The sequence below is a fragment of the Butyrivibrio sp. genome (assembly GCF_017635265.1).
In the GTDB taxonomy this organism is placed as follows: domain Bacteria; phylum Bacillota; class Clostridia; order Lachnospirales; family Lachnospiraceae; genus Butyrivibrio.
On sequence record NZ_JAGBLU010000107.1, the window covers coordinates 1 to 49,773 of the forward strand.

Consider the following 49,773-nt stretch of genomic DNA (forward strand, 5'->3'; position numbering starts at 1 on the left):
AGCCAGCAAGATAGCCAATGCATCCGTTGAAGAAGTCGCTGTTAAACTTCCCAAGTTTGAATCAGAGACGTCCTTTTCAGAGAACCAGCTCATCGATTTCTGTGTAGCCCGTGGTGCAGAGCAGGCCTTCACTCAAGACGCAGACTTCTCACTCATGAGCGATGAGATGCAGCTCTTTATCTCTGACATTATACAGAAAACCAAGATCAAGGTCGATGAGAAAGGAATCGAAGCTGCCGCTGCCACAGCAGTCATAATGACTGAAGGTTGTGCCCTGGAAGAACCTGAAGTAAAAGAGTTTATTGCAGATGAACCATTTAAGTACATGATCCTGACAGACAACGAGACTCCGGAACTCCTCTTCTACGGACAACTTGTTGAATAAACTAATAAAGGCTGAGCTTTTGATGGCTCAGCCTTCATTACGCACCTTTATAATTCCTATAATAATCAAAGGTCTTCTGCTTCTTTGCCCTGCAGCCAGTCCATAGAACATAAGTATTCATAAAAAGTCCTGTATTCCGGAACCGGCCATTTCCCTTCTACATACTCAATCAGATCCGAATCGGCACTATACTCTTCATCGATGCACTTCCCATGTAAATACAATGAAGCGCTACTATCTCCTGCCCAATAATCCCCGGTTTCAACATCAAAAACTAGTGTCTGATACTGTTCTCCTCCATCAGGAAGTCCATCCGCCTCCACAAGGTCAAGCACAATAAAGTGGTAGTGTTCCAATAAAGCAGCTTGTTCTCTAAGTCCATCTAAGCTTTGACTCACGTTAAAAGTTACATAGTTTGCACTGTTTCCTTTGACATTCTTATATGTCCGGTATATTGCTTCATAATTATCGTTATGTCTATAGAAATCATTCAGATCATATTTCATGTTGTGCCTGAATATACTGGAATCAAAATACCACTCTTCCTCTTCTTCATCATATTTTTCTGCCAGTGATACAAATGAGCATTTATTTACTTTTGGACAATTAATCTGTTCATCTTCAGAAGCATTTGCTGATAGCGAGAAATTCTTTCCGCAGCCAAGTAATCCTATGCTAATACTCAATATAGTTATTGCAGACAATACCTTTTTCATTAAATAATTCCCCATCTTTATTCTTTATGACTTTTGTCTTTTAAAGACTCCCAAAAAATATTACCACTCAAATATCCAAAAGTCTCTTCGTCACAGAATCTTTTGACTAGTTCTGAACGTAATTCCTCGTAAGAATCTTTATCGTATTGCTTGAAAGAAAGGTGTGAAAACAGTTTTGACTTAGTAAAATCTGATATGGAATCACAATTACTAATCAGGGCCTCCATAATCCTTGCAGTTTCATCACTGGCCATTACAGTACTCCATGCTTATAAACGATTTAGCACTTTCCGATGTTATGAATCTTTTATACTTAGAACTGTATGCAGAAAGGTATCCAATGATTTCTTTCCTATCTTTTTCATATTCAAATACCCACTTTATGCTGTATAAAAGAAACTTTATTGTGGGCTTTGAATTATATTTTTCTTTTCCTGTTCTCTGTCTGATCCAGCGCCTTATTGTTCTTACTAATCTTTTATAGATTGGTATATCCAACAGGATGATGTAATCACATTTCTCAAAACTCTCGCGTAACAGTTTCCTTGGAGAGCCTTCAACAATCCAGTCATCACTGTTTATGATCTCCTGAAAAAGCTGGTCTCGCTCTTTGTCATTACGTTTCTTATCACCATTGGGAGTTCGCTCCCAAACAATATTATCTTTTTGATAAAAAGGAACGTGATATGTCTCTGATAAATTTCTTGCAAGAGTAGTCTTCCCGCTGGCAACAGATCCGATGATATCTAGCTTCATACATTCTGTCCTTCGCTATCAATTTTATCTAACGTATCATCAAGAATTGCTTTTCTAAGATCTGTGAGCCACTCTGAAAAAGAAACCGTGTCAAATGCATATGTCTTATTAAGCTCATACTCATTTTCAGACCAGGTATCGATTGGAGACTCATTATGCTGGATCAAAGCCTCAAGCTTATCCAACGACTTGTACAGCTTAGCTTCTTTCGTCTCCTGCGCATCCATTTCTTTATACAGAGCCGCTATATCATCCGATAATTCCTTGGGAAGAGACTTGACCCACTGATCCAGAAGATAATCTTCAACTTCCCTGTCAGCGTCAGTCTTAATGAATGTAGGAATATCTCCCGTGAAGCATTCGCCAAGGTCGTGAATAAGACACATATCAACCACCTTATCGATATCAAGATCCTTAAACTCATGTCTTAAGAGAAATGCCATGAGTGATATACGCCAGCTGTGCTCTGCAACGCTCTCTGTCCTGCGCTTCGTTGTTGTACAGTGACGAGGTGTGTCTTTTAACCTCTCAGCCACATGTAAAATTTCCAAATACTCCCTTGCATTCATATCTGCTCCTCCGCTTTTTTGATAAACACTAAAACTGAAATATAATCCTATATAATCACCTGGAAATACCGTCATCTGTAAACAGCTCATATGCGCTATTATCACAGTCATAACATTCATAACTGATGTTATTATAATCAATCTGTTCTGTTCTACCTGCAGGTACTGCAATGGGAAGCGCGTGGCCTTTTTTGATAAACACCAGCACTTCATTGAGGGCAGCATCAACATAGTGATGCCCCTTTGATATGATCTCAACATCATAATCGTTATAGCTTCTAAATCTGCACAGCTTCATGTCTTCGGGAAGGTACACATATCTGCCGTTAGCATTCTGTTTATATACAGGTGCAACCATAATGCTCTCTCCCACAAAAAGCTGGTCCTCTACTTCGTAAGCCATTTCATCATCCGGATAATCAAAACATAGAGGTCTGAACAGCATTTCGTCGTTATTTACTGCCTTCATGAACTCTGAATAAAGGTACGGAATCAGTGCGTATCTGAGCCTAAGAATGTTTTTAAAGCTCTCTTTGTCAGTAAATCTGTAGAATTCCTGTCTTCTGGTGCCATCTGCGGAATGATTTCTAAAAAGAGGCGTGAAAATACCAAATTCAGCCCATCTCATAAGCAGGTCTTCTGTGACATCAGCTCCAAAGCCGCCTATATCAGCGCCACTATAGATAAATCCACACATATTGAGCGCCGGCATCTGCTGAATATTAAGCAGTAAATGACTCCACCAGGATTTATTGTCGCCGCACCAAACGCCGCCATAGCGATGCATTCCTATATATGATGACCTAGAGAACATGAGAATTCTTTTATCTGGGGAAAGTCTCTCAAATGCCTCGCCCGCAGCTCTTGTCATATTATAGCCAAATAAGTTGTGGACTTTGTCGTGGCGATATATCTTACCTTTATACTTGTGGTAAAATCTCCTGTAATCCTCTTCGTTGTTTGCAAGTCCCCCAACTATATCCTGAAATTTAAAGAAGGATCTTATATCCAGATTTTTCCCCTCTAGCTCTTTTATCTGCTCAAAGACCTCTTTCAAATGGTCCTCGGTATAAAAAATAGCCGGTTCATTCATGTCATTCCAAAAGCCGTCGATTCCATAGTCCAAAAGAACTTTATATTTTTCGCCAAACCATTTTCTGGCATCCTCGTTAAGGAAGTCAGGGAAATGCACTTTTCCGGGCCAAACCGCAGCAACAAGGTTCTCTCCATTTTCTTTTTTGCAAAAGAAATTATTCTTTACCCCTTCTTCATAGACGTCATATCCTTCTTCAATCTTCACTCCTGCGTCAATGATCGGGACAAGATGTATGTTTCTGTCAGCCATTTCCTTCACAAATGCACTAAAATCAGGAAATCTCTCATCGCTGACCGTGAAATCCTTATAGCTTTCCATATAGTCGATGTCCAGGTACACGCTATCGATGGGAATATCCAGTTCATCGTACTTGTCAACGACTTCCCTTACCTGGTCTTCATTCATGTAGCTCCATCTGCTTTGGCCAAATCCAAAAGCCCATCTTGGCGGAATGTAGCTCTTTCCTATTATGCCACGGAACTCTTTTACAATCTCAAGGATGCTCTCGTCTTCAATCAGGTAAACATAGGCATCGAAGTCCTCAAAGACAATGGAAAAAACATCCTTATCCGTATATCCTATATCAAAAGAGACCCTGCCCGGTGTATCAACATACATTCCAAAGCCCTTACCGTTCCCCCAGATAACAAAAAAATTCTGAGCGGCATAAAGAGATCTTTTGTCTTCTGTATGATTGGGATCATCTGAGCAATTGCTGACGTAGATATACCCTCTTTTATTTATTCCGCGCACAGTTTCACCAAGCCCGTAAACACGATCTTTTGCGTCCACATTATATTTCAGTTCATTTTTCCCCTGAACTCTTTCAAAATATGGGATTTCTTTTTCTTCATTGGCAAAGGAAACTACCACTGAATCTGTTTCTATGGGATTACCAATTTTATACTTTCTGACCATTATCCCTTTACTCCTCCTACTGTGATTCCCTGTTTCATCTGGGTTTGAGCGATTATATATACCACTATACAAAATTCAATTTTTTTCTGCAATTCATGATTGGAAACCGGTTGAGAAAAACAACAAATATGATATGATTTATTTAACAGGCAAAGGCGTCGTTACATAAAGGCGTTCTTTGCCTCTTCTAATAATAGCAGGAGGTGCACTATGGAGATTACAGAAAAACTAGACGCATTATTAGAAAAAGCCGGCAAAGACAGTGTTCTCAAAGACAAACTTTTAGCTACAAGAAAGTCTCCCAACCCCATTGCCGACTTTTGCGATATTGCAAATGAATATGGTATTCAGATAAGCGTTATGGACATAGTAAATCAGGGAGAAGAATTCTACGCAGAAATCAAGCGCAGCACCAATGGCGGCGGCGAAAACTCTCCTGATCTTGATTTTCAGAATGATGAGTATTCTATTTTTATGATGAGACTACAGTGAGGATATACAAGCTCTTCTCTGAACCATAAACTCACGAACATTTTTAGATTCCTCAAGATCCAGAGAGAATCCTAATTTCTCTGCCACATACACTGAAAATATGATACGTAAATATTTCATTCAAATTATCATTATCTTCCGATGGTAAGCTTTAGCAGATTTGGATAATCGCTGTTTTCCAGCCATTCATAACTGTTTTTTTCCGTTAATCCTTTCAAAATGGAGAGTCCGAGATCATCTCCTGTTGAAGTCATATCAAAACGAGGTCCATTATAACTGAATGCAAGTTCAGCAACCTCCGTCTGTTCTGAATATTCACATACCGTATGGATGCTTAAATCATTCATTCCTGATACAAGAATACGCATAACCTCCTCAAACATGAGCGTAATATGTTTGGCCATCTTTGGAGCAATCTGATTTCTACTGCAATAAGCTGAAATCTCGCCTACTACGCTGAGAAAATTATAATCACGACTATTAATATCAAGTTCCAACACCTTAAGTCTATGTATAAATCGCCGAGTATTCTCCCCCTTAGGATTATCAAATATCTGCTCCGGACTACCATCTTCATATATTTTTCCTTCATCCATGAAAAATACACGGTTACAGATGCTCTTGGCAAAATGCATCTCATGAGTAACGATCAGCATAGTTTTGCCAGTTTGAGCCAGATCTCTGATAGCAGATTGCACCTCTCCCACCATTGTGGGATCAAGGGCACTAGTAGGTTCATCAAGCAAGATCACATCCGGATCCATTGCTAAAGCTCTAGCGATGGCCACGCGCTGTTTCTGTCCACCTGAAAGCTGATCAGGATAGTTTAATGCCTTTTCGCCAAGACCTACTTTTTTGAGCAGTTCCATGCCTGTATCATATGCTTGCTGCCTTGATTTGCCCAGAAGATCCACGGGTGCCAGCATTACATTTTCTATTACTGTTTTATGATCAAACAGATTAAAGCTCTGAAACACCATCCCCATCTTCTGTCGAACCTTGTTAATATCAGTCTTGGGATCAGTGATTTCCATGTCATCCAACCAGATTCTTCCCTCGGTCGGTTTCTCTAATTGATTGATACAACGCAGCAGCGTACTTTTTCCAGTTCCCGATGGCCCAATGACAGATATGACGTCCCCGTCATGAATTTCAACGCTAACATCCTTAAGCGGAGTGACATCTTGATATGACTTTTTCAAGTGCTCTATTCTGATCATCAGTGCTTGATTCCCTTCAAAATCTCTGACTCTTTACGGCGTTTAGGATTGATATTCACACTTATTCTCCCAACCCCAAAGCCAACTAGCGTTTCCAAAGCAAAATATATAACCGTAATAGCGATTAGTGGAAAAAATGCTTCATAAGTACGCCCTCGTACAATGTCTCCTATTTTTGTAAGATCCTGCACCGCAATGTAGCCCACTATTGCTGTCGACTTAATTAAACTAACAATTTCCCCCTTATATGCAGGCAGAACAAAAGGCATTGCCTGTGGCAGGATAATCTTGTAGAAGGTTTGACGTTCTGAATATCCTAGTGCATATGCACCTTCATACTGTCCAATCCCAACTGCACCTACACCTGTCTTTAATAAACCGAAAACAGAAGCTCCAAATGTCAGAGTAAAGCCAATTATAGCCACTAATACACCATTAATGGCCACTGAACCAAATATTACGTAAAAAAGAATCATAAGCAGCACTACCATCGGCATGCCCTGTATCAACCACATAAAAAATTGTGTAATAATGTTGGCCACGGGATTACCGTTTCGACATGACATAAATACCACAAAGCCAAGCGCTGTTCCAAACAGTACTGCAAATATCGTAATAAGCAAAGTCGTCATAATTCCTTTTTGAAATAATTGCCAGCGATTTTCTCGTATAAAGGTCTTATTAAAGCTTTCAATGATACTATCCCAAAAAGAATCGTTATACTCGGCGTTTTCTTTGAGAATCATAGCAACAGTGCCCCCGGAAAAGTTAGGCTTTGAGAAAAGAACGCTTTCGGCACGTTCAGGTGTAATACTGATGCCGGCTAATGCAAAATCACATTTACTTGTCTGAATTGCTGGCAGTATCCCGTCAAAATTCATGTCTATGATGTCAAGACCGTACCCGCTGTATTCACAAAACATAGCGGCAAGCTCCATATCATATCCTACCACCTTACCATCTCTCATATACTCAAATGGTGCATATCCCGATTCTGTCGCCAGTTTAAGAACACCTTTTTTTGCTTCCAGCCTGCTAATATCCGGCATCGTCTTATCTGCCTCATTTTCACTGAACCACTTGACTGAAAGATCATCAAGGGTTCCTTCCGGAAGGTGCTCCAAAAATGCATTAAATTGATTCCTTAGCTGTTCTCCATCCCGAGTCTTTGGAAATATTGGTGCAAAATCATAACTATCAAGATACTCTGGCAAATACACAACATACTTGCTCTCACGTATCAATATTTGAGCCACAGCCTCATCAACAATAAAAGCATCAATCTTTTTACCTATGAGAGCCGCCAATAGATCGGCTTTACCATTGTAGTATTCCAAATGAGCTTCCGGCATTTTTTCACGTACAGCTGCATCGAAACTGGTGCCGGTCTGAATACCTATCCGCTTTCCGTTCAGATCTGATAAAGAATCAATCACATGGTCATTCTGCTCCGATGCCGTACATATAACCGATTCCTTCAATACTATCAGGATACCGACAAGAACAGCTGCCAATAAAAAGAGAATCGTTGACTTTCCAATAGTTTTTTTCTTCATACAAATTAACTTCCCTGGCACTCGCAGTCATCGTTATAGCGTGTTTCTATGTGCTATTAATTATACATCCCATAGCTAAAAAATCAAAGAAACTGTGTTTTAATTGCCAAGCTGCATAAGCCTTGATTTAAGACATCTGTATATTATTTCATTTCCGGCATCATTTGGATGAAGACCGTCAGGACAATATCTTTCTCTTAAAAAATCCTCTTCGGGCTGAATCCCGCTTTCTTTATATAGGTCTACTACAGGAAGCGAGTAATACTGCGCTACCTCGCGTATTATCTCAACATAATCCGAAAGTGTTCCCCAATTGCGGATTCCTCTTTCGTTGTAAACTCTGTTCTCATCTGTTCTATGAAGAGGTGTCATTACAATAACATTTGCCTTGGGATATTTTTTCAATATTTTCTGATACAGATCATGCAGTGCCCCATAAAAAGTGTTCGGTGTGCGGTCGGTCATGCAACCCTTTGCTGCATCTCCATGACCGTAGTCGTTAGTCCCACCAAATATCACAACTACATCAGCATCGTTGTCCATAGCATCAACTCTTGATGCAAAATACTGATCCATTCTCTCATCATAGGGAACCTGCTGATTGGCTATTCTTGTTCCTCCAATGCCATATCCCCTGCAAATGCATCCATCCTTCTCAAATCTTTTCCAGAAAAAGAACTCCGGAGAAGAAGCTCCATGCCCTTCTGTAATGCTGTCCCCAAGAAAATTGATCTTTAATCCTTCAAGTCTCATTGCCTGTTGTACTCCTCCCAAATATCTTTAATACAGACAATTATAGTATTTTTTCTAAAAATGGACCACTAACCCAGTCCCTATCCAGGCACCCTTTCAGCCCTTATCACCTTTTATTGTGTAGAATAATTATCCAATATAATGAACTTGGGATTCATCATATCTGTCCTGCTATTCTCTTAAACTCGTCTATATCATCCTTCTAATTTACTGCGAAACATCCAACAATTTGCCTTGTGCAGTAAGTATCATTATCTTTTACTGTACAGGTACAAATACTACTATTGGCACAGTATTAATATTCTTTTATTGATTTGTCTTGTCAGATTTATTACTGCAAGAATAAGATTTCTAAAATACTACAGTAAAATAATAGTTTAATTTACCGCAGAATCTTGAAAACTATATTTTTGCAGTATTCACATTACTGCAAAAATATAGTTTCTTTACATTATACAGTACTTAAATAGAAACCCTACTGCACATTTCAAAATTTCTTGTAATATGCAGTAGTATCCTTATTTAACAACACAATCCGAGGCTCTGCATCTTCTCAATCATAATCGATACATAAGAGGAAAAGCAGTTAAGACTATAGACGAAGCAGTTGATTTTTATGAAAGTCTTGGCTCTGAAAGTCTTGGCTCAGAACGCGCTGTCGTCATGCGTACCAGAGGCTTTGGCACTCATGCAGAGATTAGTCTCCCTACAAGTTAAAAGAAATCAAGTAAAATCATACCTTTTAACTTCGCAGTTTCTGATACCAAAGCATGAGAATTCCTCATTGTTCATGTCTCTGAAATAGGACTCAACAATTCTGACTATTCCATTATGTGCCACGAGAATGCACTCTTTATCGCTCTTTTTTACATCATCAATGAGGTTGTAGATTCTTTGGGCCATCTGGAGCATGGATTCCCCTGTTCCAAAGCGGCTTGCCATGTCTTTTTTGGCTTCGTGGAATTCTTTGCCATCGCGTGGGGTGGATTCCCAGATTCCATAGTTTTGTTCTATAAGACGCTGATCAACTTCCATAGGAATACCTGTTATTTCTGAGATATGCCTCGCAGTTTCCTTTGCCCTGATAAGAGGCGATGTAAGTATGACATCCGCCTTAATTCCCATTTCCAGTATTTTATGGCCTGTCTCTATGGCCTGCTGATGGCCTTTTTCAGTGAGTTCTATATCAGTTGCTCCACAAATTTTATTTTCTACATTCCACACGGTCTCACCGTGCCTTACAAAGTAAAAATGATCCATTCTTATCCCCTTTAAATTTCTTATCGCTCAAAGAGCTCTATTAATGCTCTTTTCCAGCTTCTTCCATACGGGTGCTCCCGCATTGACAGATTCCCTTTTGTAGCACCAATAAGCACTGTCGCTGGATGCGTAAATTCGTCAAATCCCCATTTGCCATGGTATGCTCCCATACCGGAGTGGCCTACACCATTAAACGGAACGCCCTTGACCATCATATGAAGGCATACTTCATTTATGCATCCGCCGCCAAACTGCATTCTTTGCATGACCTTTTTAGCCCATTCCACATTGCGCGTAAAGATATAGAGCGTAAGGCCATGCTCTCTCTCGGAAATCGTATTTAACACATCCCTGATTGCGCTGTCTTTATATTTTACTACAGGAAGAATCGGGCAAAAAAGCTCTTTTTGAACTAATTCTTCATCAATATCTACCGGATATATAACAGTTGGTTCGTATTTAAAAGAGCTCTCATCACCTTTTCCGCCATATACCACTCTCTCCCTATAGTCATTTACTATACCTGCGCACTTGTCATAGGCAGATTTCCCAATGAGGTGCGGATATTCAGGATTATTTAATGGATCGTCACCAATTTGCTTGGAAAAAGCTTTTTTCAGCTCATGGACAAATTCATCACTGACTTCCTCAGCAACGGCAATCTGGTTTATATTTGTGCATATCTGTCCGGAATTTAACAGCTTAAAAAATGCGATTTTTCTTGCAGCATCTTTTAAATCCGCATCTCTCCTGATTATGCACCAATTCCCGGTTTCTCCTCCGAGTTCGAGAGCTGTTGAAGTCAAATTTTTTGCAGCTTCTGAGAGCACATGAACTCCAACTTTTGGGGATCCTGTGTAAAAGATCTTGTCGAAACGCTGTGCCAGACACATATCTGCAACATCATGGCCGCCATCCAGTACTGTTACATACTTTTCCGGAAAGATCTCAGCAATCATCTTTTTTAAAAGAGCTGTGCTTGAAGTTGACTTGGAACTGGCCTTAATAACTGCAGTATTTCCTCCAGCTATACTTGCGATCAAAACGCCTATTGACAGCATAAACGGAAAATTAAAGGGGCTGATTATAAGCGATACTCCATAAGGCATCTTATAAACTTTTGTTATCACGCTTGGGAAACAGTGAATTCCACTGAAATGAGTCTCCGGCTTTGCCCATTTCCTAATGCCTCGTATTGTCTCATTAATTTCGAGAACAAGGCTTCCAACATCACAAAAATAGGCCTCAAGAGGAGTTCGTCCAAGGTCATTATAAAGGGCATCTTCTATATCAGTTCTATGTTCAAGTATCAATTTTTTCAACCTTTGAAGCTGCCTTATACGAAAATCTATGTTCAAAGTCTTACCCGATCTAAAGAAATCCCGCTGTTTTTCTACTATTTTCTTAACACCAGATTCTGTATACATGGCTTTCCTCCAATCAATTGACTGAATCATATTTCACGAAATGCGCTGATTATGCAATAAATACCTTTTTTATCTAAATTGTATCACGTAGTATACCTTAATATTCCATGCGTGATAATATTATTATATCAATCATTTTTCATCGCGAAAACGGAGGGTATTATGGGGAGAAATCATGAAGTCACAACTGTTCATCCACTTCTTGGTGCTGATGGCGAGCTGATAGAGCCGGGCTGGTCAAGATCTCTTTTGCAAAAATATGACAGGGCAATGATAAAGGCTCCTAAGTGGCGCATTAAAGAGTGGGATTATTATCTAGTTTTATCTGATTCTTTTGCCGGTGCCTTCACAATTTCTGATGATGGCTACATTGGCCTGCAATCCGTTTCGCTTCTTGAATTTGGAGACAATCCCTGGGAACACACGGAAACCGTGCTAAATGCCTTTCCTATGGGTAAGCTCGCTCTCCCTTCATCTTCCGAATCAGGCGTAACTGTTTATGAAGACAACAGACTTCAGATGAAGTTTGAAGCCATTGATGGCAAAAGACATATCACATGCCACTTTGAGAACTTTTTTGAAGGCAAGGCTTTTAACTGTGACATTACCCTTACGCAGCCGCCCATGGATTCCATGGTAATAGCTACGCCTTGGGATAAAAAGCATGCATTTTACTATAATCAAAAGATAAACTGCATGCGCGCGTCTGGCTTTATGGAGTTTAATGGGAAAAAATATGAATTTAACCCCTCCACGGACTTTGGCACCCTTGACTGGGGCCGAGGCGTCTGGACCTATGACAATACATGGCACTGGGGATCAGGCAATGCTGATATAGATGGTAACTCCTTTGGTTTTAACATAGGTTACGGCTTTGGAAACACCAAAGCCGCAACTGAAAATATCATTTTTTACAAAGGAAAAGCCCACAAACTAGACGATATCACGTTCCATATACCTGAAAACAGCTATATGGAGCCTTGGAAATTTACATCATCAGATGGCCGCTTTGAAATGGATTTTGTTCCCGTCCTGGACAGGGCAGCATGTCTTGACTATAAGCTCATAGTATCAGACCAGCATCAGGTTTTTGGCAAAATGAGTGGAACTGCCATTCTTGATGATGGCACTAAGATCAATGTAAAAAATATCATGTGTTTTGCTGAAAAAGTGCATAACAAGTACTAAAATCTGTTATAATGTTTTTCATTATGAAAAAAGAAACAAATCCTCAAATAAAAAGTTCATTACTTCTATTACTAGCATCTATTGTCTGGGGCGCCGCTTTTGTTGCACAGTCACTTGCCAGCGGTTCAGTCGGAACCCTTACTTTTAATGGCATACGCTTTATTATCGGCGGCTTGTGCCTGTTGCCATTACTAAAAGGACATAATATAAGACCATCAAAAATTCCATTCAATAAACTACTTGGCGGAATTATTTGTGGCCTTGCGCTCTTTCTGGCTTCGACTTTTCAGCAGGCAGGGATTGCCCTCGGTGCATCTGCAGGAAAGTCAGGTTTTCTTACTGCCTGCTATATAGTTTTAGTTCCAATTCTAGGTCTTTTCATCGGGAAAAAATGTAATATCTGGGTATGGCCCGCAGTTGTGATCGCTATTTCAGGATTGTACCTCTTATGCATTTCCAAATCTGAAGCAGGATTCTCCATATCTACAGCTGATCTGGCTATCTTAATGTGTGCTCTGCTGTTTTCAATTCAGATACTCTGCGTTGACCACTATGCTCCCATTATGAGTCCGGTAGCTCTTTCCTGCGTCCAGTTTTTTGTAAGCGGATTTGTGTCGATGGTTGCGGCTATCATTTTTGAAATGCTTCCCAATCCTTCAGCGTGGCTGATGAGCCTGTCTGCGCCCACTTCATGGATTGCTATTCTTTATACAGGAATCTTTTCAAGCGCTGTGGGTTATACTCTACAAGCTGTAGGACAGCGAAATCTCAATCCGGCACTTGCTTCGTTGATCATGAGCCTCGAGTCTGTGTTCTCTTCGCTTTTTGGCTGGCTCATACTTCGACAAACTATGACCGGAAGGCAACTGGTTGGATGCATACTTATTTTTTCAGCCGTCATACTTGCTCAACTCCCGCAGAAAAATCCAGATAGCCAGGAAACTACATCGCCTTCAATATCAAATTAGTGCAAAGTCTTTTTCATTGGTAACCATCGCTACATAACTTCTAAGGCTCTCTGCTGCTTCCGAATTCTCAGACCAATACTGGTTAAGCGCCTTGCCTTTCTGGCTGCCACATCCGGTTATTCCTGCACAAACAAATATCATTACCATTACCAACAGCATGGATAATACCTTTAGTCTGCTTCTCTTTTTCATAATTATTCTCCTTTATCATGAAGTGATAATAACGTTATAGCAATCATTTCAAAACGTGGAAATGATAATTGCAAGCTATGCTATTTTATACGAATGAAAAAGAAAAAAGAAAGTGTTGCAGCATATTTTGCCTCAACACTTTCTTAATAAATCATCAATTATTATTTATTACTTGATCACAGGCTCAATTCTCTTTGCTACAACTACAGCCAGTGCCATCTTAATGAGATCAGGAATAATGAATGGGAATACGCACCAGCCAAGTACTGTAAGAAGTCCAACTTCGCCGCTGCTCTTAATATACACGTGCATGAACCATGCTGTTCCAAACGCATAGCATACCGCAAGACCAAGCACAAGCGCTACAATTTTCATAACCAGATTCTTTTTTAAGAACTTGGAAAACAGCATATATATAAGTCCCACAAATAAAAATCCGATAATGTATCCTCCGGTGCTTCCCAAAAGAATCCCGATTCCGCCGCTAAATCCTGCAAATACAGGTACACCGACAGCTCCAAGAAGTACATATACCAGTGTTGCTATTGTTCCCCTTTCACCTCCAAGTAAAAGCAATACAAAAAATACAGCAAATGTCTGAAGTGTAAACGGAACTGCTGTAGGAATGCTTATCCAGGAGCATATAGCTATCAGCGCTGCGCTAATTGCTATATATACCATATCCAATACTTTTGAATTTTCTCGTGTTTTAATTGCCTCTGCATTACTCATGATGTCTGATCCTCCAACTATAATTTACATTTGAGAATACTCAGTCCCAAACGCTTATATGAAGTTACCACATCAAAAACAGATTGTCAACCAATTACGCTTCATTGGTTGACAATCTGTTTTTAATCGGTTGACAATTCCGTGCTTGACTTTTATGCCCGACAATCCAATACTTTTTCAATTACCCTTGCTATTAGCGCATTTTTTGTAATTGTTGCTTTTCCGGCATCAAACAGACTGGTTGCTCTTTCTCTCACATCTTCGGGAAATTCACTTATATCCGAGTCAAAGTTTATCCCTATTCCTGCAACTATCCACTGCAGAGTGTTGCTGTCAAATTCGCTGCCTGACTCCAGCAAAATTCCGCATATCTTCTTGTCATCAACGTACAGATCGTTAATTCCACCAATATGGGCTTCAATCCCGGATAGCTCTTTAATAGCTTCTATCACAGCTTCTCCCACAAATGTTGTCACTTCTTTACTATCTGTGCTGAACAATGATTCCGGTCTTAAAATAATGCTCATATACAGACCACCTTCCGGGGAAAAGAAAGTATGATCCTTCCTGCCTCTCCCTCCGGTCTGTGTCGTCGCAATTATGACCGTCCCATGCGCTGCTCCGGTCATAGCAAGCTCTTTTGCCTTGTCACTTGTAGATTTCAAACTATCATATACATAAATATCTGCCTTATCAAAGTCCGTCGGCAACTCTGCTTTTATTCCCCCGACAGATATAATATCGTTATTATCGGTCAACCTGTAGCCCTTATTACTGACTGCCTCTATATTGTAACCTTTTTCTCGAAGATCCTTTATGGCTTTCCACACCGCATTTCTGGAGACGCTACACTGTCTTGCCATATCTTCACCGGAGGTATATATGTCTTTATTGGATTCAAGTATATATAAAACTCTTTCAGATGTACTCATTTTCCCTCCCAGTTAAACAATTTAATTCCTTTAATGTATCAATTATTTCACATTAAAGGTGCGGAAAGCCTTAATATAAGCTGACTAAAGCGTAAAAATGCACCTCTTCCACTTGCATAATACTCTGTCACTTCCTTTGATTCTTTAAATATCTGCTCAAAATCTTCTTTTGTTTTCTTTACCGCGTCACAATCCGCATAAAGGCACCCGTTTTCAAAGTGATGATACAGACTCCTATAGTCTAAGTTAATAGTCCCGCAAGTTGCAACGAAGTCATCTGCAATACTCATTTTAGCGTGACAAAAGCCCGGTGTATATTCGTAAATCTTAACTCCGTTTCTCGCAAGACCATTGTAATAGGATCTGGTCAGACTATATACAATTTTTTTATCCGGAATTCCAGGCGTGACAATTCTTACATCAACACCTCTTTTGGCTGCAAGAGAAAGAGTGTGAGTCATCTCCTCGGTTATGATCAGGTAAGGTGTGATAAACCAGACATAATCCTTTGCCATATTGGCTATGGACATGTAAACTTCTTCTCCCACCTGCTCACCATCCATAGGATTATCCGCGTAGGGTACCACATATCCCTTGTTGCCTGCAGTATACTCGTAATCCCTAAGATACCTGTCAAAAGTCACATCATCAATATCATTTCCCTTTATAGCATTCCACATTTCAAGGAATGTAACTGTGAGAGATTTCACTGCGTCTCCCTCAAGCTTTATTCCTGTATCTTTCCAAAAGCCATAAGGCTCAGCTAAATGGAAATATTCGTTGGCAATGTTATATCCGCCGGTGAATCCGATTTTTCCGTCGATAACAGTAATTTTCCTATGATCCCTGTTATTAAGGAAAAGATTAAGGCCCGGCGCAAAGGGATTAAATACCCTTGCTCTGATTCCTTTTGCTCTAAGTCTTTTTACAAAATCAGTGTTGACAAAGCCAATGCTTCCCATGTCATCATAAAAAACTCTGACCTCAACGCCTTCTTTTACCTTTTCCTCCAAAATGTCCTGAATGCTATGCCAGCTCTCTGCGTCTTCAATCGCATGATATTCCATGAAAATAAATTCCTTTGCCTGCTTAAGTGCATCCTTTTGAGCTTCAATGCCCTTAAGCGCGTCATCGAAATACGTTATATCAGTATTTTTATAAACAGGATAACCGGAATATTTCTTAATATAATGGGTTATATTGGCTAAATATGGAGCATCCTTTTTTATTTCCTTCTGAATTTCAGAATCTTCCGGCAAAAGAGGCAGCAAAACCTTATCTATAGCCTCATAGCGCCTTCGCATCTTATTGGTGCTTCCGTTAAGACCTACCAAAAGATATAGCACGAGGCCTGCCACAGGCATTGCCATAATAAGCATGATCCAGGGCATCTTTATGGAAGCTGTCTTATACATTGAATAAATGCCTAAAACTACCAATACACTAATGACAGTAAGAAGCATTGAGAGCCAGTGCCATGTGTTGTTTAACCAAATGACTCCCCATACTACCAAAAGACTGTTTATAACAACCGAGAGAACCGCTATAACCATTCTCTGAACGCCGTTTTTTACAGCTGCTTTTTTCTCCAATGTGTACTTATTAGGTCTGCTCATTTTTTCCCCTCCATGTACATGATACCCCAAATTCAATCTGCATAAAGATCATATTCCCATTACCTTCTTTTAAAAGTGCTTACGGTTCCACAATGCAAGTCTGATAAGGAAAAGAGTTCCTCTGACGCAGAGTTCCGTACACATGGCAATCCATGCACCGACAAGACCAAATCTTGAGCCCAGCAATATGGCCAGCGGAATCCTTACTACCCACACACTTACAAGATTAAGCACACTTGACATAAACGTCTCTCCCGCACCCCTAAATACACCCGCGGATACAATTGATGCACCGTATAAAGGTTCGGCAAAAGCCTCAATTCGTAATATTTTTACACCAAGTTCCCTTATTTCCCGATCAGGTGTAAGTATGCCAATCATCTGAGGCGCAAAAATATACATCAAGAATCCGCTGCTTCCCATGATTAAAATTCCAAGAACTACAGCGATCCACCCAAGCCTCTTTCCCAATTCATTTCTTTTTGCTCCGATACATTGACCAACTACCGTTGAAGCTGCTACACCTATACCATATCCCGGCATGTAGCAAAGACTCTCGGCAGTTATAGCAAAAGAATTAGCAGCAATCGAAGCAGTTCCAAACGGAGAAACGATTTTCGTAAAAGCCACATATGCAAATCCCATTATGGCGCTGTCAGCTGCTATAGGAATTGCAATTTGCATAGCTTTGGGAATTTCCATCTTTATAAATCTTCTAAAGTTCATATTATAATTGTCTTTTCTGCCAAAAAGGCTTAAAGACTCTGACTTTACCAAAAGATAATAAAGCATTATGCCTGTTATAATAATCTTGGCTATAGTTGTTCCAAGGGCTGCACCTGCCACTTCCAAACGCGGAATGAGCAGGTAATTAAAAAGCACGTCAAGTCCACACATTATCACATTCAGCATGCTGGGAAGTCTGATATTTCCACTTGACTGAAGCATACCTTGAGACACTATCAATAGCTCCTGAACTGGAATTGTCAGTGAATAGATCAGAAAATACAAAGAGGCGTTTTTTCTTATTGCTTCTTCACCACCCATAAGCTCCGGAAGATAAAAACTTAAAATTACAGAAATCACCGTTACGATAAGACTAAATAAAAATGAGCATAAAAGTCCCCATTTAACAATATTTCTGGCAATCTGATCCTCTTTTGCTCCAATCTTATGGGCAACCCGAATTGTAAATCCCATTCCGGCTGCAGATATTATCCCGCCAATGAGCCATGTAGAACTTGAAACAAGTCCTATAGATGCAGAAGCTGTCGGTCCTAATCTTCCCACCATAGACGCATCTATGTATTGCATTATTGTAGAGGAAATCTGCGCAAGAATTGCAGGAAAGCTAAGCTTTAATATAAGTGCAATCTCCTCGCCAAATGACAGTTTCTCTCCGTCTCTTAGTTGTTTTAAGCCGTCTTTTTTATAATTCTCCATACCATTTTCTATCCTATCTTTTTGCCCAAGCATAATACTATCAGAATTATAGTTATTGGCAAGTGACTCCCCATTTTTATTAAAAAGAAATTTTCTCTACTCAAAAAAAGATCTCCGGACAGTACCGGAGACCCTTGTGATTAACATTAAACATATTTTCTGGCAAATCTCAAAGTTTCTTCTTTACAGCTCTCAACTGCCTTGCTCTTAAAATACAGTGTTTCGCTCTCTACTGTAATTCCTTTCTCTGTCAAAGCCTTCCGGATAACATCAAGTGCATGTTTTGAAAGCCATGAAGTTGAGAACACAACTGCTTTTCCAACCTTATCACTTGATAATGTATTCAAGTACTTTTTAAGATTATCGTCAATCCCATAAGCGTACAGCGCACCTCCAATAAAAAGCACGTCAACTTTTTCTGTCAATGCCGCGTCTTTTGAATCTACAGAAACTGCGCTAACGCCGGCTGCTTCTGCTATATAATCTGCAACCTTTTGTGTATTTCCTGATCTTGAATAATATCTGACTGCTACGTTCATATAAACCTCCTTGATTATATTTCCCTCTATATAATTGTGTACAATTATTATTTTAGTACTTATTTCGCAAAATTCAAGAGCTTTTTCTTTAAGCTATACTTCATGAGATTTTCTTTAAAACGGATTCCTCTTATGTTATCATTATCAGGTTGACGTCTAATCGGGAGGAATAATATGATAAATTATTACAATGCGTTTATATCTTATAAACACGCAGATCTTGATAATAAAATTGCCGAAGAAATTGTCCGAAGGCTGGAAAGATATCACATTCCAAAGAAAATCCAAAAAGATACCGGCATAAAAAAAATCAACCGAATTTTCAGAGATAAGGATGAACTTCCTATCACAAACGATCTCAATGATACAATCGCAAGTGCTCTTGCCAATTCAGACTATCTTATAGTTATCTGTTCAACTAACACCAGGCGCTCAACCTGGGTGGAAAAAGAAATAGAAACTTTCCTTAAAAACCACACTAAAAACCAGATTTTAACTGTTTTGGCAGATGGCGAGCCCTTTGAAGTTATCCCTAAGATCCTTTTGAACGATGAAAAGACTATTCAAGATGAACATGGCGTTTTCCAAACAATAACCGTTCCGCTTGAGCCTCTTTCCTGTGACTACAGACTTCCAATCAAAAAAGCCAGAGCAGAAGAACTTCCGCGTCTTGCAGCCACACTTATCGGGTGCTCCTACGACGAACTGATGAACAGACAGCGCCAATACAAGATGAAAAGGCTTACCTCAATTTTTGCTGTGGCAATGGCAATTGTTCTGGGCTTTGCAGGATATATGCTTTACAGCAATACTCTCATTCACAAGAACTACATTGAGTCTCTTAAAAACCAGTCAAAATACCTTGCTAATGAATCCGGCAAACAGCTTGATGACGAAAATCGAATCGAAGCCATGCAGCTTGCCCTTGCAGCTCTTCCTGAAGATGAAAATGACGATATGCCGGTAACTCCGGAAGCATTAAAAGCAATCACAAATGCATCCTATGCTTACGTTGCCCCTGCTGGGACCAACATGGCGGCAACATGGAACTACCAGATGCCCGGACATGTAAGCAGCTTTAAGCTTTCCGACGATTCATCGGTTCTTGCTGCCAAAGATACATCCGGAGTTGTAATGGCTTGGGATGTGGCATCTCATCAGGAGCTATTACAGACAATCAAAGCCGATGACAAAACAAGTGACTATATGTTTTTTAATCCCAATACACTTATTGTAAGCAGAGATTACAGCGTAGCTGTATACAATCTCAAAGACGGCAGTGAGGCTTGGACTTATGACTTCGGCAAATATGCTTTCTCGGGAGCTTCTTACATCAAATACTCTGACAAGAGCTTTTTGGCATGCAATTCACACGGTGAGATAATCGAGTTTAACATAGAAAACGGCGCCGTTCTTAACCATACATATATCTTTGGTGAAGAAGAAAGCACATCATTAAGCTTTGATACCTATTGCCAGCACTACTCGTTATCTCCTGACGGAAAAAAACTTGCTTTTAGCGCCTCAAATAAAGCTGAAAATTATGAATACAGTTACAGCGTATTTGAATATAATTTCGACACTAATGAAGTTAAAAGTGAAGTAATCGGAAACAATTATATCGGTAATATAGAGTGGCAAAATAATAATATTTATGTTTCATGCTCATTATCCGGTCTGGATAGCAGTATGAGTATGTATGCCTATTCATACATAACCGAGGATCACACCGGTATCTACTGTTACGATTCAGATGCCATGACGCAGAAATGGGCCTATGATTTTGTTTGCGAAGGCGTTGCTATCAACAATGGCTTTTTACCAATGGACAACAACACAATAGCTTATTATGCCGGAAATATAAGCGAGATTTGGGATTCTGAAACCGGTGAACTCCTAAACAGATACAATGTCAATGACTCGATCATTGACATCAGTGATAATGATCATGACGGTCAGCCTTTATACATCACGGAAGGCGGTAACACCGCTTCTCCTCAGTCTAAAGGCGAAACAACGGGAATAGGTACATATCAGCGTTTCAGCGACAACCTTGATGATGCGCTGGTTGGTAAGGGAGTATATACGCATAAATACCTTACATCTGCCATAACCTACTATGCCGTATCAGTATATGATGAAACCTACAAAGTTTTTTCAGATGCACCCAAGCTTGAATATACGCTTCCTGACGATATATACATTGACGAGTCATTATTGGCTTTGCTTGAAAAAGTTGATGACAATAATTGCAGACTTCATTTATATGACGTTCAGGACAAATCATATCAAGGTGATGTTTCTCTGGATGGTCTTCTTCATTACAAAGTCAATATACTTGGCACATATGACAACAAACTGTATATTCTCGGAGTAACTCGTCCTGATGACAAATACATACCAAATCTCTACGAAATTGACCTTCAAACCAAAAAGCTTTCAGTTACTGCTATAGAGACACTTACCGGGCTTGGCAGTGATTCTTTCGAAGCTAAAAATGCCGTTTTTGATGGTTCAAGGATCATTTACTACGATTCGACTTACAATGCATATGGCATAGGAATCATTGATCTTGCGACAAAAGAAAATAAAAAGATTACCATAGAAAATTTGGATTACAGTTATCTTAGAATGATCAAATGCTTCCCAGAGACAGGCACAGTTTACCTTGAATTTGATGACTACGAATTTTTGATAAATCTTGCAACTGAAGAAATAAAAGAAATTCATCTTACCGAAAACTGGAATAATACCACACTTGCCGTATATGATGAAAAATCCGGAATATACGCATTTACAGATGATCAGACTATTGTGCTTCTAAACAGCAATGGAGATTACTCATGCGAGATTTCCAGCATGAATCTGATGCCGTTTGTAATGGGATTTTATCAGTCAGATGATGAAGATAATTGTTTGATAGTAGCATATGATAATGGCACTCTTTACAGGTACAACACAGAGTCAGGTGAATTTGTGGGCAAAAGTGACCTATCTGTTTATTCCAATGCTTCACGATACTCCTATGACCGTATTGTAGTCGATGAAGAAAGTAACCACTTATATGTTTATGCCGGTGGGATATTGGATATATTTGAACTCGACTCCTGGACCGAAACCACTGCTATAACTGGTTGCTACGATTACAACAAGACTACAGATACATTTATTGTCTATGGATATGAAAATGCCGACGAATATCAAGTTGGCTACTTTAACCACTATACAACAGATCAGCTCATCGAAAAAACCAAAGATCTTCTTCAGGGAATTGAAATGACAGAAGACCAAAAGTCAATGTATGGAATTGGCTGATTCAATAACTTAAAAATCCGGAGGCAGCCGCCTCCGGATTTTTGGTTGTTCAAAAAATAACAGCTGATTCTGTTTTGCTCAGAAAAACAAAAGCATCCTGAACAGCATAGATAAAACCTGCATTATAATAAAAAACCTGAATATCTTAAATAAAAATGATCCGGTATATACCGGTCTTCTCTCCCAGCCGGTCCAATCATTCCATGTATTCCGGTTTTGGTCCGCACTACTGTTTCTTCTTCCGAAATCTTGCGTAGTATATGTCCAATAGGTTCCATAATTTTCAAATGGATTTTCCTGTCTTTGTGTATATGTTCTGTTCTGAGATTGTGACTGAGTATATGTACTTCTATATCGTTCTGCTCCCGGCCTGGTAAGTAAATCATATGCAGCGTTTATCTCATTCATTTTCTCCGCTGCTACTGCGTCTCCGGGATTAAGATCCGGGTGATATTTTTTGGCAAGGCTTCTATGTGCCTTTCTTATTTCTTCTTCTGATGCTCCGGGACTAACTCCAAGAACCTTGTAGGGATCCATCATCATAACTCTATCCTCCAACTCATTATCAAGTCTTTCTAATAAATCTCTCCCCGCACTTTGGACATCTTATCTCAATGCGTCCTTTTCCCTTAGGTACACGGATCTGCTGATGACATCCCTTGCATAGATAATACCTGCTGACTGATCTGTCTCTCCATTGAAGCCTCAAAAGCTTTATATATTTTCTCGGTACCTCAGTCATGCTCAAAAATTTTTGGTTTTCCTGATATCTCTTTGGAACATTCTTGGAATATACTCTGAAAATAGAATACCCAAACAATGCAACCCACAAAAAATAAATAATTACACTCTGAGCAAATATATTTATCAATAAAAGAATAATTGCCATTGCATTGCACGCTCTCGCCAGATTGTCATAGCCATTCCTGCCATATAAAAACTGTGCAAGTCTTTGTTGTAACTGATAGCCAAATTGTCTCATCTTATCCATACCTGTGCCTTTCTTTTCCGGTCAAATTCTCTATTTAAACTACAAAAAATGATTCTTAGAGTTCATTTTAATAACTATCCTTTTTTCTTTATATAGCAATTTTAGCAAAATAAACTCATTTATTTTACGAATATGACAATATTACATCCGCAAACTAAATGCAACCTAAAAAAAGAGGGTTCTGTTAAATCAAGAACCCTCATAAACAAAAACCATATATATTATCAGTACTGAATAAATTCAAGCGAATCTATGATAGTTGCAAGAGCATCTGATACCGGAATATCGATGGCATCATCACCTGAAGTGTGAGCAGTCATTTCAAAAATAAGATATCCATCCATATAATCTCTTGCAACAGCCGTCTCGTAAAGACCTGAACCTTCTACTGTAGGTGAAAGCGTTACCCAATACCCTGTCACATCTTCAGCTCCCGGAAAAGAGCTTTCATAAGTTTGGGTTCCTTCGCCCCACTGCTTTTGAAGGTCTTCTATCATTGTTTTTGCATCCTTATCAACGCCGTAGGTTGCAGTTACCATATTCGTCCCCGCTGATTCGCCGGTATAAACAAATGTGGTAATAGGACCTTCACTGTTAACTGTAATTACCGAAGGATCATATTTCACTTTCCATCCGTTCGCATCCTCATATGTAAGATCTCCGCCATTTTCAAGACTTATATAATTTTGAGCGTCAAAATTGTCAGGGTCTGCATCCTCCTTTGGAACAAACGCAATCTTAAGACCATCTTCCATATGTCCGATAACAGTCCCATCCTCAAAAGAATCAACTGTCAGAAGTTCCTCTGCGTCTTCTCCTTCGCCTCCCATATGAAACAATACCGTTCCTTCTCCCTGCTCACAGGCAAAAGGAAGCCCTATACCGTTCGTTCCATCCTCTGTGTATCCTGAAGCTTCATCATAAAACACATAGAAATATGTTTGCGGCGGGTCTTCTGCATCAACAGCATAATTCACATATACACCTTTTGTAAAATATGGCTCGTTAGCCGCTTCCTCAACTGATGTAACAGACTCTTTCCCGGCACAGCCTACCAAAAATGAGCCAATCATAACAACTGTTACCCCATAAGTCTTTATCTTTTCAAACACCTGCTTTTTCATATTTTCCTCCTCTAAGAATAATGGTTGTTCATCACTTCCACCTTAATAAATGGTAACACAAAAAATGTACCGACCTTAATCGTTTAAACGGATTTAATACTTTTTTAATGATTGCAATTTTTTCTATATTGAAAGGATTCCATTAATGATGTAATATACATACTTGTGCAATTTTTTCAGATAGAAAAGGAACTATTATTTATATGGAAAATCTACTTTATTCTTATGAAGAATCATGTGCTTTAATTCAGGACAAGGGATTAAAAATGACAATGAAACGCGACGAAGACCTCAATAAGCTCTGTCAGTTTGGTTCGCATGGTTCAATTCTTAATGTAAACACTCTATTATTCGATCGTTACCAGATTCATGCCACTGAGAAAGACTATAACTCAATAAAAAGAATGGCTGAATCCGAAGGTCTTGCCATTGTATTAAGAGAAACTGAAAAAGACGAATTAGAAGATGTTATCTCCGGCTATGAAGAAATTGGAAGCAAAGCAATTCTCTTTATTAAAAACGGTAATAAAGTTTTACAGCTCAATGAAACTGAAAAAAACTTACCTCACGAGATTATTTTCTTCACAAATGAGAATCTTGATTTTATTCTTGATTGTCTGTGTGAAAACTCCGAATATAAACCAAAACAGAAGGTCGCAGCACCTGTAGTTAAGGTAGAAAAGGTTGTTGAGCCACAGCTGACAGACGAAGAGATAAAAGAAATATTCCCTGAAGGCCATACGGTTATTCACAACACATATGGCCAAGGGACTATTAAAGAAGTTTCTAATGGTAAAGTGACAGTTGAATTTGCTGATTCAATAATAAAAATCCTTTCAGCAAAAATATGCATTAAAAACAAATTGCTTAAAGTAGTCTGATAGAAATTTTTCAGATAGCTGCAAAGCCCTTTTCAAGATCAGCAATGATATCGTCGATATGTTCTGTGCCGATTGAAAGTCTGATCGTGCTCTGGCTGATACCCTGATCCTTCAATTCTTCATCGGATAACTGGGAATGTGTAGTTGTCGCAGGATGTATTACAAGGCTCTTTACATCTGCAACGTTGGCAAGCAGTGAGAAAATCTCAAGATTATCAATGAATTTCCAAGCTGCTTCCTTACCTCCCTTAATTTCAAAGGTGAAAATTGAAGCGCCACCATTTGGGAAGTATTTCTCATAAAGTGCATGATCCGGGTGATCTGCCAATGAAGGGTGGTTAACTTTCTCAACCTTTGGATGGTTTTTGAGATATTCCACTACTTTCTTTGTATTCTCAGCGTGTCTTTCAAGACGAAGAGACAGTGTCTCAACTCCCTGAAGCAGCAAAAATGCATTAAACGGTGAAATTGTTGCTCCTGTGTCTCTAAGAAGTATAGCCCTTATAAATGTTACAAAAGCTGCCGGTCCTACAGCATCATAGAACGAAACACCGTGATAACTCGGGTTTGGATCAGCTATATTAGGATATTTTCCGCTCTCTTTCCAGTTATATTTACCGGATTCTACTATAATTCCACCAAGTGTTGTTCCGTGACCTCCGATGAATTTTGTCGCAGAGTGAACCACAATATCCGCACCATGCTCAATTGGTCTGATAAGATATGGTGTTCCAAAAGTATTGTCAATAACAAGCGGAAGGCCATGCTTATGAGCTATTTCTGCAATAGCATCAATATCGGGTATATCACTGTTTGGGTTTCCAAGGGTTTCAAGATATATAGCTCTTGTATTCTCTTTTATTGCCCCTTCAACCTCACTAAGATTATGAGCATCCACAAATGTTGTTGTAACACCATACTGCGGAAGTGTATGTGCCAGAAGATTGTAGCTGCCTCCATAGATTGTTTTTTGTGCTACTATATGTCCTCCATTTGCAGCAAGCGCCTGGATTGTATAAGTAATAGCTGCAGCTCCCGAAGCAACTGCCAGTGCAGCGCTTCCACCTTCAAGTGCTGCTATTCTCTTTTCCAGAACATCCTGTGTGGAATTAGTCAGTCTGCCATAAATATTTCCGGCGTCTGCCAGTCCAAATCTGTCAGCTGCATGCTGGCTGTTCCTAAACACATATGATGTTGTCTGATAGATAGGAACGGCTCTTGCGTCTGTTGCCGGATCCGGCTGTTCCTGCCCTACGTGTAACTGTAATGTCTCAAATCTGTAATCACTCATTTTTAACTCCTCCGTTCCTTTTAATAATGTGATAATACTCCCTGCTTACCGATTTTACCAATACATTAAGCTTATTGTTTGCGATAATCTATAGCTATAACTGAGATATTTTTTCATCTTTAGAAAAGTTTATAATAATTTAATTTGTACGACAGAAAATCTACATGATTGTATTGTAGTATAAATAGAAATAGTTGTAAGCGGATCTGGCACTAACGGGGAGGTGCTTATATGACTACTGAGAATTCAAAGATTAATATAAAGGGAAAGTCTAAAATTATAGATACTATCAGCTATAAGGGTAAATGCATTGATATAAGCATCTTAAAAAGACGAATTATATCTGCAATTGCTCTTTTGGGCGCTATTGCTTTTGCAGGTATCCTTATTTTCCTTTAAAAAAGCTAAGGCTGAGCAAGCGCTCAGCCTTTTTCATTAAAAACATCTGTTATTGATATATTACTAAAATCTGCCCCGGATGAACAAATTGTTATTTGATAACCTTCCATTTCTTTACGAAACAGCTTTAATTCCCCATCCGTCTCGAAGTCAGTACTTGTTTTTACCCTGATCTCTATTTTTAGAGGATCCATAGACAGCCCTTTTCCATAGTATTTCATTATGCTTTCTTTTGCTGTCCACAATGCAGTATATATCGCATCCTTTTCACCTTCTGCTGCGGATACCTGTTCTATCTCTCCTTCAGTAAATACTCTCTTTATGAGACCTTTTTCGAAATGGGTGATTTCCTGAATGTCTATTCCAACCTCCATATCCGAAATAGCTATAATTGCCTTATCGCCTGAGTGAGACAGGTTAAAAAAAATGTCCTTTTCCCCCTTTATATATGGTTTTCCGTAATCATTTTCATATATTTCGAAGGATTTGATCTCCGCCTCTTCAAAAGCTCTTTTTAAGGCTATTCCTGCAGCCAATGACAGTAATTTGCTCTGATCCGGCTTATATTTGTCAATCTTTTTCTTGCGCTCAATCGACATCTGTTCATACCAGTACTCATAAACATCCCTGTCACGGATGCTATTTATATCAACAATATATATTTTGTTCAAGCTTTATCTTTCTCCCTGATTGCTCCGCTTTCATATGCCTTTAACAGGTCTTTTAAATCTGAAATTTGTGTCTGAAGACTCTTTCCTACATCAGTATCTCTTACAAGAATCCTCTTTTTTGTCTTCTCTGTTATCTGAATTTCAGGTGTATTCTCCTGCCCCTTTACAAATGCCTTGTGCTTGGCAAGAGCCAGATGATGCGAATTAAATATAAGTGTGTATCCGGCAATGCCCGTCTGCTCATGATAAGCCTTAGATATTCCACCATCAATAATATAGAGCTTACCACCGGCCTTTACGGGACTCTCACCTTTCTTGGTTTTGACCGGTACATGCCCATTTATAATATGTGCCCATTCCGGATCAAGCTTAAATTCTCTTAATATTTTATCAGCATACTCCTCATTAGCCGAGAATGTATAGTATGGATTGTGATTTTCTTCGCATAACCCCTTCTCATTCTTTAAAAACAATCGTTCAAACGTAGATATCTTGTCTTTTCCAAACAGCGGTGAATTGGGACCGCACCACAAATACCACATAAGATCTACAGCATCCTGCTTCTTTTCAGGATCATCCTTAGCATCAAGAAAATAGGCATCGTGAATCTTTCCATTTAAATAATCCATCAGCTCTTTTCCGCAGTAACTTCCGTCCTTGGTTTTCATACAGGTAAAATTGCCCTTGTCATCCATCGGGATGCAACCATGGAAAAGGAGATTATTATTTACAGTCCTATACATTGCTCCGTGAGAGTACAAAAACTTCACATGCTTTGTAAGGAGCTGTGAGTGAATAAAGCTAAGGCGAAGAGTTCTCATAAGTTCCTCCTCCCCTTCAGATAAAGCATATGGATCTTTTGGATCTATAGTAGGGAAATTAGTATCATTAAGCTTGTACTTCTTATTTCCTATCTTTACTGTCCCTGCCTTATAATCAATTTTATCAAGAAGGAGTCTCTTCTCCAAACCATATTCCGGATGCTTTTTTATAAGCTGTCCCTCAAGCTTTAACTGAATAATGCTTATAGCCTTATACATTTTTGCCGCAAGCTCCGGATTTACAGAATCATATTTGTTCTCATCAAGTATATGCAGCTTAAAACAATTGCATGGATCATCTCTGTAAACTTCTGCCGCAAACATGGAAAGCGGTCTTAAATTGATTCCGTAACCATCCTCAAGAGCATCAAAAGAATTATAGCTGGTTCCTATTCTAAGGACATTGGCGATACATGCCGTATTTCCACATGCCGCCCCCATCCAGTCAATATCGTGGTTTCCCCACTGTATATCCACATCATGGAAATTCATTATTTCTTCCATGACAAGATCAGGCCTTGCGCCCCTGTCAAAAATATCTCCAATTATATGGAGTGAATCAATAGTCAGATTCTGAATAAGTTCGCACAAAGAAATAATAAACTCATCAGCAAAATCAATCTCAATAATTCCGCTTATTATCTCGTTATAATATAGCTTTTTATTTGAGTCATTCATATCAAGATGCAATAGTTCATCTATAGCATAGGCATAATCTGAAGGCATCTTCTTACGAACTTTAGATCTGGTGTATTTTGAGCTTACAACCCTGCAAATAGAAATAAGTCTGTTTATTGTGATCTTTTGGTGCTCATGAAGTTCTTTTACACTGATAGACTCATCTCTTCTTATCTTGCTGATAACTTCCCTTGGGTAATATATAAGATTTGCCAGTTCAAGCTGTTCCGCTTCAGACATCATATTACCGAAGGTTTCTTCAATTTTAGCCCTTATAATACCTGAAGAGCTCCTTAAAAGATGTGAAAAAGCTTCGTACTCCCCGTGAATGTCTGAAAAGAAGTATTCCGTTCCCTTAGGCAAGGCACAAATTGCCCGCAAATTTATGATCTCCGCAGCTGCTTTCCTTGAATTGGGAAACTCTTTACTCAAAAGCCTCAAATACTCAATATCTCTCATACTCTCTCCTATAAACAAATAGGCCGCATATTTCTATGCGGCCCTAAAAATTTCTTTATTCGATTGTTAAAATATCAACAAATCCTGTTACTTCAAAGATTTCTTTTATTTCTTCATTGGCATTCTTTACAACCATTTCTCCCTGCTTATTCATAACTTTCTGAGCAGATAAAAGAACTCTCAATCCTGCAGATGATATATACTCAAGCTTTGATAAATCAAAGTCAAGCTTTGTTACGCCGCCAAGTGCGCTCTTAAGTTCATCATCAAGCTGTGGAGCTGTTGTTGTATCAAGTCTTCCCTCCAAAGCAACAGTAAGTTCTGATCCATTTGCAATTTTGTTGATTGTCATATTGGGCTCCTCTCATAAAAATCTTTTTATTTGTTAAGGGTGCAGACAACAGTCATATCCACTCTGTCCCCTTTAACGCCTACAATTACATCCTTAGCAACACTGGCAACTATGGATTTTTCAAGTTCATCCCATGCCTGCTTGGCACTTTCATTCATGGTTACGTCATCGGAAAGAGCATTTCTATACTCGTACAGTGACCATGTTATTCCTGAATCCGCCAGTCCCTCCGTGCTTCCGTACATACCCATTGTACCATATGATATATATCCACCGCCATACTCCTGCTGCAATTTCATTACATTATTATAGCCAAGGATTCCATTTTCTATAACATCCCTAACTTTTCCCATAAATCCCTTAACAGAGGCATTTCCGCCGGAGGACATATCTAAAAGAGTACTCTTTTTTTCTGCACTCATAAGCGTCTTGGCTGTGAGCTTTAAACAAGCCTCATTCTTATACTTTTCAAACCATACAACAGCGCTGTAATCTCCGGTCATCTCCTTGAGCATTCCAATTGTCTCTTCAAAAACAAGCTTTAAATGTAGCGCATCTTTTTTACTGAGCTCAAGCTCTTCTATGGCCTCATCAGCCCTGCTGTTGGCATTAGATCCCTGTATATAATCGCTATCTACAATAAGTGGATTTGTGACAATCTGTGGAACACTTGATCCTACTGTACTGAGTGCTTCAGAGAAGTCCTTGATAACCCACATTTTAATCTTATTCTTATCAATAGAAACAATGATATCGTCTGCCAGGTTAGCCACAAGAGATCTCTCAAGATCGTCCCATGCTTCCTGGGAATACTTGTCTTCACGTCTCTTTCTTAAAATTTCATTTCTATAATCCTTCAAAGTCCAGGTTCTTTCTGCCGGAGCCTCAAAGAGAAATGCCTTTACAAGTTGAGAGAAAAATCCTGACTGCGCACTGTTTTCGCCTGTTGTAGATATAGATATAAGCTCTTTTTGCTTATTAGAATCAATATTATTATCTGCTGTAAGATAAATATTTGTAAGCTTTGAACCACCCTCAAACCAAATCTCTACTGTTGTTTCATCAACAATGGACTTTGCCAGTCTCAGCACTTCTTCTGTAAGAAGTCTAAGACGTAAGGCATTTTTTCCTTCCAACTTAATATCAAAGATATAATCATCCAAAAGTTGATATGCTCTGCCAATGTCTGTTTCTATGTTACTGATTCTGATATGTTCTGATTGCATATTCTTAGTCCCCCTTCAGCAAAATAGTCCGTTTACATTATTATATAAAAAAAATCATAAAAAAAGTATGAAAAAAACAAAACTCACCCCAAATAACCCTGAAGTCTTCCAAGAGCTTCCCTATGTCTTAACTTGGTTATTCCATAAGACAGATTCATTGTTTTGGCTACCTCCTGAAGGGTTAAACCTTTATAATATCTAAGCACGATAATATCCCTTTGTTCCTCCGGGAGTTTTAAAAGTGCTGCAGCAAGTTCACTTAAAGACTCCTGTGTGAGCACTTCTTCCTCTATACTACTCTTTGTGTCAGACAAATCCTCCGGAATCTCAGAATGAATATGATTAGTCCTGTAAAAGTCGATAACTGTATTACTTGTAATAGAATAAATCCAAGTAGAGATTTTCGCCTTGGATTCATCAAAAGTATCAAGTTTGTCGTAGACCTTTACAAATACGTCCGCACATAAGTCCTCTGCATCTTCCGGTGAATTGACATGATTTCTTATGTATGCGAACACTTTATCCCTGTAGTCCGTGTAAATCTGTTCCTTGGAAGGAATGTCCCCCATGCTGCAATTTCTCCTTTTTACAATAATTCGCCCTTTTTAGGGTCTTTACAAATTTCTTTCACTCCTGCAGCTGCTACGAATTCCAAATCATCATCCGATAGCATTTCCTTGTTGAGCGAATATTTTGATTCCACATTGTGAATAATCTTTTCCAAATCAGCATTTGGTGAATATTTCTGATAATCAAATAATCTTGATAATCTGTTTTCCATAATAAAACCTCCGTTTAGTTGCTATTTTGGTTACACTTATTTATACGAACCAAAACTAAATCCGGCAATTCTTATTCTATCATTAATTAGAGCTGTTGTCTTTTTACCAGTTCAGCAAAATACCCATTTTTTGCTAACAGATCATCGTAAGTTCCATCTTCCACAATATGCCCTTCATCCAAAACCACTATCCTGTCACAGTTTTTAACGGTCGATAGTCTGTGCGCCACGACAATTCGAGTACATTTTAACGTGTACAATGCATCAGATACCTTTTTCTGAGTAATATTATCCAAAGCACTTGTAGCCTCATCAAGTAAAAGAACTTTAGGTTTTGGTGCAATGGCTCTTGCAATCATCAGACGCTGTTTCTGCCCACCTGATATACCGCCCTGACCTTCAGAAATAATAGTGTTCATTCCCATAGGCATTTTTTTAATATCATCTGCTATTCCTGCAATTTCAGCCGCTTCCCAGGCATCTTTGAGTGTCAGCGTGGGAGCTGAAATAACAATGTTTGAGAAAATATCTCCCTCAAACAAAGAACCGTCTTGCGTAACACTTCCAATCTTTCTTCTAAGAGAACCAGGATCGAGCCTTTCTATATCCCTTCCATCATAATAAACTGCACCTTTATCCGGCTTTTCAAATCCCAAAAGGAGTCTCATGATAGTGCTTTTTCCGCATCCGGTCTTACCAACTATTGCCACATACTCCCCCGGCTTAACTTTAAGGTTAAGTCCTTTTAAAACATATGGCGAATTCTCACCGTATTTAAATGATATGTTGCTTAATTCTATTCCACCCGAGAGCCTCTCGACAGTTATTTTATTCTCAGTCCCTTCAGGCTCTACACTAAGTATCGGTTCAGCAAGATTAAGAACAGGCGTTATCTGTGCTGCGGCAGAAGCCACCTCCTCAAATCCCGCAAAAATCCCCTGGAAATAGCCAAAGGCAACCCCAAAAGCTATATAAACTCCGGGAGTAACTCCGCCTTTGACAGCAGAATAATATAAAATAATTGTTCCGATTATATCTATAGCCTTATTAATCGTTCCGTTATAAATGATATATGGTGGAGGACTATAGCTAAGCCTGGCACTCATATTATAATTATTTGCCCATTTTGCAAAAGCTCGCTTTTCGGCTCCCGCAAGCTTTATCTTTTGTATACCGTTTATAAGCGCATAACTTAGACCATCCTCATCGGCATCATATGCCATTATCATTTTATTTATCCTGGCCCTAAGCGCTATAGTCGTCATTGAAACCACAAGGCTTACAAGTACTATCGCAACTGACGGCATTACCAGACACCTGGCATAATTCCCAATTTGGAACACATAAAGCATTGAAATCACTATAGTAACCGGCAAAGCAAAGAGGTTTTCCACAATCAGGCTACATATCTGGTCCACAGCATCAATTCTGGATGCCAGTTCCCCTGAAGAAAAGTTCTTAAAAAAAACTGCAGGAAGATTCAATACTCTGCTCATAACAGCAGATTCCACGCTTATTGAGCTCTTTATCTCAATTCTCTCTTTTACTAGCTCCGAAGAAGCTTCAAAAAGCTGATTCGCAATGATAACCGTAAAAAAATACGCTGCTGTACCCACAAGCATTGGTATATTCTTGCTTGCAAGTACATTTACCGTAATAAAACCTGTAAGCTGCGTAGAAAAAATGGAACCTAGTGTAAGCATTAATACCAAAAATACATATAATGCAAGATCACTGATATCCATGCAGTTTTTCATGTAAATAAGCAAATCCGTAATAGATAATTTTTTTCTGGGAAGGGGCCTGTAAAAGCAGTATGCTTCCTCTTCGAATTCCTGATAGTTAGAAGCGTTAATAGCGATTCTTCTCTTCTTCTCATAATCAAAAAACTTATATTGACCGCCTTTTGGTATAAGAGCAACAGGCTTATTATTACTGCCGTGGTAAGCCAGCATCGGTCCATATGCATCTTTATACCACTTCCCCTCAAGTTTGATCCTTCTGTACATTATCCCGTAGGTTTTCACAGCATCCTTTAAGTCTCCTGTGCCTTCCTTCGGGGTAAATCCAAAGTAACTAATGATCTCTTCCACAGATTTTTTGGCAATATGCTGCCTGTCGGTTTCAAAAGGATCATACTTGCCATCTATGGAAGACATCATATTGTAGATAGCCTTCTCAAAGATATCCTGATCATTTTTTATTCTTTGTCTTATCTGCTCATCAAACCAGCCCACGTTCGCCCCTCATCACTCATTAATAACAAGTTCAGAATAATATCCGTTTTGTTCCATTAATTCCTCATGTTTTCCGCGTTCTACAACTTTTCCGTCTTTTAATACAAGTATTTCATCACAGTCACGTATCGTAGAAAGTCTGTGTGCAATAACAAGGCAGGTTATTCCCCTGTCTTTTACCGCTTTTATCAATTCAAACTCAGTTTTTGCGTCAAGCGCACTCGTTGCCTCATCCAGAATGATTATCGATGGATCCTGTGCAAGAACCCTGGCAATTTCAAGCCTCTGCCTCTGACCCCCGGAAAAATTTCTGCCATTTTCTTCAAGGCGACTCTTGTACCCACCTGGTCTGTCCATAATATCATCATGAATTTGCGCATCCCTTGCCGCCATTATCATCTCGAAATCTTCAATGGAATCATCCCACATCTTAATATTGTTTTCTATGGAATCTGCAAAAAGAACTATATCCTGATCAACGACTGCCACAGACCCCGCAAATACACTTCTATCTATTTCAGACATGGGCTTTCCATCAAATGTTATTTCACCTTTCCATGGCTTATAAAGACCTGAAATCAACTTTGATAACGTGCTTTTTCCGCATCCCGATCCACCTACAATAGCTATCTTGCTTCCCTGTTTCAGGGTAAAAGATACATCGTCAATGACAGGATCAGCCATTTTGGAATATCCAAATACAAGATTTTTTACTTCAACATTTCCTGACAATTTTGAAAAAGATTCGTTATCATCACCCTCTTTAAACGTCTGCTCAACAGGGTAATTCATAACATCTTCAACCCTTTCCATCTGGGTACGCATTTCCTGAATAGTCTGTCCCGCACCTATAAGCTGCATTGCAGGTAAAGTAAATGATGACAGATACATCTGGAAACTCATTACCATACCAAGTGAGAACTTCCCATGCATCACAAGTCCTACACCTATGAAAAGAACCAGACTGTTAGCTATAATGTTTAAAAGCTCCGGAATTCGTCCAATCCATACATTGATATGCGAAAACTCAATGTTCTCTTCCGTAACCTTTGCATGAAGCCCCGACCACTTTTCATAAAACCCGTCTTCAGCTCCACTGGATTTAATGGTTTCAATCATAGAGATACCGGATAAAGTAATTGCGGCAAGCTTTCCTGCATCCCTCATGTTTAATCTGGTTATATTGATCCTCTTTTTGGAAATGAACTTTCCCAAAACAACATTAAGAAAAATCGTAATTATACCAATCAGGGTAAGCGCCGGACTATACCTTATCATTACTATAAGGTAAAAAAACATCATTCCAATATTTATTGCAATAGGGGTAATTGTAGATACAACAGTATTAGCTATTGAAGCATTTGTCCTCTTTCTCTGAAGAATATCTCCTGATAGTCTGTTGTTAAAAAAATCCACTGGCAAATGAAGCACTTTCCACATGTAAGTACTGTTGCCAATGATAGCCATCTTTCCGTTTATCTTAAGTGAATATAGATCTGTCACTGCACTTACCATGATCTCCATGAAACACACAAATGAAAACAGAGCAATAAACGGATTAAGAAGTTCTTTATTTTCCCCTGTCAGAAGGTTGTCCATAAAGAATCTCTTAAATCCGGGATTGATTATATTAAACGTGTACGCAATGATAGTAGATAGTATAACAAATACAACGGCTGCACCTGCACCATTAAGCCTTTTCATTGCAAATTCAATTGTACTTTTTCGTTTTCCGCTTCTTACAAAATCTTTTCCTGGTTTGATAAAAAGGCATATTCCAGTAAAAGCCTCATCAAACTCCTTCATGGAAACAGCTATTGTTCCTCTGGCCGGATCATTTATATATGCTTTTCCATTCTTGAATCCATCAAGAACAACAAAGTGATTAAAGTTCCAGTGTATTATGCACGGAAACTCCCCTTCCTCCATAAGGGCGTCCGGTTCATATTTGTAACCGGTTGCTTCAAACCCATAGTTTCGAGCTGCCTTGAGGATGTTTTTTGCGTTGGAACCATCCCTTGATACCCCGCAATCAACTCTTACTTGTTCAAGAGGAACCCACTTTTCATAAAATGCCATGACCATAGCAAGGCACGCAGCTCCACATTCAAGCGCTTCCATCTGCATAACTACCGGAACCTTTGCCAGGCCATGCAATACAGGATTTTTTTCCTTACTGCTATTCATTATAATCATCCCCGAATCAGTTAAATAGTAAGTCGATCATTTGCGTCTGTTTATAAGAAGCTTTCGCTTCATAAGATCCGTCAGGTATTTCCATATTTGAAATTGTAATTACATTACCTTCTTCATCATGCTTAACATACCCTATGGTTGTAACAAGACCGCCAATTTCCAAATTCATGTCCTCTTTTAATGTCTGCGCAGCTTCACTATTGTCAAACGTAACTGTTACAACACCGTCTTTTGCTTCTGCTACTCCGTAAACGTAGCTTTGAATAGATGAAAAATAACTCCACCCTATGAGTCCAAATAGAATCAGCATAACCGCCAAAAGAATAATCCAGCCCTCCGCTCTTGCCACATGAATATAAGTTGTCAGATCATCCGGAGATGAGATTTTTTCGATACTCTTTTTTCTAAAAAGATCTTCTTTCATGTTTTTTATCATTCCCTCACAAAAAACTAATGAATAGTTATCTAAACTATATTTTATCACAAAAAAATAGGCTTTTGCGCAAACAAAAGCCTTAAAGGGAGGAAGGGCTGCTTATTACTATAAGCAACCCTTCTGTTGTGTTATGAAAAGTATATATGTGGGGTTCAAGAGTGTTGTCTCTCTTGATGTTTATTATGTTAAACTCCCAACCTTAAATGAACCTAAAAATAATGTGTCCAAATAGTGAATCTTACAGATGTTTCTCATAATAACCATCCTTCTTTATGTACCCCATCTTGCTAAGATAAGCCTTGTGGTTCTCATCCGATCCTCTGTAAATAAGTAACTTTACGCCTTCCATTGGAAGCTTTTTCTCCAGGAACTTTCCTATAGAAAAATCTCTATACTGTGGTACAGAGTAGTCCAGATCAATGTCAACCACGCCATCTTTTCTTTTACCAAAAAACATTGCTACCGGATTTCCGTTATGACATACTACATAACTAATATTGGATTCTTTAAAATCCATCTGCGTTCCCGGAAAACACTTTTTTATATCCTCTGCATAAAATCTTAAAAAATATCGAACTAAAGAGTCATCGTTATTTACATTCACGATCTCATAATTGACAGATGTATTGCTCATCTTTACCAGATAATAAATATTTATTAAAACAAGGCAAAGATTCATGATTGCTGTTGGATAGGAATGAATAATAAACGCATATATCGTAAAAATAATGCTGCCTACCGAATTAACGATTCTAAGTTTAAAAACAGATGCCATCAGAAAAGAAACAAGTACCAGCGCCGATCCTAAATAACCAATGGCCTCAATGATTGTATTTGTATTCATTTTTACCTCTTTCTCTATTCATAAAATACACTTATAATTGGGTTAATATCATATCAAAAAAACATTTATAGTTCAAATACATACTTTAGACACGTTAACATTGTATAATTATAAAAATTTTTTAGGAGGAGTGTTATGTTTACAGACTCATTTTGGTCACTGCTTCCGCCAATAATTGCTATTGCTTTGGCTCTTATTACCAAGGAAGTTTATTCATCTTTATTTATAGGTATCGCTGTGGGAGGTCTTCTCTATTCAGGTTTTAGCTTTACAGGTACAATAAATCATGTATTCGTAGACGGCATGATTGGCCAGTTGTCTGATCCCTGGAACATCGGAATTCTCATATTCCTTGTTGTTTTGGGAGGTATTGTAATGCTTATGAACCGTGCGGGTGGATCCGCCGCCTTTGGAAAATGGGCTTCAGAACACGTAACGACAAGAGCCGGTGCTCAGATTGCTACTATTTTGCTCGGTGTTATCATTTTTATCGACGACTATTTTAACTGTCTCACAGTTGGATCAGTTATGCGTCCGGTTACGGATAAACACAAGATATCAAGAGAAAAATTAGCTTATCTTATAGATGCAACCGCTGCTCCCGTATGTATCATAGCTCCAATTTCCTCTTGGGCTGCAGCTGTTACAGGTTTCGTTGACGGAGCAAACGGTCTTACTTTATTTGTTAGAGCAATTCCTTATAATTTTTATGCATTTCTCACCATAGCCATGATGCTTGGTTTAACCTTTATGAAATTTGACTATGGTGCCATGGCAGTAGCAGAGCAGGCATCACATAAAACTTCTGCTCTGAATAAAGTCAAAAAAAATGCATCTCTTACCGGAGCAGAGGATCAGCCCAATCCTCCCGTTTCCACTAAAGGAAGAGTAATTCACCTCATTCTTCCTATCATTACTTTAATAGTATGCTGTGTAATTGGAATGATCTATACAGGTGGTTTCTTTGATGGCGTTTCTTTCCTTGATGCATTCTCAGGTTCCGACGCTTCAGTAGGTCTTGTTTATGGATCTGTCGCAGCACTTTTAATAACAATTGTTTTTTATGCATCTACGAAAGTTTTAAGTTTTACAGAGTGTATGAATGCTCTTCCGGAAGGATTTAAGAGTATGGTTCCCGCTATCATGGTTCTCACTTTTGCGTGGACATTAAAAGCCATGACGGACTCTCTTGGAGCAGCAACATATGTTGCCGGTATTGTGCAAAATATTGCTGATAACGGCGCTCTTATGAGCTTTATTCCGGCAATTGTTTTTGTTGTCGGTGCTTTCCTTGCCTTTGCAACAGGAACATCATGGGGAACATTCGGAATTCTCATTCCTATTGTAGTTAACGTATTTGGTGGCAATCTTGGAAATGAGCTAATGATAATCTCCATTTCAGCCTGCATGGCAGGTGCAGTTTGTGGAGATCACTGCTCTCCGATTTCCGATACGACCATCATGGCAAGTGCCGGAGCACAGTGCGAACACATATACCATGTATCCACTCAGCTTCCATATGCTCTAACTGCTGCAGCTGTTTCATTAGTTTCATACATTTTTGCCGGATTCATTAAAAACTGGCTCTTTTGTCTGCCCCTTGGTATTATCCTTATGATATGTACCTTATTCGTGATAAAAAAAGTTAATGGAGCAAATAAAGCCTGATTAATAATTGGAATTTTGATAATATAATGATATGATTTTATATATAAGTTATGCATTCGATTGAATGAGAAAGGAAGGCCAGCTATGCAAGACTACAAAAAGATGGAATATTCTCAAAATAAAGATGTTGTTCTGCGTTATACTCCGGGTCACTTTATTACGCCTCATTCTCATGTTAACTACTATATCGATCTGTGCGATACCAAGGCGCGTATGAAAGAAGCCAGAGCTGCCGGTGAGTCATTGGCGGAAATGTATATGACCTCAGACATCATTGACACCATTCTTTGTATCAACGGAACTGAAGTTATCGGCTCTTACATGGCCAACAAGCTTACCGAGGCAGGAATTCTTTCGATGAATTCCCACAAAACAATTTATATTACAAGTCCTGAAATTAATGTAAATGATCAGATTATGTTTAGAGACAACAATAAACATATGATAAAAGGAAAAAAAGTTCTGGTTCTCATTGATTCTGCTACTACCGGAGGAACATTAAAGAGCGCCCTTGATTCCATCCGATTCTATGGCGGTGAAATCGTAGGTATTTCTGCTGTCTTTTCAGTAGCAACACAAATAGAAAAATTTCCTATCAAAGCTTTGTTTACAACAAGAGACCTTCCTGATTATGCCGGTTATGCTCACGATAATTGTCCGTTATGTAAGTCAGGAGTACCTGTTGATGCTATTTGTAATGGTTTTGGTTATTCTACAGTTTGATATTTCTTAAATGCAAAAATCTCTTGGCAAAGCCAAGAGATTTTTATTGCTGATTTCCCATATTCATCATCATTTTCGCTGTCTCAATATCATTTGCAGTAAGCTTAATATTAGACGCAAGCTCTTTTCCATCAGGAGTTGTAACCTTTATATCTATTATTGTTCCCTCCTGCATGGCATTTGAACCAATAGCCCTAAAAAAAGGTAAAACCTTAGGATGATCCTGTGAAAACAGGCTCAGGCGTTGTTGAAGCTGCATAAGCAGCATTGGATTCATATTCATTTCTCATACCTCCATGATTTCTTTACTAAATAATATATAAGTAAGTTAAAAAATAATCAATCTTTTTTGTTGAAAATTCAGTAAACTTGAGTTAAATCAAGTTTTTTAGCCATAATAAGTATTATAATCGCAATCGTTGATAAAAATACTATCTGATACATATAAGGAGGATAAAAAATGTACGGATTTGGTGATATGATACAAAAGCTTAAAGCTAACCCAAAAACTATTGTTTTCCCTGAAGGATCTGATCCTCGTATTCTTGAGGCCGCTTCAAGATTACTTGCCGGAAACTTCCTTAAGCCAATTCTTCTTGGTAATGAAGCAGATATCAATAAGTCTGCAGAAGATGCCGGCTACAACATCAGAGGTGCTCAGATAATTGACCCTGATAATTTCGACAAGTTTGATGAAATGGTAGATCTTTTCTGCGAATTAAGAAAAAGCAAAGGAATGACACCTGAAAAGGCTGTTCCTATTCTTAAGCAGACTAACTACTTCGGAACAATGCTTGTAAAGATGGGCCTTGGCGACTGTCTTCTTGGCGGTGCTACTTACTCAACAGCTGATACTGTTCGTCCTGCTCTTCAGATTATCAAAACAAAACCGGAAAATACAATCGTTTCTTCTTGCTTTATTCTTGTTCGTCCTTCAGCAACAGGCGAAAATGAAGTCATTGCTATGGCTGACTGTGGAATCAACATCAACCCTAACGAGGATGAACTTGTTGAAATCTGTGGTGAAACAGTAAACTGTGCGCAAAGATTCGGTGTTGACCCGAAGGTTGCCTTCCTTTCATTCTCAACAAAGGGATCTGCAAAGGATGACACAGTTACAAAGATGCAGAACGCTACAAAGAAGGCTCAGGAGAAATATCCTGATATTCCTATTGATGGTGAGCTTCAGTTTGATGCTGCTGTATCTCCACGTGTTGCAAAACAGAAAGCGCCGGGTTCAGCTGTTGCAGGACATGCAAATACATTTATCTTCCCGGATATCAATGCCGGTAACCTTGGTTATAAAATTGCTCAGCGTATGGGTAACTTCGAGGCATATGGCCCTATTCTTTTAGGTCTCAATGCTCCAATCAACGATCTTTCTCGTGGTTGCAATGCAATCGAAGTTTATTCTATGTCGATTATCACAGCTTCTTTAGCTTGATATATGTATTATTGATGTTATATAACAAAAAGCCCAGCGCTATAAACGTTGGGCTTTTGTTATCATTTGTTATTTTTTGTTATTATTCATTATTTTTCAGATTGTTCTTCCTTTATATGGCGTCTTTCGTGCTCTTTATAGTAGTTAGTCTTGTCATCATACATTGCTTCATCAGCTAGTTTCACTACTCTGTTTATTTCTCCTGAATTTTTACTCCAAACAGCACCTATCGCAACATTAATTTTCTTCTCTTTTTATTTTTTTACAAGTTCATTAAACTTTTCTTCTTCAATTTCCGGAAGGATTGAAATAAACTCATCTCCACCAATCCTGTAGCAGAACTTTTTCTTAAATATACTTCCAAATACGTTCGCCACCTGTTTAATCAACTCATCTCCTGCCTCGTGTCCCTTTTCGTCGTTTACTTTTTTGAGCCCATTAATATCAGTATAGCAAACACCAACTTTAACCGATATTCCTGCCAACAATCCCAATGTCTGATTTAAAGAATACCTGTTTCCAAGTCCTGTGAGTGCATCATGGCTACCAAGATACATCATCTCTGACGTAAGAGCCCTGTTCCTCATTTCATAGGAAATAAATATCGCGGCAGACTCTATTACATCTGTAACATTAAGCGGAAGATCATTTGCATAATTATCAACTACAAGATACCCTAGTACATCCTTTTTATCTCTTACTGTTGATATTATATATCTCTGAACCTTTCCAGCTAAATTTTCATCGTAAAATTTTTTGTTTGTTTCGCATATCTCATGAGTATCATTTATAACAGCAATATCCTTATTATTTAATTGCTTTTTCCACATCGATACAAAGTTATTATTTTCTATATCTTTTTTTGATGGAAGTTTTGAAGTTGCCGCCCCATTGGCCCATTCATGAATCGCTTTGACCTCATCACCCAAAGTTTCAACTATAAAAGCATGATCAGCTTCAATCGAAGTCCCAAGTATTTTAAGGACTTTCCGGATACCCTTTCCAAATTCTGCTGACGATAGCTCTTTTGCGCACTGTATAACTAAATTATTACTGTTTCTTTTTAGTGTTTTATCGTCTTCATCTCTTTTTGCTGCAGTAACGTCATGAATTATAAATGCGCAAAATCCCTTTTGATACACCGGAACAGACCAAAATTCAAACCATTTATCAAAGTCACTATTGTATGTTCTGATGATTGATGACTGTCTCAATATGGCAGCCTGATAGCTATATCTTATCCAATCTTCATCTCTGTTTTTTACAGTATTAAAATATGTATTGCCGATTAATTCTGCAGATGGTTTTCTTACCAATTGAGCATACTTTTCATTAGCAAAAAGGAACAACATGTCTTTAACTGTTCCAAAGGGATCCGTCAATACTTTAAATATACAACATGCATCAGGTAAATCTTTTAACATATATAAAATATCATTGGAGCTAAAATTAGTCGTAGATGCGTACTCTATTTTCCCATGGTTTTCCAATTCTGTCATATATCCCCCCTGAATATTGATAAATTAATACCTCCATACAGTAAATTATACCTTATATGCTCACTTCATGCACTATATTGCATTAAAATTTATGCTATATTTTTAATAATTTCTCTAAGCATAGAAAATGGGAGCATCAGTCGGATGCTCCCATTATTGCTTGTAATTCCTCTTTAATTTCAAATATGCTTTTTCCTGTTCGTCGCGCAATCCCTGAAATATCGTCATATTCAAGCTTTTTGCGCTTGACATCATAGCCTGAAGCCTCTTTTACACGAACCTTTCCATATGGTGTTTCCAGTGCATCTATTTTTCTTGATAAAACATATCTATTACAAATAGATTCTCGGACTCCTATCGTAGTTGTATGTTTAAACAATACCTTTAACATTTTCTCCCTGTTGTCAATTTGGCACATGCAGGAAAGAATAACTCCTGGTCTGTTCTTTTTCATATCAGCCGGTATTGTATAAACCTCGACGGCTCCGGCTGCAAACAACTGCTCTGTAGCAAAACCAATCTCTTCCGGAGTCATGTCATCAATATTACATGAAAGCTCAACAATCTGATCATTCTCATATTCATCACTACATTCGCCGTATATTGCTCTCACAAAATTACCCTGACGGAAATCTTTCTTTCCCATTCCATAACCAATTTTCCTAACTGTCATCACCGGTTGAGAGTTAAAATCGAAGGCAAAGTATTTAGCCAAAGCAGCTCCTGTTGGCGTGCATAGTTCTGATTTTATGGTCTCGCTTTCATAACTTGGAATACCTTCAAGTAGTAATGCCGTAGCCGGAGCAGGCACGGGTAATATTCCGTGTGCACATTTAACAGTACCTCCTCCTACGTTTATAGGAGAAAATACCACCTTATCAACATCCAGCTCATGCATCAGATAGCATACAGCAGCTATATCAGCAATTGCATCATAGTTACCAACTTCATGAAAGTGTATTTCCGAAATCGGCTCTCCATGTACTTTACTTTCAGCCTCGGCTAATAACTGAAATACTTCCCTAATGTCGCTTTTAATTTCTTTTGAAAGGTTAAGATTCTCAATTATATCTTCAATATCATAGAGTTTATTGTGATGGTGATGTGATTCTTCGTGCTCATGTGAATGTCCATCACTATGCACGCTTTCATGAATGTGCTCGTGATTATGTTCGTGATTGTGGAAATCCTCGCGCTCATGGGCAGCTTCTGAGTCCATTTCTTCCTGCCCTTTTACGAGCACTTTCATATGCTTACCTAAAACTCCACACTTAGAGGAATCTTCAAGAACAAATTCCACATTTGGAATTCCTAAATTGTTTAACTCCTTCTCTTTTTGCTCCATATCATCAAAAAGAGAAATAAGCGCTGCCGTCAGCATATCACCGGCTATACCCATTTTGCACTCAATATACAGTGTATTCACTCATACCTCCTCTAATCAAAAACTCTAAACAGCATGCAGCTATGTGTCATATATCAATTATATTTTTCATGTATGATATATATGTTATATATCTTATATATCTTCTCTAATTAAATTTTTTAGCGTTACACCTTTTCCCTCAATAATATGCGCTTTTTTCCCTCCACATACCGTGCATAAATATCTGTTTTCACTTGTTGGATAATACTCGCTTCCGCATTCCTCACAAAGCGCTTTCACAGGTACTTCTTCACAGATTAACTCCGCTCCTTCCAAAATAGTACCTTTGGCAGCTTCCGGATAATACTTATGCATATAATATGGCATTACACCGCTTGTTTTTCCTATTTGAATTACTATACTCTTAACACTTTTTGCATTGTTCTCTTTTGCTACATCTATTGCCAAGGATACCATCCTGGAAATATAGCTCATCTCATGCATGATTTATTTCCTCTTTATTTTCATTTAATTACAATTTAATTGATTATAAATCAAATTGCTAGATAATAATATATATAGGAGGACGTTATGGCACACAATATTGTAAAAACATGCATGGGATGTGGACGAACATTTGTCGCCAGAAATAGTGGCGCTCCTTTTTGCTGCCGAGCATGCAAGATTCGTTACTCATACCACTATTCGTTTAGATGCAAAGATTGTCGAAATGCATCTTGTAGCGTCCGCAATGAATATCTGCAGGGATGTGCCACTGATTGCCCCAATCTTAAATGGGATCCTTAATTATCTCCCGGATAGATGGTTAATAAACTGTTGAGCGCATCTTCCTGAAATTCCACCATGATTGAGCTCCCATCTGTCTGCTTCCATTTTAAGTTCATCTTCTTTCATATCTATTCCGTTACGTTTGGCTAATTTCAATACAATATCATAGTACTCCTGCCTTGACGGTTTATAATAACCAATATTTACACCGAACCTATTGGCAAGAGACAATTTTTCTTCCATCGTATCAGATCTGTGGATATCTCCATCCTGTTCAACATCTCTTCTGTCTTTCCATGTTTCTTTTATCAAATGCCTTCTGTTTGATGTAGCGTAAATAAGAATATTATCAGGTCTGGTCTCAACTCCACCCTCAATTACAGCCTTAAGAAACTTGTAATCAGACTCATCTTCCTCGAATGACAGATCATCCATATAAATAATAAACTTATAATTTCTGTTTTTTATTTGTGAAATAAGTTGTGAAAGCAGCTTGAATTGATATTTATATATCTCAATCATTCTCAGCCCTTCACCATAGTATTCATTTACAATAGCTTTTATACTTGTTGATTTACCGGTTCCACTGTCCCCGAACAAAAGAACATTATTAGCTTTTTTACCTTCCACAAATGCTTTTGTATTCGATATCAGTTTTTGTTTTTGTATCTCATATCCCACAAGATCGCTTAAAACGACTTTATCCATATTATTGATTGGATTAAACTCAATTTTTCCGTCAGAAAGCTCCCTTATCCTGAATGCCTTATTTAATCCAAACTCACCTACACCGATTCTTTTATAAAAATCAGTAACAATATCAAAAAATTCATCATCGGATTTGGCTTCTTCAAGCTGCTTCGTCAAATTTCGTACTTTTTCACTAACATTGGAATTGTACATCAGCTCTGGCTTTTCTATTGCCTTATAGTTAGTTATGCAACTGAAACAGTCAATTCCAAGCTTTGATTCAATCTCAGTAAAATCATATTCAAAAAGCTGCCTGAAAGCGTGAAAATCTGCTGTTGCAAAATGATTTACGCTGCCATTTTTACTTCCAACTTTTTCACATGTCAGGCTAAACGGATTCTCATCCATGATAAGTAAATAAGACAAGTAATTATGCCACAAATTATCGTCAAATGCATTGGCTGTACCAAGTACAAGCAGTCTTTTCACCTGTTTATAAACTCTTGCCGTAAGATCTTCTACGTCGTAGTCGGTTTTATGCAGATCTTTTGATACTTTGGAAAGCTGCATTAATATTGAATCTTCCGGCATATCCCCATACATGAGTAGTTTTGCTACTATCTTTTCCATATTTTCCCTTTTTGTTATATAACATATATTTTATATATCAGTTATCAAGTAATTGCTTTTCAAGTTCTTCAAAATCTATATCTGTACGTTGTTCAAAATTATTGAAACTGTTCTTCTTTGAAGGTATTGGCTTTGCTTTATTATTGTAATACTCGTTTTTTATACAATCCTTCATAAATGCGATAGGTACATCTACCGTTGTATTATAGGTAAGCATATAATCATAAGCTTTCTTTATCTTCTCATAATCATATCCAGCGCAGTCTGCGATATCTCTTATCTCTTTTATTTTAAAATAATCATGCATTAATTCGATAAGATCATCAAGTACATCATCTTTATTTCGAACGACTTCTTTTTCCTTCTTATTGGTATTTGCAGCAATATTCTTTTTATCAACAAAAAATCTTATTCCAACCGTTTTTCTTCCACTCTTAATCGGTTCATAATCTATTATAAGGCTTGTTTTCTTATTAAGTTCATCCTTTGCCTTTGAAAGAACATTTCTGTTGAAAATTTTATATTCCTTATATTTGGTCTGACCTGTTTTTTCTATGAGTTCATCTATCTTTTCATAATCAGGGTAATCTTTTTCAAGTTCTGCTTTAATCTTATTATCACCGCCTGAATTGATAATTCCAAGCTCCAATTTAAGCTCAGTAAGATTATAATCCATAACCTGTTCGCCATCGATCTTCTCTATAGCTTTTTTATAATCAAACGCTGATTTTAGCATTTCATACAAGCGCAAAGAATAAACACTCTTAAGACTAAGGGTGTCTGCCAAACTAAGTACTGTATAATCCTTTTGCAAATTTACTATTTTATCGGTAAGTGAATTATTATAACGAAGCGTTAGAGTGCCATTCTTAAATGAAGCATCTGTAACAACCTGGTGAGCTTCAATCTTCCCATTTTCTTTATCTTTCATAAGAAGATTCCAGTCAAAAATAGTTGCCCCTTTAACCTGCCTGTCACACAATGCTTCAATATGTTCATATAATGATCCGGATGTAGATTTAAACATCTTCCTAAGATCTGTTCCATATATTGTTGCAACAACATTATTGGTATCATCTACAGTAATATGCTGCATGCCTATAGCAAACAACTTCTGACTAAGAGCAGTGCCTTTTCCCATGGCATTGATCAGTTCATTTGATTTTTTATAGCTCTGCCTGGCAATGAGCTGATCTCTTTTTTCATCTTTCATACGGCCCCCATTACTTCTGGTAAAACAGTTCCCTTTTTGTGCACCAATGCGGATTTCCTATATTCCTTTTTTGTACACCTTTAGGATTTAAATATAAAATAACATTCCCTTTTTGTAAACTTTAATTAATATTATATTCCTTTTTTTGTCACCTTCAAGCATTATTTGCCTATATTTTGGGGTTTTTATCTGTGTTTCCAGCTGTAAATCATTAATCTTTTTAGTCAATCATTTATCTTCCCTTTTTTAGCACCTTTTCAATTTTTCGTTCCCTTTATGTTCACCTTTGACCGCTTTGAATTGACTCGATGGGTTTATTATATTCCTTTTTTTGTCACTTTTTAATCCTATTTTATAACCTTTTTTTATATTTAATGAAAATTGCTTCATGTATTATATTCCCTTTTTAGTCACCTTAAGCTTTATTATTATTATTTTCGCCTATCTTTTTGTTCTCTTATACCATGTTCTGATTTTTATTAGCATATTTAGCCTGCGTTTATCTGCAAAAATTACATTCCCTTTTTGGTCACCTATCCTGTTCCCTTTTTTGTCACCCTTAGCTGTTTTGGGTTTTAGACTTGCCTTTTTATCTGCATTTACAAGGGTTTTTATGATTTTATTTTATTAAATTTCTGTCTTCCCTTTTTAGTCACCTATATTCCCTAATTGTGCACCTTTACTTCCCATAAATGTACCTTTAAGCCTATTTCCATACTTCCCCTTTTTGTACACTTTTTCTTCCCAATTTTGCTACTTTTCAATCCCTTTTGACTTACTTTTTTTTCCCTTTTTTGTCACCCATTCTTATTATAATTGGCTTAAACACGCGCTTTTTCTTTGTTTTAATTAATAAATAAGTGTAGTTTACTATTTAAAAAATTAACAACACTTATAGTGTGTAATTAAATTTCTACAAAAATACACTTTAGTAATATCTGCTCTCAATATAATTCTCTAGAGCTCTATTTTCCTATTCAATCATATATAAAACATTAATCTGATCTGTATGTAGACAGTTATTTAAAACCATTATGAACATTTTAACTATATAAACATATTGTTCCGTTAATGAGTATAATATAACAGATTTTGTAGTGCTTAATTATATTAATTCTACAGACTGATTCGTGAGCTTTGATATTACTCTTGAAATATGGATACTCAAACAAAGCATAGTAAAAAGTGCCAACCCCTCAGGACTGACACTCATTAACTATCGGAAAACCTCATGAAAATCGATTACCCTAAATTTTTGAAAACTTACACGAATATTGATTACCCTAAAAAAGCCTGACCCTTAAGCCAAACACATAAAACCTGTGTCAAACAATCAAAAAGTTTAATTATTTATATTTCCCATCATCCCGGCAATCAATGTTTAGTAATCTTTTGAACTTGCATTTTTTATTTTCTTTCTTGCATTTTTCCTTTATCTTTTAATTTAGCGAATAATATTTATATAACATTTTATCTTTTTGTGTTTTGTTATAGTTTAATTATATAATTAAATATTTCGTATGATATCTTTAATTTATTCTAGTATTAATTGAAATTATTTTACCTTATCTTAACGGATTATCACTATTTTTATATCATTCGATATATTTTATATTCTTTAATATTATATGTTGTTTTATTATTTTTTACTATTTATTTTGAAAACATTCTGACTTATATCTATTTTGCAGGTATATACATATTGACCGCTTTGGACAAAGATTTCTTTTAGATTTGATTATATTTTATATAATCACAAATGTAATTAAAATTAGAATTAATTATTGCATATTTATCTGATTTTTTCTGAATAATTACGCTTGATTTTATATTAGATTTTATGAGTCTTAGAATTTTGATATGCAAGTTTTCTTGCAAGTGCTGGTTTTTTCATTTATTTCTTACTTCTTGTTCTCTGAGAAGTACTGTATATACGGCAGTTTTGTTCAGATATTTATTTTTTTGACTTCCTGCATCATGTTGATTGTTTATTTATTGTTTTTTTATAATATTTTAATTTCTTTTTTACGTATATTTTATGAAGCAAACCCTTTTGACCTTACCTAATAATTCAATGTATCAAATTTTGATTAAAAGCCCTCAATTTCTTGATTTTTATTAATCTCTTAATGAATTTTTTTAACTTTTCCAATATTTTTATTTCTAGCTTTTATTACCAGCATTACTTTCTGATCTTAGTTTATAAGTTTGAATCATTTTAATATATATTATATATATAATATAGTACAACTTTCTTTGATATATATAATATTAAATACATATCTAATATA

The 49,773-nt window shown here is 37.8% G+C and carries 45 protein-coding genes and 1 pseudogene; 10 read left to right on the plus strand and 36 right to left on the minus strand.

Annotated features, from left to right (window positions below; translation table 11 throughout):
• On the plus strand, window positions 1-385 hold a 385-nt coding region (locus tag J6O61_RS13400; RefSeq protein WP_292214228.1), incomplete at its 5' end, for a serpin family protein.
• 65 nt (window positions 386-450) lie between these two features.
• On the opposite strand, the gene J6O61_RS13405 is transcribed toward J6O61_RS13400, so the two are convergent.
• From J6O61_RS13405 to J6O61_RS13425, 5 genes are read right to left on the minus strand one after another with little or no spacing between them, the layout of a single operon-like run.
• The gene (locus J6O61_RS13405) at window positions 451-1,101 is read right to left on the minus strand and encodes a hypothetical protein (RefSeq protein ID WP_292214230.1); all 651 of its coding nucleotides are present in this window, start codon (window positions 1,099-1,101) and stop codon (window positions 451-453) included.
• Window positions 1,102-1,118: 17 nt separating this feature from the next.
• Window positions 1,119-1,355, minus strand: coding sequence for a hypothetical protein (locus tag J6O61_RS13410; protein WP_292214233.1), 237 nt, complete (start codon window positions 1,353-1,355; stop codon window positions 1,119-1,121).
• The gene (locus J6O61_RS13415) at window positions 1,345-1,857 is read right to left on the minus strand and encodes a DNA topology modulation protein FlaR (RefSeq protein ID WP_292214236.1); all 513 of its coding nucleotides are present in this window, start codon (window positions 1,855-1,857) and stop codon (window positions 1,345-1,347) included. The genes J6O61_RS13410 and J6O61_RS13415 overlap by 11 nt, the downstream gene beginning before the upstream one ends.
• Window positions 1,854-2,426 (minus strand): HD domain-containing protein, encoded by a 573-nt coding sequence (locus J6O61_RS13420; protein ID WP_292214239.1) that lies wholly within the window; start codon window positions 2,424-2,426, stop codon window positions 1,854-1,856. Before J6O61_RS13420 ends, J6O61_RS13415 begins: the two co-directional genes overlap by 4 nt.
• A 55-nt stretch (window positions 2,427-2,481) precedes the next feature.
• Complete coding sequence (locus tag J6O61_RS13425; RefSeq protein WP_292214242.1) at window positions 2,482-4,440, minus strand: glycoside hydrolase family 31 protein; 1,959 nt, start codon at window positions 4,438-4,440, stop codon at window positions 2,482-2,484.
• Between the two features lie 210 nt (window positions 4,441-4,650).
• Between J6O61_RS13425 and J6O61_RS13430 the strand changes: the two genes are divergently transcribed.
• On the plus strand, window positions 4,651-4,932 hold the full coding sequence (locus J6O61_RS13430; RefSeq protein ID WP_292146484.1) for a hypothetical protein: 282 nt from the start codon (window positions 4,651-4,653) through the stop codon (window positions 4,930-4,932).
• 503 nt (window positions 4,933-5,435) lie between these two features.
• Here J6O61_RS13430 and J6O61_RS13435 read toward each other — a convergent pair.
• The 5 genes and pseudogenes from J6O61_RS13435 to J6O61_RS13455 form a co-directional block, all read right to left on the minus strand.
• Window positions 5,436-6,152: pseudogene (locus J6O61_RS13435) on the minus strand (amino acid ABC transporter ATP-binding protein); the annotation flags it as partial.
• Window positions 6,152-7,708, minus strand: a complete 1,557-nt coding sequence (locus tag J6O61_RS13440; RefSeq protein WP_292214248.1) for an ABC transporter substrate-binding protein/permease — start codon at window positions 7,706-7,708, stop codon at window positions 6,152-6,154. The pseudogene J6O61_RS13435 and the gene J6O61_RS13440, both read right to left, overlap by 1 nt.
• A gap of 99 nt (window positions 7,709-7,807) precedes the next feature.
• Window positions 7,808-8,461 carry an SGNH/GDSL hydrolase family protein gene (locus J6O61_RS13445; protein ID WP_292214250.1) on the minus strand — a complete coding sequence of 218 codons (654 nt, stop codon included), beginning with the start codon at window positions 8,459-8,461 and terminating at the stop codon, window positions 7,808-7,810.
• Window positions 8,462-9,184: 723 nt separating this feature from the next.
• Complete coding sequence (locus tag J6O61_RS13450; RefSeq protein WP_292214253.1) at window positions 9,185-9,721, minus strand: histidine phosphatase family protein; 537 nt, start codon at window positions 9,719-9,721, stop codon at window positions 9,185-9,187.
• Between the two features lie 20 nt (window positions 9,722-9,741).
• Window positions 9,742-11,148 carry an aldehyde dehydrogenase family protein gene (locus J6O61_RS13455; RefSeq protein WP_292214256.1) on the minus strand — a complete coding sequence of 469 codons (1,407 nt, stop codon included), beginning with the start codon at window positions 11,146-11,148 and terminating at the stop codon, window positions 9,742-9,744.
• 162 nt (window positions 11,149-11,310) lie between these two features.
• Between J6O61_RS13455 and J6O61_RS13460 the strand changes: the two genes are divergently transcribed.
• Both J6O61_RS13460 and J6O61_RS13465 read left to right on the plus strand, forming a co-directional pair.
• Entirely contained in the window at window positions 11,311-12,336 is a 1,026-nt protein-coding gene (locus J6O61_RS13460; protein ID WP_292214258.1) for a DUF2804 domain-containing protein, read from the plus strand.
• Window positions 12,337-12,359: 23 nt separating this feature from the next.
• On the plus strand, window positions 12,360-13,304 hold the full coding sequence (locus tag J6O61_RS13465) for a DMT family transporter (RefSeq protein ID WP_292214260.1): 945 nt from the start codon (window positions 12,360-12,362) through the stop codon (window positions 13,302-13,304).
• On the opposite strand, the gene J6O61_RS13470 is transcribed toward J6O61_RS13465, so the two are convergent.
• The 6 genes from J6O61_RS13470 to J6O61_RS13495 form a co-directional block, all read right to left on the minus strand.
• Window positions 13,296-13,496 carry a hypothetical protein gene (locus J6O61_RS13470; protein WP_292214261.1) on the minus strand — a complete coding sequence of 67 codons (201 nt, stop codon included), beginning with the start codon at window positions 13,494-13,496 and terminating at the stop codon, window positions 13,296-13,298. The genes J6O61_RS13465 and J6O61_RS13470 overlap by 9 nt on opposite strands.
• 168 nt (window positions 13,497-13,664) lie before the next feature.
• Window positions 13,665-14,228 carry a biotin transporter BioY gene (locus J6O61_RS13475; protein WP_292214263.1) on the minus strand — a complete coding sequence of 188 codons (564 nt, stop codon included), beginning with the start codon at window positions 14,226-14,228 and terminating at the stop codon, window positions 13,665-13,667.
• Between the two features lie 152 nt (window positions 14,229-14,380).
• A complete protein-coding gene (locus J6O61_RS13480) occupies window positions 14,381-15,160 on the minus strand; it encodes a biotin--[acetyl-CoA-carboxylase] ligase (RefSeq protein WP_292214264.1) in 780 nt (259 codons plus the stop codon).
• 47 nt (window positions 15,161-15,207) lie between these two features.
• Entirely contained in the window at window positions 15,208-16,776 is a 1,569-nt protein-coding gene (cls, locus tag J6O61_RS13485) for a cardiolipin synthase (protein ID WP_292214266.1), read from the minus strand.
• A gap of 69 nt (window positions 16,777-16,845) precedes the next feature.
• Window positions 16,846-18,252, minus strand: coding sequence for an MATE family efflux transporter (locus tag J6O61_RS13490; RefSeq protein ID WP_292214270.1), 1,407 nt, complete (start codon window positions 18,250-18,252; stop codon window positions 16,846-16,848).
• A 113-nt stretch (window positions 18,253-18,365) separates the two neighbouring features.
• Window positions 18,366-18,758 carry a flavodoxin family protein gene (locus J6O61_RS13495; RefSeq protein ID WP_292214273.1) on the minus strand — a complete coding sequence of 131 codons (393 nt, stop codon included), beginning with the start codon at window positions 18,756-18,758 and terminating at the stop codon, window positions 18,366-18,368.
• Window positions 18,759-18,932: 174 nt separating this feature from the next.
• Here J6O61_RS13495 and J6O61_RS13500 point away from each other — a divergent pair, with 174 nt between their 5' ends.
• Window positions 18,933-22,073, plus strand: coding sequence for a toll/interleukin-1 receptor domain-containing protein (locus tag J6O61_RS13500; protein ID WP_292214276.1), 3,141 nt, complete (start codon window positions 18,933-18,935; stop codon window positions 22,071-22,073).
• Between the two features lie 78 nt (window positions 22,074-22,151).
• Here J6O61_RS13500 and J6O61_RS13505 read toward each other — a convergent pair whose 3' ends face one another.
• The 3 genes from J6O61_RS13505 to J6O61_RS13515 form a co-directional block, all read right to left on the minus strand.
• The gene (locus J6O61_RS13505) at window positions 22,152-22,616 is read right to left on the minus strand and encodes a DnaJ domain-containing protein (protein ID WP_292214279.1); all 465 of its coding nucleotides are present in this window, start codon (window positions 22,614-22,616) and stop codon (window positions 22,152-22,154) included.
• Window positions 22,617-22,638: 22 nt separating this feature from the next.
• Window positions 22,639-23,064, minus strand: a complete 426-nt coding sequence (locus J6O61_RS13510; protein ID WP_292214281.1) for a hypothetical protein — start codon at window positions 23,062-23,064, stop codon at window positions 22,639-22,641.
• Window positions 23,065-23,288: 224 nt separating this feature from the next.
• A complete protein-coding gene (locus J6O61_RS13515) occupies window positions 23,289-24,188 on the minus strand; it encodes a hypothetical protein (RefSeq protein ID WP_292214284.1) in 900 nt (299 codons plus the stop codon).
• A 203-nt stretch (window positions 24,189-24,391) separates the two neighbouring features.
• Between J6O61_RS13515 and J6O61_RS13520 the strand changes: the two genes are divergently transcribed.
• Entirely contained in the window at window positions 24,392-25,069 is a 678-nt protein-coding gene (locus J6O61_RS13520; RefSeq protein WP_292214286.1) for a hypothetical protein, read from the plus strand.
• Window positions 25,070-25,079: 10 nt separating this feature from the next.
• Here the strand turns inward: J6O61_RS13520 and J6O61_RS13525 are convergent, their stop codons facing one another.
• Window positions 25,080-26,360, minus strand: coding sequence for an O-acetylhomoserine aminocarboxypropyltransferase/cysteine synthase family protein (locus J6O61_RS13525; protein WP_292214289.1), 1,281 nt, complete (start codon window positions 26,358-26,360; stop codon window positions 25,080-25,082).
• Between the two features lie 231 nt (window positions 26,361-26,591).
• Here J6O61_RS13525 and J6O61_RS13530 point away from each other — a divergent pair, with 231 nt between their 5' ends.
• Entirely contained in the window at window positions 26,592-26,759 is a 168-nt protein-coding gene (locus tag J6O61_RS13530) for a hypothetical protein (RefSeq protein ID WP_292214291.1), read from the plus strand.
• Window positions 26,760-26,782: 23 nt separating this feature from the next.
• Here the strand turns inward: J6O61_RS13530 and J6O61_RS13535 are convergent, their stop codons facing one another.
• The 10 genes from J6O61_RS13535 to J6O61_RS13580 form a co-directional block, all read right to left on the minus strand.
• Window positions 26,783-27,430: a 4'-phosphopantetheinyl transferase family protein gene (locus tag J6O61_RS13535; RefSeq protein ID WP_292214294.1), complete on the minus strand. Its 648-nt coding sequence runs from the start codon at window positions 27,428-27,430 to the stop codon at window positions 26,783-26,785.
• Window positions 27,427-29,388, minus strand: a complete 1,962-nt coding sequence (locus J6O61_RS13540) for a fructose-1,6-bisphosphatase (protein ID WP_292214298.1) — start codon at window positions 29,386-29,388, stop codon at window positions 27,427-27,429. Before J6O61_RS13540 ends, J6O61_RS13535 begins: the two co-directional genes overlap by 4 nt.
• Before the next feature lie 55 nt (window positions 29,389-29,443).
• Window positions 29,444-29,740 (minus strand): STAS domain-containing protein, encoded by a 297-nt coding sequence (locus J6O61_RS13545; RefSeq protein WP_292214301.1) that lies wholly within the window; start codon window positions 29,738-29,740, stop codon window positions 29,444-29,446.
• A gap of 26 nt (window positions 29,741-29,766) precedes the next feature.
• Window positions 29,767-30,966 carry a hypothetical protein gene (locus J6O61_RS13550; protein WP_292214303.1) on the minus strand — a complete coding sequence of 400 codons (1,200 nt, stop codon included), beginning with the start codon at window positions 30,964-30,966 and terminating at the stop codon, window positions 29,767-29,769.
• Between the two features lie 83 nt (window positions 30,967-31,049).
• Complete coding sequence (locus tag J6O61_RS13555) at window positions 31,050-31,535, minus strand: RNA polymerase sigma factor (RefSeq protein WP_292214306.1); 486 nt, start codon at window positions 31,533-31,535, stop codon at window positions 31,050-31,052.
• Between the two features lie 17 nt (window positions 31,536-31,552).
• On the minus strand, window positions 31,553-31,747 hold the full coding sequence (locus tag J6O61_RS13560; protein WP_292214309.1) for a hypothetical protein: 195 nt from the start codon (window positions 31,745-31,747) through the stop codon (window positions 31,553-31,555).
• A gap of 86 nt (window positions 31,748-31,833) precedes the next feature.
• Window positions 31,834-33,984 (minus strand): ATP-binding cassette domain-containing protein, encoded by a 2,151-nt coding sequence (locus tag J6O61_RS13565; RefSeq protein ID WP_292214312.1) that lies wholly within the window; start codon window positions 33,982-33,984, stop codon window positions 31,834-31,836.
• Window positions 33,985-33,996: 12 nt separating this feature from the next.
• Window positions 33,997-36,171, minus strand: a complete 2,175-nt coding sequence (locus J6O61_RS13570) for an NHLP family bacteriocin export ABC transporter peptidase/permease/ATPase subunit (protein ID WP_292214315.1) — start codon at window positions 36,169-36,171, stop codon at window positions 33,997-33,999.
• Between the two features lie 16 nt (window positions 36,172-36,187).
• A complete protein-coding gene (locus J6O61_RS13575) occupies window positions 36,188-36,604 on the minus strand; it encodes a hypothetical protein (RefSeq protein ID WP_292214318.1) in 417 nt (138 codons plus the stop codon).
• A 250-nt stretch (window positions 36,605-36,854) separates the two neighbouring features.
• Window positions 36,855-37,460, minus strand: a complete 606-nt coding sequence (locus J6O61_RS13580) for a YgjV family protein (protein WP_292214321.1) — start codon at window positions 37,458-37,460, stop codon at window positions 36,855-36,857.
• A gap of 135 nt (window positions 37,461-37,595) precedes the next feature.
• Here J6O61_RS13580 and J6O61_RS13585 point away from each other — a divergent pair, with 135 nt between their 5' ends.
• Window positions 37,596-39,128: a Na+/H+ antiporter NhaC family protein gene (locus J6O61_RS13585; protein WP_292214326.1), complete on the plus strand. Its 1,533-nt coding sequence runs from the start codon at window positions 37,596-37,598 to the stop codon at window positions 39,126-39,128.
• 84 nt (window positions 39,129-39,212) lie between these two features.
• Entirely contained in the window at window positions 39,213-39,851 is a 639-nt protein-coding gene (locus J6O61_RS13590; protein ID WP_292214329.1) for a phosphoribosyltransferase family protein, read from the plus strand.
• 43 nt (window positions 39,852-39,894) lie between these two features.
• Here the strand turns inward: J6O61_RS13590 and J6O61_RS13595 are convergent, their stop codons facing one another.
• Entirely contained in the window at window positions 39,895-40,134 is a 240-nt protein-coding gene (locus tag J6O61_RS13595) for a hypothetical protein (RefSeq protein WP_292214331.1), read from the minus strand.
• A 177-nt stretch (window positions 40,135-40,311) separates the two neighbouring features.
• Here J6O61_RS13595 and pta point away from each other — a divergent pair, with 177 nt between their 5' ends.
• On the plus strand, window positions 40,312-41,295 hold the full coding sequence (gene pta, locus J6O61_RS13600; protein ID WP_292214334.1) for a phosphate acetyltransferase: 984 nt from the start codon (window positions 40,312-40,314) through the stop codon (window positions 41,293-41,295).
• A 254-nt stretch (window positions 41,296-41,549) separates the two neighbouring features.
• Here the strand turns inward: pta and J6O61_RS13605 are convergent, their stop codons facing one another.
• The 5 genes from J6O61_RS13605 to J6O61_RS13625 form a co-directional block, all read right to left on the minus strand.
• On the minus strand, window positions 41,550-42,794 hold the full coding sequence (locus J6O61_RS13605; protein WP_292214337.1) for a GGDEF domain-containing protein: 1,245 nt from the start codon (window positions 42,792-42,794) through the stop codon (window positions 41,550-41,552).
• 136 nt (window positions 42,795-42,930) lie between these two features.
• Window positions 42,931-44,220 carry a nickel pincer cofactor biosynthesis protein LarC gene (gene larC, locus J6O61_RS13610; RefSeq protein ID WP_292214340.1) on the minus strand — a complete coding sequence of 430 codons (1,290 nt, stop codon included), beginning with the start codon at window positions 44,218-44,220 and terminating at the stop codon, window positions 42,931-42,933.
• 93 nt (window positions 44,221-44,313) lie between these two features.
• Entirely contained in the window at window positions 44,314-44,664 is a 351-nt protein-coding gene (locus J6O61_RS13615) for a hydrogenase maturation nickel metallochaperone HypA/HybF (RefSeq protein ID WP_330613789.1), read from the minus strand.
• A gap of 303 nt (window positions 44,665-44,967) precedes the next feature.
• A complete protein-coding gene (locus tag J6O61_RS13620; RefSeq protein ID WP_292214343.1) occupies window positions 44,968-46,269 on the minus strand; it encodes an ATP-binding protein in 1,302 nt (433 codons plus the stop codon).
• A 37-nt stretch (window positions 46,270-46,306) separates the two neighbouring features.
• Window positions 46,307-47,482 carry a replication initiation protein gene (locus J6O61_RS13625; RefSeq protein WP_292214347.1) on the minus strand — a complete coding sequence of 392 codons (1,176 nt, stop codon included), beginning with the start codon at window positions 47,480-47,482 and terminating at the stop codon, window positions 46,307-46,309.
• Between the last annotated feature and the right edge of the window lie 2,291 nt (window positions 47,483-49,773).

Coding starts and splice junctions, on each gene's coding strand:
- J6O61_RS13405 (WP_292214230.1), bottom strand. CDS start 1,101: ATGAAAAAGGTATTGTCTGCAATAACTATATTGAGTATTAGCATAGGA.
- J6O61_RS13410 (WP_292214233.1), bottom strand. CDS start 1,355: ATGGCCAGTGATGAAACTGCAAGGATTATGGAGGCCCTGATTAGTAAT.
- J6O61_RS13415 (WP_292214236.1), bottom strand. CDS start 1,857: ATGAAGCTAGATATCATCGGATCTGTTGCCAGCGGGAAGACTACTCTT.
- J6O61_RS13420 (WP_292214239.1), bottom strand. CDS start 2,426: ATGAATGCAAGGGAGTATTTGGAAATTTTACATGTGGCTGAGAGGTTA.
- J6O61_RS13425 (WP_292214242.1), bottom strand. CDS start 4,440: ATGGTCAGAAAGTATAAAATTGGTAATCCCATAGAAACAGATTCAGTG.
- J6O61_RS13430 (WP_292146484.1), top strand. CDS start 4,651: ATGGAGATTACAGAAAAACTAGACGCATTATTAGAAAAAGCCGGCAAA.
- J6O61_RS13440 (WP_292214248.1), bottom strand. CDS start 7,708: ATGAAGAAAAAAACTATTGGAAAGTCAACGATTCTCTTTTTATTGGCA.
- J6O61_RS13445 (WP_292214250.1), bottom strand. CDS start 8,461: ATGAGACTTGAAGGATTAAAGATCAATTTTCTTGGGGACAGCATTACA.
- J6O61_RS13450 (WP_292214253.1), bottom strand. CDS start 9,721: ATGGATCATTTTTACTTTGTAAGGCACGGTGAGACCGTGTGGAATGTA.
- J6O61_RS13455 (WP_292214256.1), bottom strand. CDS start 11,148: ATGTATACAGAATCTGGTGTTAAGAAAATAGTAGAAAAACAGCGGGAT.
- J6O61_RS13460 (WP_292214258.1), top strand. CDS start 11,311: ATGGGGAGAAATCATGAAGTCACAACTGTTCATCCACTTCTTGGTGCT.
- J6O61_RS13465 (WP_292214260.1), top strand. CDS start 12,360: ATGAAAAAAGAAACAAATCCTCAAATAAAAAGTTCATTACTTCTATTA.
- J6O61_RS13470 (WP_292214261.1), bottom strand. CDS start 13,496: ATGAAAAAGAGAAGCAGACTAAAGGTATTATCCATGCTGTTGGTAATG.
- J6O61_RS13475 (WP_292214263.1), bottom strand. CDS start 14,228: ATGAGTAATGCAGAGGCAATTAAAACACGAGAAAATTCAAAAGTATTG.
- J6O61_RS13480 (WP_292214264.1), bottom strand. CDS start 15,160: ATGAGTACATCTGAAAGAGTTTTATATATACTTGAATCCAATAAAGAC.
- cls (WP_292214266.1), bottom strand. CDS start 16,776: ATGAGCAGACCTAATAAGTACACATTGGAGAAAAAAGCAGCTGTAAAA.
- J6O61_RS13490 (WP_292214270.1), bottom strand. CDS start 18,252: ATGCTTGGGCAAAAAGATAGGATAGAAAATGGTATGGAGAATTATAAA.
- J6O61_RS13495 (WP_292214273.1), bottom strand. CDS start 18,758: ATGAACGTAGCAGTCAGATATTATTCAAGATCAGGAAATACACAAAAG.
- J6O61_RS13500 (WP_292214276.1), top strand. CDS start 18,933: ATGATAAATTATTACAATGCGTTTATATCTTATAAACACGCAGATCTT.
- J6O61_RS13505 (WP_292214279.1), bottom strand. CDS start 22,616: ATGATGATGGATCCCTACAAGGTTCTTGGAGTTAGTCCCGGAGCATCA.
- J6O61_RS13510 (WP_292214281.1), bottom strand. CDS start 23,064: ATGGATAAGATGAGACAATTTGGCTATCAGTTACAACAAAGACTTGCA.
- J6O61_RS13515 (WP_292214284.1), bottom strand. CDS start 24,188: ATGAAAAAGCAGGTGTTTGAAAAGATAAAGACTTATGGGGTAACAGTT.
- J6O61_RS13520 (WP_292214286.1), top strand. CDS start 24,392: ATGGAAAATCTACTTTATTCTTATGAAGAATCATGTGCTTTAATTCAG.
- J6O61_RS13525 (WP_292214289.1), bottom strand. CDS start 26,360: ATGAGTGATTACAGATTTGAGACATTACAGTTACACGTAGGGCAGGAA.
- J6O61_RS13530 (WP_292214291.1), top strand. CDS start 26,592: ATGACTACTGAGAATTCAAAGATTAATATAAAGGGAAAGTCTAAAATT.
- J6O61_RS13540 (WP_292214298.1), bottom strand. CDS start 29,388: ATGAGAGATATTGAGTATTTGAGGCTTTTGAGTAAAGAGTTTCCCAAT.
- J6O61_RS13545 (WP_292214301.1), bottom strand. CDS start 29,740: ATGACAATCAACAAAATTGCAAATGGATCAGAACTTACTGTTGCTTTG.
- J6O61_RS13550 (WP_292214303.1), bottom strand. CDS start 30,966: ATGCAATCAGAACATATCAGAATCAGTAACATAGAAACAGACATTGGC.
- J6O61_RS13555 (WP_292214306.1), bottom strand. CDS start 31,535: ATGGGGGACATTCCTTCCAAGGAACAGATTTACACGGACTACAGGGAT.
- J6O61_RS13560 (WP_292214309.1), bottom strand. CDS start 31,747: ATGGAAAACAGATTATCAAGATTATTTGATTATCAGAAATATTCACCA.
- J6O61_RS13570 (WP_292214315.1), bottom strand. CDS start 36,171: ATGAATAGCAGTAAGGAAAAAAATCCTGTATTGCATGGCCTGGCAAAG.
- J6O61_RS13575 (WP_292214318.1), bottom strand. CDS start 36,604: ATGAAAGAAGATCTTTTTAGAAAAAAGAGTATCGAAAAAATCTCATCT.
- J6O61_RS13580 (WP_292214321.1), bottom strand. CDS start 37,460: ATGAATACAAATACAATCATTGAGGCCATTGGTTATTTAGGATCGGCG.
- J6O61_RS13585 (WP_292214326.1), top strand. CDS start 37,596: ATGTTTACAGACTCATTTTGGTCACTGCTTCCGCCAATAATTGCTATT.
- J6O61_RS13590 (WP_292214329.1), top strand. CDS start 39,213: ATGCAAGACTACAAAAAGATGGAATATTCTCAAAATAAAGATGTTGTT.
- J6O61_RS13595 (WP_292214331.1), bottom strand. CDS start 40,134: ATGAATATGAATCCAATGCTGCTTATGCAGCTTCAACAACGCCTGAGC.
- pta (WP_292214334.1), top strand. CDS start 40,312: ATGTACGGATTTGGTGATATGATACAAAAGCTTAAAGCTAACCCAAAA.
- J6O61_RS13605 (WP_292214337.1), bottom strand. CDS start 42,794: ATGACAGAATTGGAAAACCATGGGAAAATAGAGTACGCATCTACGACT.
- J6O61_RS13615 (WP_330613789.1), bottom strand. CDS start 44,664: ATGCATGAGATGAGCTATATTTCCAGGATGGTATCCTTGGCAATAGAT.
- J6O61_RS13620 (WP_292214343.1), bottom strand. CDS start 46,269: ATGGAAAAGATAGTAGCAAAACTACTCATGTATGGGGATATGCCGGAA.
- J6O61_RS13625 (WP_292214347.1), bottom strand. CDS start 47,482: ATGAAAGATGAAAAAAGAGATCAGCTCATTGCCAGGCAGAGCTATAAA.